Raw genomic sequence first — 56723 nt, 5'->3', positions numbered from 1 at the left:
ACGTCGGTTGTTGCCGAGGCTCGCCTGGTGAAAGAACGAGGTGAGCTTCTCGGCCTGTGCGTGGATGATGACATAGCCGTCGGGCTTGTCCGCGAAAAAGAGCGGCACCGGCCGAACGACCAAGAGATCACTGCGGTTCGCCTTGCCGTCGGGAGGGAGCGCGGCGGCCGCGCTCAGGTCGATCTTGTCCAGATCGCCGGCGAACGGAAATTCCGATAGAGGGATGTAGCCGTACCGGGACGAATAGACCTTGCCGTACGCCCGGTAAACGATGGAGACGTCGTAGTGAAAATCGGAGAAGCTCCGCTGCTTTTGCACAGTATCGATCATGGCGAGCGTGTAGTCGAGCTGCTGAACCATCGGTCCCTTCTCGATCGACTGCTCGACCGCCGAATGGTTGGCGAGGGTGATGGCCGCCTTGTCCAGGCTCTGCAGCAGACTATTCACCTGATTGGAGAATTGGCGGAGGATAATCTCGTGGTTCCGGTTAACCTCCTTTTGGATGGCGCGGGAATCGATATAGGAGGAGACGAAGCCCAGCAGGATGACGGGCACGATACTTAAGAACAGAAGTGAAAGGAACAGCTTGCGTTTGAAGGAAGCGTTAGTCCAAATCCGGGAATAGGTATTCATGTGGAAAAGACTCCTTCTGCCATTGTAATTAGAAAATTCGACATAATGGAGGAAGAATCCTTCTATTATGTTCAAAAAGAACACGAATTCCAATGGAAGGAAAAATGTTGAAAATTGCCGAGCATCGGCTCTCCTCTCTGTTTGACGGAAAGGTCGGAAGTGTAAGGTACAGTGGAATCCTTTTTTTCCGACAACGAGGTGAGAGCAAGGATGGACTTCAATTATTCTCTCGACTACAAAACGCTCGATTTCCGGGAGAATCCGCATCTGTACCGGATCGGCAGAGGCGAGCAGGGGGTATTGATGGTAGAGCCCTACAAAAGCGAGCTGCTGCCCCATTGGCGCTTTCGGACGCCGGAGCTGGCCAGCGATTCGTCGGAGATGATCTACGGCATGTTTCTCGCTTACCTGGAGGAGGACGATTTTGTCGGAGCCGATATGGCCCGCAAATTTCTCCAGATGGGCTATTCGCGGGCCAGGCGGTATGCCAATCATCGGACGGGACGGAAGTATTCCAAGCGAAGCGGGGATGTGCTGCCTTACGATTTTGACCCGGAAAAAGCAAGGGCGGCGGCCATCTTCAGGGAAAAATGGGAGCTGGCCAAAGAGAACAAAGAGTACAAGGCGATGAAAAAGCGCCATCGGGCGCTGCACGAAGTCGAGGAAAGCCACGCATAGCGCGGTCTCCATCTAAGATGGAGGCTTATTTTTTTGAGGGGAAACGAAAAAGCGGACAGGCTGCAGCCGAAGAAGCGGACGGTACGCATGAAGGGCGGTCATGAAGCAAGGGACCGCCGCCATACATATAGAAGAACGGCCGGGCGTCCGGCTTGCATCAAAACCGGCGAAGGGAGGCTATGGGTTGATTACCTTCCGGAAGGTCAACAAGTCGTTCGGGTCGTTCCAGGTGCTGAAGAATATCGAACTGGAAGTGGCCGAGGGAGAGGTTGTCGTGGTCATCGGGCCCTCCGGCTCGGGCAAGAGCACGCTGCTGCGCTGCATCAATCGTCTCGAGGAGATCACCACAGGCGAGCTGTATGTGGAAGGCGTTCCGCTGCACAACCGGGGGACCGATCTCAACAAGGTGCGGCGCCGGATCGGCATGGTGTTCCAGCAGTTCAATCTGTATCCGCACAAAACGGTGCTGGGCAACATCATGCTCGCACCGGTCAAGGCGCTCGGCATTCCGGAGCAGGAAGCAAGGGAGACCGCCCTCGCTTACCTGGCCAAGGTAGGCATTCCGGAGAAGGCGGACGCCTATCCGTCGCAGCTGTCCGGCGGCCAGCAGCAGCGGGTGGCCATCGCCCGTGCGCTGGCGATGAAGCCGGCGATCATGCTGTTCGACGAGCCGACGTCGGCGCTCGACCCCGAGATGATCGGCGAGGTGCTCGACGTCATGAAGACGCTCGCCCGGGAAGGAATGACGATGGTGGTGGTGACTCATGAGATGGGATTCGCGAGAGAGGTGGCGGACCGGATCGTCTTCATGGACCAGGGCGCGATCGTGGAGGAGGCCGAGCCGGCTGCCTTCTTCGCCGAGCCCCGGGAAGAGAGAGCCAGGCTGTTCCTCAGCAGGCTGCTGAGGCATTAGAGACCAACAGGAGGGACGTCATGAACAAACGGGGGATTCGGTTACTGCTGGGGGTTGTGCTGACGCTGCTGCTGTTTGCGGTGACCGCTTGCGGGACGAAGAGCGGGGGTGACGGCGGGGGAGGCGCATCGGCTTCGCCGCTCGCGCCCAGCACAGCCGCAACTGTTAAGCCCAGCGACTCGCCTGCGCCGAGCGCTGCAGCGGAGGGAGGGCCGGCGCTGGAGGCGATCAAGAAGCGCGGCAAGCTGGTAGCCGGCGTCAAGTTCGATACGAAGCTGTTCGGGCTGAAGGACCCGGTGTCCGGCAAGGTTGAAGGCTTCGACGTCGATATCGCGAAGGCACTCGCGAAGCAGATCTTCGGCGACGAAAGCAAGCTCGAGCTGAAGGAGGTCACCTCCAAGACGCGGATGCCGATGCTGACCAACGGGGAGATCGACATCATCATCGCCACAATGACCATTACGGAGGAACGCAAGAAGGAGGTAGAGTTCTCCGACGTCTACTTCAAGGCAGGCCAGTCGCTGCTCGTGAAGAAGGGCAGCCCGATTCAATCGATCGCCGACGTCAAGAAGGGCACCAAGGTGCTGGGCGTGAAAGGATCCACCTCGGTCGTCAACATAAAGCAGAAAGCGCCGGAGAGCACCGTGCTGGAATTCGAAAACTACCAGGACGCCTTTACCGCTCTGAAGGCCGGTCAGGGGGATGCGCTGACGACGGACAACGCCATATTGTACGGCATGACGAAGCAGGACCCGAACTATGTGGTCGTCGGAGGAACGTTCACCGACGAGCCGTACGGCATCGCCATCAAAAAGGGAGAAACGGCCTTCGTCGGGTACGTGAACGGCTTCCTGAAGTCGCTTAACGCAAGCGGCGAATACGCCAAGCTGTACGAGAAATGGATCGGCGAGAAGCCGCCGCAGTAACGGGCTGCCCGGGCGGCCGGAAGCCGGCCGCCGGGGGGAATCCCGAGGCTGTATGGCTGCCCGACGCCGGGACAGCCGGGAAAGGAGCGGATTACCGTGCTGGACCTATCGATTGTGACCGGACACTGGGACTTGTTCCTGCAGGGCCTCATGCATACGGTGCTGGCCAGCGTGCTGGCGCTCGTCGGCAGCTTCCTGCTCGGAACGCTCGTGGCCGTGCTTCGTCTGGCGCCGATCCTAGCGTGCCGCTGGGTCGGGACGGCCTTTGTCGAATTTTTTCGCAACATTCCGCTGCTGCTCGTCGTGTATCTCTTCTATCTAGGGGTTACGTCGCTGGGCGTCCCGCTGGACGGCTTTCAGGCGGGGACGCTCGGACTGACTATCTATACGGCGGCTTATATCGCCGAGGCGGTCCGGGCGGGTATCCAGTCGATCCCCAGGGGGCAGACGGAGGCAGCGCGCGCGTCGGGCCTGACCTACGGCCAGGCGATGAGGCTCGTCGTGCTGCCGCAGGCGCTGACGGTCGTCATTCCGCCGCTGTGCAACCAATTCCTCAACCTGATCAAAAATTCGTCGGTTCTCGGCGTCGTAGCCGGGCTTGATCTGATGTACTTCGGCGACAAGGTCGAGTCGATCACGCTCGCGACCTTCGATACATACATTTTCGTCGGACTGCTCTATCTGCTGCTGACTCTGCCGCTCAGCTACGCGTCGCGCGCCCTCGAACGGCGCCTTGGCCAATCCCGATAGGAGGAGATGCGAAGCATGGACCTGCCGCTTGGTTTTCAGGATGCGTATGCGCCGGCCAATCTCCGGTTTTTGGCCGAGGGATTGCTTGTCACGCTGGGCGTCTCGGTGCTCGCCATCGCGTTCAGCTTCGTGCTAGGGTGTCTCGTCGGGATCGTCCGGTACGCGCGCGTGCCGGTGGCCGCCCGGCTGCTCGGGATCGGAGTCGAGCTGATCCGCAATCTCCCTCTGCTTCTTCTTATCTTCTTCACCCGGTTCGCCCTGCCCGAGATCGGCATTCGGATGAGCGTCTTCTGGTGCGCCGTGACAGCGCTCACCGTCTTCGAGGCGGCGATGATCTCCGAGATCGTCCGGGGCGGACTCCGTTCGGTCGACAAAGGGCAGATCGAGGCCGCGCGCGCATCCGGGCTGACCTATACCCAGTGCCTCCGCCACATCATCCTGCCGCAGGCGCTCAGGCGGATGGTGCCGCCGACGGTCAGCCAGTTCATCTCGCTCATCAAGGATACGTCGCTAGCGGTCATCATCAGCCTGCCGGAGCTCATGCATCACGCCAAAATATTGACCGGCGTCCGCTATGACTTCGTCATCCCGGTTCTGCTCGCGGTCGCGGTGATGTACTTCGCGGTCAACTATCTGTTGTCGCTGGTCGCCAAAAAACTGGAGACCAGGGAGCCGGAACGCGCATAGGCCCGAACGGGTCCGTGCGGGGGGAATCAGTGCAAGAGGGAACCTGTGCAAGAGCCTTCACCGTGCTTGCTTGTCTTCCTGTCCGCGAGGCGCGCCGATTATGCGGCGCGCCTCTCGGCGTTCGGGACTGCTGTCAGTCAGAGTCCCAGTCAGCGGGCCGCAGGCGGCTCGACGAACCGCCAGAGGAGATCGGTTCCCTTCGTGATGCCGATTCTGGATGTGCGGATCGAGGGCTTGGGCGGGCCCAGCTCCAGCTGGAGGAGCCCGTCCGGATCGGCAACCACCTCATACCGGTTCAGCGACAGGTCGACCGCCAGCGCCCGCGACAGCTTGCCGGGACCGTTCATCAGCTGCCGCTCCGAAATGCCGGGCCGGTTCGCCCGGATGAGCTCGATCCCTTCAAGCGCCCGGCCTGCACGGAGCAGCACCGCTCCCGGTTCGCCTGACGCACCGGTGACGACGTTCATGCAGGCATGGAGCCCGTACGACAGATAGACGTACAGCCGGCCAGGCTCTCCGAACATCGGCTCGTTCCGGAGCGTTCTCCCCCGGGCCGCGTGGCTCGCGGGATCGTCGGCTCCCCGATACGCTTCGGTCTCTGTCAGCTCGATCACGATTCTCCCCTCCGGCAGATGGCGGACAAGCCGGCAGCCGATCAGCCGCTCGGCGGCGGCTACCACATCCAGCGCGAGAACCGATTGGATCGTCTCCTGCTCCTTCTTCATGGCGTTCCCCCTCCTTCTGTTCTGCCGGCCGACGGCCGTTATTTCTTTCTTCCCCTGTTTCGGCACCGGGGAAACTCGCTGCCCATGACTGCCGCATGAGAGGTCTGTAGGGAAGAGTTCCCAGCCAATCTTAAGTTATTCTTAAGCTTTCTCAAATAAAATTTGTAAGAAACAGACCTTAAGATAGGGAGGAAAAAAAAGAACGGATTAGGAAGGAAGGCTGGAAAGAAATGAAAAAGCGGTACGTCGTTCTTCTGCTTCTTTTAGGACTTATCATCTGGCAGGCGCCCCTCCTCAAGCAGGGAGGCCCCGCCGCCTTATTCCATAAAGCGGAGTCGTTGTTCGATCCGGGGGCGGAGACGAGAGCGGCGATCGTGATCGACGCCCAGACAGGCAAGGAGCTGTACGCCAAAAATGCGGATCTGCCGTATCCGGCGGCCAGTATGTCCAAGATGATGACGGAATACCTGCTGCTTGAGGCAGTGGCCAACAAGCAGGTACGGATGACCGACTCCGTCACCGTGTCGCGCAACGCCGCCGAAGCGGGAGGAGCGACGGTCGAGCTGAAGGCGGGCCGCGCCTACCCGCTGCAAGACCTCTATGCCGCGATGGTCGTAGGTTCGGCGAACAACGCGGCGGTCGCCATAGGGGAGCATCTGGCCGGAAGCACCCAGGAATTTGCCAAACGGATGAACAAGAAGGCGGAGGAGCTGGGCCTTCAAAACGCCCTGTTCGTCAATGCGACAGGGCTTGCCTACTCGTATGGGGAGAATCACATGTCGGCCCGCGATGCGAGCAAGCTGGCGCAAAGGCTGTTGAAGGATTTTCCCGAAATTCTCTCGCTGACATCCCAGTCCTCCGTCGTCCTGAAGTCGACGGGAGAGAAGGTCGAGAACACGAACGCCATGCTGGGTACGGACAAGCCATCCATGCAAGTGGGCGGAATGGACGGGCTGAAAACGGGCTTTACCGACCAGGCGGGCTATTGCTTCACCGGTACGGCGAAGCAGGGGGACCGGCGGGTCATCTCCGTCGTTATGGGGACGCCGACAGAAGAACAGCGGTTTACCGCTACGAAGAAGCTGATGGACCGGGGGTTCAAAAAGAGTTGACGGAGATGGTCCGGCGCATCCTAGGGGAAAGGACGCCGGACAAGGAAAGATAAGGATCGTCTGAGAGCGATTCCATTTTCTTCTCCTCTACCTGGCTTACTATTCAAAAGTTGCATACACAACGTAACTTACTTTTGACTAGCCTCTATGATAAAATAGAAGCCAAGGAGATGAAGACAATGGAAGAACAAGAACACGGCCTGTGTCCGAAGTTCGAAGCGGCCTTCGAACTGCTCGGCAAACGGTGGACCGGCCTCATCATACGCGTGCTGCTTAACGGCCCCAAGCGGTTCAAGGATATTTCCGATCAAATTCCAGGCATGAGCGACCGGATGCTGTCCGAACGGTTCAAGGAGCTGGAGTCAGCGGGCATTATCGACCGTCGGGTCTACGCCGAGACGCCGGTGCGGATCGAGTATGAACTGACGGACAAAGGCAAGGCGCTCCGCCGTGTCATGGACGAAGTCCAAACGTGGGCTGAAGCATGGGAAGGCAAGAAAGGTTGATTGGGCTCGTCGGCTTGGCCGGCGCGTTGGGGGCGCTGCTCCGCTACGCGCTGGGAGCCGGCGTTTTGCTTATCTGGGGAAGCCCGTATCCGCTCGCCACGTTCGCTGCGAATCTCGGCGGCTCGTTCGTGCTCGGCTGGCTAACGGGCAGGGCAGCCAGCCGGCCAGCCTGGCCGGCATGGGTGATGCCCGTTCTCGGGACGGGACTCATCGGGGCGTTCACGACCTTCTCCACGTTCAGCGTCGAGACGCTGGCGCTCTGGCGGGAAGGCCATGCGGGAACCGCGGTGCTCTACTCGCTGCTCAGCATCTGGGGAGGTCTCGCTCTAGCTTGGCTAGGGATGCGCCTGGGAGAGAGGACGGGTAACGGAGCACCAGACGAGCGGGAGGAGGGGACGTCATGACGGGGTGGCTGCTTGTGGCGGCCGGCGGCTTCGCCGGGGCCCTCGCCCGGTATGGGGTTTCCTTGTTCAGCGCCCGCCGCTGGGGAAGCCGGTTCCCGATCGGGACGCTGACCGTGAATGCTTCCGGGGCGTTCCTGCTCGGCTGGCTGTCCGGGTCAGGTCATACGATCGGAGGGCCGGGGCTGCTGCTCGGCACCGGCTTCCTCGGAGCGTATACCACATTTTCGACGCTGAATACCGATGCGGTTAAGCTGGCGGCGGCCGGGAGGCGGGCCGCCTGGCCGCTGTATCTCGGCATCATGTACTCCGCCGGTCTGCTGCTCGCTTACGCCGGATACGCATGGGGAAGCCGCTGATTCAAGCGTATCTCGAGGCGGGAAGCGTCGGCAGAACCAAAGAGACGGCTGGGCCAAAGGAACGGCAGGGGCGTGGAGCTACTGCCAGGGAATCCGGCCAGCATGAGAGAGAAAGAGGACGGGTAACCGAAGACCTGTGCATGAAGAGAGAGAAGGGGGAAACGGACAATGACGGTTATTGGCTTGGTTAGACATGGGGTGACGCAGTGGAATCAGGAAGGCAGGGCGCAGGGGCAGCATGACATTCCGCTGAACGCGGAAGGGCTGCGTCAGGCGGAACGGCTCGCCCGGCGGTTGAAGGACGAGGAGTGGGATCTGATCTATTCCAGCGACCTGCAGCGGGCGAGCCGGACGGCGGAGATCGTCGGAGAGGCGCTCGGCAAGCCGGTGCTGCTGGACCGCCGGCTCCGGGAGAAGACACACGGCCGTCTCGACGGCACGACGCTTCAGGAGAGAATTGAACTCTGGGGCTCGAACTGGCAGCAGCTTGACCACGGGGAGGAGTCGCGGGAGGCGGTAGCGGACCGGGGGACCAGCTTCTTCACCGATATGCTGGAGAAGCACGAGGGCCGGCGGATTCTCGTCGTCACGCACGGCGCCTGGATCCGGGCTACGCTGGCCGCCCTCGTCGCCGAGCTCGAGACGGAGCTGCGAGGCAACGATATCAGCAACACCTCGGTCTGCATGCTGGGCCATCGGGATGAGCGGTGGAGCAGCCTGCTGTTCAACTGCACCCGGCATTTGGAAACAGTCTAGCCGCAGATTACAGCGACACTCGGCGGAGCGGGTCTACTGCCTGAGCGAACCGTAACAAGGATCCGGCCGCAGCAAACAACCGGAAGGAGGAGACGCCATGCGCCGTCTCGCCCGTTGGAAGGAAACGCCTTATGGCCGCAAGCTGCGGAGCCTCCATGCCTGGAACGGCTGGCTCGTGCTCCTGCTGGCACTAACCGGCGTGCTGCTGTCCGTGACTCTGCTGAGAGGTGTGCTGGGGGAGGGGCGGGTCTGGCTGAAGCAGGCCCATATCGCCTTGGGCCTCCTCTCGCTCGTCGTGCTGGCGCTCTACGCCCCGCTTGCCGGCAGGCACGGCGCCCAGCTCAAGCAGCGCCGCGCCCAGCGGGCCAACCGCGCCGTGGTCCTCGCGCTGCTCCTCGGATGGGGAGCGAGCGGGCTGGCGCTCTGGCAGTTCCGCAGTCTGCCCCCGGCGGTCAGCAACGCCGCGCTGTGGGTGCACGATCTGCTGAGCTGGATCGGCATCCCGTACGCGCTTTATCATTCCGTCGTCCGTAGCCGATGGGCCAAAGACGACCGGCGCCGGGCGGTTGGCGCGCCGGGCAGGGCAGCGGCGGAGGCGGGCCGGGCGGAGCCGCCCGCAATCGGTGGCGAGGAAGCGGCGGTCGGCGCTGCCGCCGGCCGGCGGCCTGCCTGGGGCGGCGAGGCTCCGGCCAACGCAGCCCGGGGCACGCCGAGCGCGGGTGGAGGCGGGCTGTTCGCCGATTCCGCCCGCGAAGCGGACCGCCGCCGCGAGAGCCCGGCGCCGATTCCGCCGGCCTACTCGCGCCGGACGGTGCTCCGCTGGGGGCTCGCCGGTGTCCTGGCTGTGCTGCTCGGTCCGCGCTTCGTGCGCTGGCTCGGCAGCGGAGCGCCGTCCGGGACGGCCGGCTCCAACGCAGCGGATCTGGCGGAAGGCGATCCGAACCGCATGGTGCCGGTACCCGAGCCGCTGCCCGGCTCTCTCCCTCCAGCGGAGGAAGGCGCCCGAGGGCAGTTCCGCGTCTATACCGTGACCAAGATGCCCGAGTATACGACGGAGAACTGGTCGCTGGAGGTAACCGGCCTCGTCGAGCGCCCGCTGAAGCTGGGATGGGAAAAGATTCTGGGCATTCCCCGCGAGGCGCAGAAGAGCGACTTTCACTGCGTCACGGGCTGGTCGGTATACGGCGGCACCTGGGAGGGGATCAGGCTGTCTGCTCTGCTGGAGAAGGCCGGCGTCCGGAAGGAAGCGGCCTACGTCAAGTTTTTCTCGGGCGACGGCGTCTACACCGACTCGCTCACGCTGGAGCAGGCACGGATGGACGATGTGCTTGTCGCCATGCTGCTGGACGGACGGTTGCTGCCGCAGCAGCTCGGCGGCCCGGCCCGGCTGCTCGTGCCCCGCATGTATGCCTACAAGTCCGTCAAGTGGCTGAACAAGATCGAGCTGATTGCGGAGGACCATACTGGCTACTGGGAAGCGCGGGGATACGACAAGGATGCTTGGGTGAAGGGTGGCAAACCGGGGGAACCGTCCGGTGCCTAAACCGGCCAATGGGTTAAACTAGACAGGGGGAATGCGGGATGGACACACAACAGGCGTCCGCTAGACAGTTGGTCGACCAATTCGGCCGGGTTCACGACTACCTGCGCATTTCCGTCACCGACAAATGCAACCTGCGCTGCGTCTACTGCATGCCGGCCGAGGGCATGCAGTTCGAGCCGGAGGAGCGCCATCTGACCGACGAGCAGATCGTGGAGGTGGTCACGGTGCTTGCCGGGCTCGGGGTGCGGAAGCTCCGGCTGACGGGAGGGGAGCCGCTGGTCCGCCGCGGCCTCGACCGGCTGATTGCTCGGCTGTCCGCCATCGCGGGCATTGAAGACATCGCGCTCACGACGAACGGCATGTTCTTCGCTCCCCAGGCGGAGCGGCTGCGGGAGGCCGGGCTGACGCGCCTCAACATCAGCCTCGATTCGCTTCGGCCCGACCGGTTCTCGGAGATTACGCGGGGAGGGGATCTCGCCAAGGTACTCGCGAGTCTGGAGGCGGCCGAGCGGACCGGCTATGATCCGATCAAGCTGAACGTGGTGCTGATGAAAGGGCGCAACGACGAGGAGATCGACGACTTTTTGCGGATGACTGTGCACCGCCGCCTTCATATCCGGTTCATCGAATATATGCCGATCGGCCACAGTGACGCCGGCTGGAAGGCCGGCTATGTGCCGCTCGAAACCGTGCTCGATCGCTGCCGGGCGATGGGAATGGCGCCGGAGCCGGCCGGCGACGTCTACGGCAACGGGCCGTCGCGCAATTATCGGCTGTCTGGAGCGGCCGGCTCGTTCGGACTCATCCATCCGGTCAGCGACCATTTCTGCGCGACGTGCAACCGGCTGCGGCTGACGGCGGACGGGAACGTCAAGCCATGCCTCTATTGGTCGGACGAATGGAACGTGAAGCCATGGCTGGGCGACCGGAGCGGCCTCGAGGAGCTGTTCTTCCGGGCGATCGGCCAAAAGCCGGAAACCCACGAGATGGCGAAGGTGCTGACCGGAGAGGATGCCTCCCGCCTGCCGACCGTCCGGCGAATGTCTCAGATCGGAGGATAGCCGGGCGGCTTCCGGAACGGGCGAGGTGCACCGCTGCGATTCGAACAAAACAAGAGGACGACGACGAATCCATCCCGTTTGTTACAACAGGACGGTAACGAATGTTGGGTCCAGGGCGGCGGGGGGCGGTGCGCCGGGAGGGGAACCCGGACTCCCGGACCGGAACTCCCGTCACCCGGCGGCAAAAAGCGATAGGCAGGAGGGCTTAATTGCGAGACTTCGCAAGCAGGGGAAAGTCCGAGCGGACGCCGAGATATGCGAGAAAACCGAGGCGCGGCGCGGATTTGTCCGCTCCTTTCCCCCGCCTGTGACGTTAGCCCTGTTTTTTGTAACACAACTGTAATCCCGCTATCATTGTTCTTTAACGTTGCCCGCCTATACTAATAAGCGACCCCCCTTTTTATGATATAGTTTCCTTTTCGCTCGGCGGCCCCGTTGGCCTGCCGGGCCTTTTTCTTTTTTCGGGCCTCTTGTCGCGCTTCCGGAAAGGCATGGTACAATCGGAGGCAGTAGACAGCAAGCCAGGAAGTTGGAAAAGACAAGGAGGAGAAAGGATATGCAGAACGAAATCCGGCAGCTGACCGCGGCCGATCTGGAGGCGAGCCTCCGGCTGTCCGAGTTTGCCTTTCAATACGAGCTGGGCGAGCAGGAGCGGGTGGAGAGGCTGAAAACGATGAAACCGGAGACCCAGTGGGGATTCTTCGTGGACGAGGAGCTGGCGGCCAAGCTGGCGCTGCTGCCGATGCATACCTGGATCGGGGGCCGGAAGCTGGAGTTCGGAGGCATCGCTTCGGTGGCGACGTGGCCCGAGTACCGGAGGCAGGGCATGGTCGCCCGCCTGCTCGCGAATGCGCTGCGCGTGATGAAGGAGCGAGGCTGGACACTGTCGACGCTGGCTCCTTTCTCGTTCCCGTTCTACCGCAAATATGGCTACGAGACCTACGTGGAGCGCAAGGCCTACGAGCTGCGGAAGGATCAGCTGCCGCAGGGGGCGGCACCGGAAGGCTCCTTCTGCCGGACGGACGATCTGGCGCTGCTCGGCTCCCTCTACGAGGCGTACGCCGTCCGGTATAACGGTATGCTGGCGCGCGACGAGGACTGGTGGCGGACCAAGGTGCTGACCAAGAAGGGACGCTTCGTCGTTTACCGGTCCGCGGCCGGGGAGCCGCTCGGGTATATCCACTACCGAGTAGCGGAGCGGATGCTGACAATTCATGAGATGGTGTGGCTCAAGGAAGAGGCTCGCCGGGCGCTGTGGGCGTTCGTGCGCAACCACGACTCGATGGCGGAGACGGTGAAACTGCTCGCCCCGGCCGATGATGCGCTCGCCTTCCTGCTGCCCGAGCCGCGGATCAAGCAGGAGATAATGCCGTATTTTATGGCGCGGATCGTCGATGTCGAGGCGTTTGCCGCGCTCTATCCGTTCGCCGCGACGGGAGAGACGACGCAGCTGCGGCTGCGGGTGCGCGATCCCCATGCTCCGTGGAACGATGGCGCGTTCGTGCTGACGATCGACGGAGAGGGCCGGGGCAGAGCCGAGCGGGAAGCGGAGAGCGGCCTGTCCACGGACGAAACGACGGAAGCGGAACGCCCGAGAACAAAAGACGCGACGGAAGGGACGGAGGCAAGCGGCGGAGGCCAAGCGGACGGCGGACTGCCCGAGGTAGTGTGCGGCATCGGCATGCTTACGGCCGCGCTGCTCGGCTACCGGCGGCCCGCCGAGCTTCGCGCGCTGGGCTTACTGGAGGGCAGCGAGGAGGGGGCGCAGCTCCTGGAATATGCCGTACCGGCGCGGACGCCGTTTTTGCTGGACTTCTTCTGACGTAAGAAGGACGGGAGGAGGGGAGGCACGGCGAGGGCTGACGGCGGGAAGAAGGGACGGATGAAGCGGAGCTGCCTTGTGGTGGCTAACGCTTGAGATGCTTGTCCTCGTCGTCGCCCTGGTCCCCGTCCTCCTTCCGCTCTTCCTTTTGCTCCTGAAAGACGAGCGGCGTCTGTCCGGTCAACTGATCAACCGGCGTATACCGGCTGTCGGGAAGCTCCTTGCGGGCGATCAGCTTGCCGACTATGACGGCCAGCAGGAGGACGACGGGTGCGAGCAGACCGAGGGACAAATTGAGACCCAGATAGTCCAAAGGGACACCTCCTTGCACGAAATGCCGCTGCAGCGGCTGTCCCTTATACGCGCCGGCGGTCAGAATGGTTGCAGCGTGCTGCGGCGGATGCCGCCGTGCGGCGACCATCGGCGAGCCTGAGATACGCCCCGTACAGTTAGTGTAGATAACGAAGGAGAGGAAGAAGGAGATGGAGAAGCATACGTTTCTGCTGACCGGGACTTGGACGGGAGGACTTGGAGGAGGCGGCCGTGTCCGGGCCGATGGACTCGACGCTGCTGTCTCGGCTCCGAAGGCATTCGGAGGCACCGGGGAAGGGAGCAATCCGGAGGAGCTCCTTCTTGGGGCAGCCGCGACCTGCTATATGATCACGTTCGGCATGTACGCCGAACGGCTGGAGCTGCCGATCGCCGAGATGACGCTGGCCTGCGAAGGGCAGGTCAGCCGGCGGGGAAGCGTCCGGTTCGAAGCGATCGTCCATCGCCCGGCGATCCGCCTCGCTCCCGGAGCGACGGCCGAGGATGAGGAGCGCGTCCTCCGCGCGGCGCTCCAGGCCGAGCAGGCGTGCATGATCACCAAGGCGCTGCAGGGTAATGTGGCGGTTCGAACCGAACCGGTCATCGTGAGAGAGGACCGGGAAGACTCCTGCTAGCTTTTTCAAGCGGGGCTTGCTAGAATGGAAGAAACGAACAAGCATTCGTTGTTTCTATCTACCAGTCGATAGCCCCAACCAATGGTCAGTCTGCAAGGAGAATCGACTATGCAACAACCTTTTCTATTCGAGCCGTCCCGGTATCCTTCGCTGCCGGGCTGTTATCTAATGAAAGACGCCGACGGCGTCATCCTGTATGTGGGCAAGGCCGTGAACCTGCGCAACCGGCTTCGCTCTTATTTTCGTTCCAAACGGCTGCACAAACGGACGGCCGAGCTGGTGAGCTGCGTGGCCTCGATCGAGGTCATTCTCGTCAACAATGAAGCGGAGAGCCTACTGCTCGAGAACAACCTCATCAAGCGGCACAAGCCGCGCTTCAACCGCGCACTCAAAAGGGACAACAGCGGCTACACCTACCTGATGGTGACGGACGAGCCGTATCCTCGATTCGATGTCTATTACCGCAACCGGTCGGACCGGGCCGCGCCGGGAGAGTCCCGTCCTCCGGACATGGACCGGATGTTCGGGCCCTATGGCAATGCGCGGATTCGCGATATGCTGCTCGAATTCGTCGCGGCGCATTACCGGCTGCGCACCTGCACCCATCTTCCCAAGAGGGTCTGCCTGCTCTACCACCTAGGCAAATGCAGCGGCCCGTGCGAGGGGCTGGTCTCCCCGGCCGAGTACGCGGAGACGGTCCGGCAGGCGGCCGACCTGCTTGCCAATGCCGAAAGCGAGCTGGAAGGCGCCTTGGAGAGCCGAATGCTGGCGTACGCCGAACGGCTGGAGTTCGAGAAGGCGCAAGAGGTGATGCGGCTCATCCGCTCGCTGCAGCGGATGCGGGCGCCGCAAATCGTGGACGTGGAAGGCGAAGGCACGCAGGCGGTCGTCTGGTTCGGAGCCTCCCATGCGATGACGATGGATATCCGGGAAGGCATGGTGAGGGGCATGGCTTGGCATTCCCTGCCCTCCGCCGAAGCCGGTGACAGCTGGGAGGACGTTTGTGAGCGGTTCCTCGTCGAGCAGTTCGGAGAGGAGAGGCCGCAGGAGATCATCGCGAACATCCCGCTCTACCGCCCGTCTCTTCGCCGGGGACTGAAACGCCGCAACCGGACGCCGGTGACGCTTGTATGTCCGAAGAGGGGGCTGAAGCATAAGCTCCTCCTGCTGTGCCGCCAGAATTACGAGCACCGGATGGCCGATGCCGAGGCCGCTGCGGGACGAGCGGTGGACGGATAGCGCATGCCGGGAGAGGAGGCGGCTCGTTTCTCTCTCTCGGCGGCCGCTTAGAGATGGCTAGCTTTAGCAGGACAGGAGCCGCCCGGGATTCCCTTTTCTTGACAGGACCTCCCGATTGCAATAGGATGGAAGGAACCAAACAAAGGGGTTGTGTGGATGGCCAGGGTAGTTCTTATCTAAGTGAAATGAATATGGGTTAAATCGGAGTATGCAGGAGGGACATCTGCCGGATGGCGGATGGAGTCCCTTGTCTTTGCTGCATCGTTTTCCGACTGCCCCTTTCACAGATAAGAACATCTGGTTATCGTACGCCTTCCCTATCGCGACGAAACCGTGCTCTTTGAGCACGGTTTTTTGTTTAGGCGCGGCTTTGCCGCGCGCGGTAAGGGGCTCCCGGCGGAAGAAGAACACAGTTGTGTTCTTCTTCCGCTTTTTTTGTGTTTGGAATCAGAAAGCACGGCCTGCCGGCAGCGGGGGGGAGATTCGGGTCTCCGACCTCCTGCTCTTGGCCGGACCATCCCCAAGGAGGTTTCCCTATGTCTATCTCGTACTCCCCGTCGCTGGAATTCCACAAAGTGAAGGAGCAGCTGACCGCCTACGCCATGTCCCCGCTTGGACGGGCGCACATCGACCGGCTTGCCCCGCAGAGCGATCCAGCCGTCATTCGTCTCTTGCTGGATGAAGTCTGCGAGGCGTTCGCCGTCATCGAACACGGAGCGAGCATTCCGCTGCCCGCTCTTGACGGCATTGAAGCCGTCATGGCGAATCAGGACAAAGGCTATCTGCTCACGGCCGCCGACTTGACGCTGCTCGCCAAGCTGCTGGACGATACCCGCCGGTTGAAGCGGTTCATGCTCGGCCGGGAATCGGTCGCGCCCCGGATCGCCTCTTACGCCCGGTCGCTGCATGAAGTGAAGGAGCTCGAAGAAGAGCTCGCCCGCTGCATCCGCCACGGCCGCGTGGATGACCACGCGAGCGCCGAGCTTGGCCGGATCCGCAAGAAGCAGGGCGTGGTCGCCGACCGGCTCCGCAAGAAGCTGGAAGGTGCCCTCTCGCGCTACCGTCCGTACTTGCAGGAGCAGGTACTGAGCATGCGGGCGGGCCGGCATGTCATTCCGGTCAAGAAGGAATACCGCAAGCTCGTTCCCGGCTCCGTGCTGGACGAATCGGCCAGCGGCCAGACCGTCTTCCTCGAGCCGGCCGAGGCGGCGGCGCTTCATACGGAGGAGAAGCTCCTCCAGATCGAAGAGGCCCGCGAGGAGGACCGGATTCTGGGTGAGCTGACGGCGCTAGTGGACCGGTACCGCCACGAGCTGTCCATCAATCTCGAGGCAATTGGGCATTACGACTTTTTGTTCGCTAAAGCACGGTATGCGCTAGCCATCGGCGGCCGGAACGTTGAGCTCAACACAGAGGGGAGCATCGACATCCGAAGCGGCAGGCACCCTCTGCTCGACCGGACGATGGTTCCTCTCGACATCGCGATCGGAGACCGGTACCGCGCCCTGCTCATCACCGGACCCAACACGGGCGGGAAGACCGTCTGCTTGAAGACGGTCGGTCTGCTCACCATCATGGTTCAGGCCGGTCTATTGCCGCCGGTCGGGGAAGGAAGCCGCTTCGCCGTCTATACGGGCATCCTGGCCGATATCGGGGACGGGCAAAGTCTTGAGCAGTCGCTGAGCACGTTTTCCTCTCACATCAAAAGCATGATCGGCATATTGGCGGAAGCGGGGCCGGCCACGCTCGTGCTGCTCGATGAACTGGCGGCCGGCACCGATCCGGGGGAGGGCATCGGCCTGTCGATCGCTCTCTTGGAGGCGCTCTACGGCAAAGGGGCCACTTTGCTCGCCACGACTCACTTCGGCGAGATCAAGCGGTTCGCGGAGGAGACCCCCGGCTTTATCAATGCCCGGATGGAATTCGATACGGAGACGCTGCAGCCGCGGTACCGGCTGACCGTCGGGCAGGCGGGCAGCAGCTACGCGTTCCACATTGCGGCGAAGCTCGGGATGCCGCCGGCCGTCATTGAGCGGTCCCGGGCGCTTGCCGCCGCGATGGCCCGCCGGGAGCCGGAACCGGGGCCTGAGCCGTCCGGCTCGGGCGGAGGCGAGCCGCTCGCGGCGCCGGAACGAAACCCGCAGCCGGGGATTGGGGAAGGGGAGACGGCCCGCCGTCCGCGCAGCCGAGAGAACGGTTCCTCCGGAAAGCCCGAGGGCCGGAGCGGAACCGCCGGCGGCAGCGGGGCGGACTTGCTGGATGCGAACCGGCCGGAGACGGAGCTTCCGGGTTCCCCCGGACGCCGAACGGCGCTGCAGATCGGCGACTGCGTCTGGATTTCCTCGCTCAAGCGGACCGGAATCGTCAAGACTCTTCCTGATGAACGGGGGAACGTGCTTGTAGTCGTGCAGAAGCAGGCGGTGAAGGTGAACAGGAAGCGTCTGTCTCTTCATATAGGAAGAGAAGAGCTGTACCCGGACGATTACGATATGGATATCGTGTTCGAGGACAAGGAGACGCGCAAGAAGCGGAAGCTCATGAGCCGCAAGTATGCGGGGGATGTCACCATCGTGCGCCGGCCGGACGAATAGCCGGGCGGACTATTTACCGGTGGGAAACCACGCCAAGGTAGCGAGTACCTGGCCGTCCAGACGGAAGCGGTCGTGCGCCTTGGGCGAATAGGCGGGACGGGGTGCGCGGAGGGGAGGGCCACATGGTGCCGGCTCTGTGGCCGGTCCGCCGATCCCCGCCCGGGTCCCTACTCCGTGTATATCCCTTCGAAAGGGGCTGCCACCCGCAAGAACGTCAGCGGGCGGGCAGTCCCTTCTTGCCGCTTTCTGCCGAAGGCTAGTACCGGCCCCGACCAAGGTCCAGGACGCAATACCGCCGAGGGTCCGTTTTGGCGAAGCGTGTAATTTCCTAAAATAAAGTCAGAAAGAGCAAAGAGAACGAAGAGAAGAGGTGAACGGCAATGAACGGAAAAAACGGGCTGGCGATTGTGCTGATCGGCTGCGGCGCCTTGATCCTGTTTAACAAGCTTGGCTGGCATGGGCACGGGCTGATGAGCTACCTGTTTCCGATCTTGATGGTAGTTCTCGGATATATCGGACTCAGCAGCGGTCGCAAGGTAATCGGGGGAATCGTGATGGCACTCGGCATCCTCTTCCTGCTCGGCAAGCTGTCGGGGCTCATCACATTCATCCTGGCGATCGCTATGATCGGCTGGGGCGTATCGGTCATCCGGTCGAATCGCGCCCACCGCTGAGGCGGGGACGCCAAGCGATAGGAACCGACACAGATAACTCTCTACTTAGAATTCTACCAAGCACGAAGGAGGAACAAGCAGAATGAGCATTCTCAAGCGAATGCGCGATATTACGGTCGCGACCATCCATGACCGGCTCGAGCAAAGCGAAGACCCGGTCCGGTTGATCGATCAGTATCTCTCGGCGCAGCGGGAAGAGATCAAGCAATCCGAGCAGCTGTACGCCCAGTGCCTGCAGCACTCCGAATCGATGAAACGCCAGTTTCTCCAGGCGGATGAACTGAGACGCAAACGGGAGGAGCAAGCGCTCCTGGCGCTCAAGGCCGGAGAGGACGATGTCGCCCGGCTGGCGCTTCAGGAGAAGATCATGCACGAGGAGAAGGCAGACGCCTACCGCGAGCTGTACGAGCAAAGCCGGCTGCCGCTCAGCGAGCTGGCCGAGCAGCTAAACCGGCTCAAGGCGGATTACCAGGAGGTCGCCTCCAAACGAAGCTATTACCAGGCGAGGATGGAGTCTGTCCGACTTCAGCAGAAGCTGAACGAGCGGATGACCGGCACGCCGGGCCGCCCGGTCGGTCGGATGTTCGACCGGCTGGAGGAACGCGTGTCGGACATGGAGGGGCTGAACCGCTCGCTCCGCGAAGTCCGCACCATGACGAAGGAAGTGCTGTACCAGGCCGGGACCACCGTGCAGAAAGCGCTGGACCAGGAGCTGGAACAGCTCAAGAAAAAGCTTGAACAGGAAGGTTGGGCGAAGCGATGACAAAACTGTACCGGTCGAGAAGGGACAGCAAGCTGTTCGGCATATGCGGCGGCCTGTCCGAGATGATAAACGTCGACTCCACCCTGCTGCGGCTGATCGTTGTCGTCACTACGATTTTTTCGGGAGGCGCGCTGATCCCGATCTACATTATCGCGGCGATGGTCATTCCGAAAGAGCCGCTCGAGCCGGGCTTCCCGCAGGGGCCGTTCGGCCATCCCGGCTACGCTCCGTTCCAGCAGCCCTACGCCGCTCCGTACGGCGGAGGATACGCCGACCCGGGCTACCGTCCGGCGCCGGCACCGGCTCCCCAGGCGGACAGCGGCACGCATCTGGATGAAGTAATGAAGGATATCGAGAAGAAAGCTCTGCAGCGCGAAATTGAAGAGTTACGGGCCAAAGTCGCCCAATACGAGAAGGGAGAATAAAATCATGGGAGTATTCAGCAGAATTAAAGATATGACGAAGGCGTCGGTTCACGAGGTGCTCGACAAGGTAGAAGATCCGATCATTATGCTCAATCAATATCTCCGCGATATGGAAGAGGAGATTGCACAGGCGGAAGTAACGGTCGCCAAGCAGATCGCCAACGAGCGTAAGCTGCAGCAATCGCTGCAGGAAGTGCAGCGCTACAGCGCCGAGCGTGAGCGGCAGGCGGGGCAGGCTCTGAAAGACGGCCAGGAGGAGGCGGCCCGCCACTACCTGGAAGAGAAGCTCTACTACGACCAAAAAGCCGCCGATTACAGCGGCATGCACGCCCAGTCCAAGGCGCAAGCCGACGAGCTGATGAAGCAGCTGCACGACATGAAGAACGAATTCTACAAAATGCGCAACAAGCGCAACGAGCTGGTCTCCCGCGCCCAGCTGGCCAAAGCGAAGAAGCAGATGAGCTCGGTCGTCTACAACGGGGTGATCGGCGGAGGCAACGCGTCCCGCGGCTTCAACCGGATGGAAGAGAAGATTATGCAGCTCGAGGTAGAGGCGGAAGTCAGCCGCCGGCCGTATGTCCCGGGAACTGCCGGAAGCGCAGCTTCTTACAGCCCGGAAGACGCAGGCAAGAGACAGCTGGTCGACGAGCAGATGCGCCAGCTGAAGGAGAAGCTCGGTGTCGCCGCTCCAGCGCAGGCCGCCGCAGCAGAGGAAAGCAAGGAAGCCTAAACGCTAGGCGCCGCTTCCCGGAAGAAACAAGCAAAAAGAGATTGACGCGAAAGCGCGATATGGTATGCTAGGGGAGGAAAAAAAGCCATAGGGCAAGCAAGTGCCTGTATGGCTTTTCTCCCGTTTTACCAGGCAAAGACAGAAGCAGGCAGAGGAGGTGCAGCATGGACGAACCGGGCAACCGCAAACAGCGCAATACGTATTATCTCTTAATTGGAGCGGGCCTGTTTTTGCTGCTCAACCAGCTGCTCGGCGTCGGTACCATGATTGCTCTCTTCCTGGTGGGACTCGGCATCTACAAGCTGTCTTCGAGCGGCAGCAAGATCGGCTACGTGCTGCTCGGTGTTGGACTGATCATCCTGTCCGCCCAGAACTTCGCGGTGCTGGCCGGCATCGGGCTCATCGGCGTCGGCATCTATTACGGCCGCTCTCTTCGAACGCGGAGGCGGGTTGCGGACGACCCGGTCTACCGGAAGACGACCTTCGTCGAAAGCCTGCGGTTCGATAAAGGGCCCTGGGTGCTGCGGAGCACCAATATCTCCTGCCTGGTCGGCGAGCTGCACATGGACCTGACGATGGCCATGTTCGAGAAGCCGGAGGTCACGGTCGTCGTCTCGGGGCTTGTCGGCGATATCGACCTCATCCTCCCGGAGGATGTCGGGGTCGAGATTGAATGCTCCATTCTGTTCGGGGCGATCGACGCTCCGTTTCAAAAGGCTTCGGGCGTGCTGAGCAAGCGGGTGTGGCGTTCGCCGAACTTCGGCACGAGCCATGCGCGCGTTCGCTTCGTTCTCTCCTACCTCGTCGCAGACGTCGACGTCCGCATTCTATGACAACCAACAACCAGGCTGCTACAGCTGGAACCGGGAGGCGAGAGTTCTGAAAAAACGGTTGACCAATATGATTTGGCGCGGGATGGCCGAGATGTCCGTTTTCAGCCTCGTCCTGCTCGGCGTGCTGCTTTACTTGCTCTATTCCTACGGACATGTTCCGTTATTCGATACGTGGCAGGAGGGAATCAGGCTCAGCCTGATCCTGATTGCCGCGTCCGTCTGTGCGGGGACCTTCTTCAGCATCTGGCAGACCCGCCGGACGACGCGGCGGCTGGAGGAGCTGCGGGAGGCGATGCTGCTGTACGAGAAGGGCAACCTGTCCCGCCGCGTGCCTCCGCTGGGCGACGACGAGATCGGGCGCCTCGGCGATCAGCTGAACCGCGTCAGCGCCAGGTGGCAGGAGCAGGTCGTTTCGCTGCAGCGGCTGTCGACCGACAACGCCCAGCTCGCCGAGAAGGCCAAGTACTCAGCGGTCGTCGAGGAACGGCAGCGGCTTGCCCGCGATCTGCACGATGCGGTCAGCCAGCAGCTGTTCGCCATCTCGATGACGGCGACGGCCGTCGGCCGGACGCTGGACAAGGATTTCGAGAAGGCGAAGCGGCAGATCCATCTGATCGAGGAGATGTCGTCGGTAGCCCAGTCGGAGATGAGGGCGCTGCTGCTGCATCTGCGCCCGGTTCACCTGGAGGGCAAGCGGCTCGCCCAGGGCCTGCTCGAGCTGCTGCTTGAGCTGCAGGCCAAGGTGCCGATCGCCATCAGCTGGGACATGGACGAGGAGATTCAGCTGTCCAAAGGCATCGAGGACCATCTGTTCCGCATCGTCCAGGAGGCGCTGTCGAATGCGCTCCGCCATTCCAAGGCGACCGAGCTCGACATCAAGCTGCTGCACCCGCCGGACGGCATCCGCCTCTCCATCCGGGACAACGGCGTCGGCTTCGATCTCGACGACAAAAAGCTGGCCTCGTACGGGCTTGTCTCCATGAAGGAGCGGGTCAGTGAAATCGGAGGCACGCTGTCGGTCATTACCGCCCCCGGGCGGGGAACGCGCATCGAGATCCGCGTTCCGCTAGCTTCTTCGGAGAAAGGAGAATCAATCGCTTATGGAGGAACCGATTAAAGTGCTGCTCGTGGACGACCACGAGATGGTCCGGATCGGCCTGGCCGCCGTGCTCGGCACGGAGGAGGGAATTGAAGTCGTCGGAGAGGCCGGAGGCGGAGCGGAGGGCATCCAGCTCGCCCAGGAATACCGCCCGGACATCGTCCTGATGGACTTGGTCATGGAGCCGATGGATGGGATCGAGACGACCCGGCGCCTCCTTCAGCAGCACCCGGACTGCAAGGTCATCGTGCTGACCAGCTTCATTGACGACGAGAAGATCTACCCCGTCCTGGAGGCGGGGGCGTTCAGCTACCTGCTCAAAACGTCCCGCGCTTCGGAAATCGCTGCGGCGATCCGGCAGGCGGCCAAGGGGCAGCCGACCCTCGAATCGCAGGTCGCCTCGAAGATCATGAACCGCTTCCGGCAGCCGAAGGAGGAGCGCGCGCCCCATCACGATCTGACCGAGCGGGAGCGCGAGGTGCTAAAGCTCATCGCGAACGGCCGGTCCAACCAGGAGGTCGCCGACGAGCTGTTCATCGGCATCAAGACGGTCAAGTTCCACGTGACGAACATCCTGGCCAAGCTGGGCGTTGACGACCGGACGCAGGCCGCGATCTATGCCTATAAGCACGGACTGATGGAGGAATAAAGAGCGCCCTGACAGGACGATTCGTCCGGACGGCCGCCCGCACAGCACAAAAAACAACCTGACCCCGCCCGGCGGCGGATCCCTTAGGGGACCGCAGCGGGGCGAGGCCAGGTTGTTTGCTTTAGGGGCGGCATACGATCAGGGTGTCAAGGTTCGTCCGCTCCGTCGGGATACCACGGATTCAGGTGCACCAGCACCTCGCCGACATCGGCATGCCGCTGCATAATTGTCGTCTTGAGATGCCGGCTTACGTCGTGGCCCTGCTGGATCGTCAGCTCCGCCGGCACGCTGACGCGGACGTCCACGAGGATGTAGTGGCCGTGCTCACGCGCCCGCAGCCGGTCGATCCGCTTCACCTCCGGAATCGCGGCGACGATCTCCCGGAACGCCTCGAGCTTCTCCTCATGGACGGCTTTCTCCATCAGAATGTCGACCGCTTCCCGGCCCATCTCGAATGCCAGCTTGAGGACGAGGATCGCGACGATAATACCCGCGACCGGGTCGCCGTAGCCGAGGAGGGGCATGTCGAGCCAGGCGCCCAGCATGCCGAGTCCGATGCCGAGGCAAGCGGCGATCGAGGCGTAGACGTCGGCCAGATGGTCGTTCGCCGTCGCAATCAGCCCTTTGCTCCCGGCTTCCTTGCCGACCCGCATCGTGTAGACGTACAGCCACTGCTTCCAGACGAGCGAGACGAAAGCGGCCGCCAGCGTGATCCAGTGGACGTCCAGATGAGGCGGCTCGAACAGCGCCGCCACGCCGTGGTAGCCGATATACACAGAGGCCAGAGCCAGGATGATAGCGACGATTGCCGCGCCGATGACCTCGGCTTTGCCGTGGCCGTAAGGATGGTCCTCGTCCGCCGGACGGCTCGAGATGCGCATCGAGCCGAGCGCCGCTGCCGAGGCCATCAGATCCCCCGCATTATGGACGCCGTCAGCGATGAGAACCTGGCTGTTGAAGAGGAAGCCGACCAGCAGCTTGATCACGGTCAAGAGCGCGTTGCTGATCAGGCTGATCCATGCCGCGAGCATGGATTTGGATTTCACCGCAGTCATACATTCTTCCCTCCGCCATCTTTCTTGCCCCCTGGAAACATAAACCCCTCAACGGGTCGTTGAGGGGGAGCAGTCTGTCTCGCGGAGACGATTCGGTTCTCTCGGGTAAGGCCGGCCTGACGCTTCATGGATTCATCACATTCATCAAAAGTCATCAAAAGTCATCAAAAGGTTCACTTACTGTATCACACAGGAAGCGGGAGTGCAAACAGCGGAAGAACCCGCGGGAAGCGAGGGGTGCAAACGGCGGATGATCGCACGAGGGGTCCAAACGAAGGAAGCTCATTCCGCGCGCCTCCCGGTAAAAGCCGAAACGGCTCGCACTGCCTGCCGCAGAGGCCGATGCATGCGGCAGGCAGTGCGAGCCGCTCTGGTCCGCAAGGAATTTTCCTGGAAACCGGCATACCGACCTACAGCAAGTGGGCCGTACCCCGCATACGCTAAGGCAACGAACCGAACCGGGGAGGAATGGCGGATGATCCGAGAACGGATGGCGAGCCGGGACGACCGGAGGCTTGTTCAGCTGATCGTACGGGAGCTTGTCCCCTACGCCCGCATGGCGAGGCCCGACACCAAGTGGACCCGAAAGGAGCTTCTCGAACGGCTCGATGCCAATACGGTGCTCGTGGCGGTCAGCCGCCGGCTGGAGCCGCCGAGAGGCTTCCTTGCGTACCACATTCGCGATAGGTCGCTCCATCTCGACATGCTGGCCGTCGGCCGGGAGCAGCAGGGCCGGGGGTACGGCAGTGCCCTGATAGAGGCGGCGGAGCGGGCGGGCGTTGCGGCCGGCTGCGTGGACGCCAAGCTGTTCGTCGATGAGCCGAACGGAAGAGCCAGACGCTTTTACGCGAGAAGAGGCTACCGGGAAGAACGGTATGTGAAGGAGATGAAGTGCCTGCTGCTCACCAGGCGGTTCTATCTGTGATGCATCGGCCGGAGAGCATCCGCGGGGACGGACTCTCCGGCACCGAGCATCAGAGAGGGAGCGGGCCGCTGCTTAAAGGAGCAGGAAGAGCAGGGTGACGTCGGTCAGGTCGAAGGCGAGTCTTCCGCCTAAAACCGGACCGTAGCCAAACGGGGGAGCGAGCGCATTCACGCCGGCGTCCGGTTTGGCCTTGGTCCGCTGCGGCTTTTTGGAATTGCGGGCTCGCGCCTTGCGTTTGGCCGCGACCGAAGGGGACGAGCCGTCGTCGTTCAGGACGAGCTGGCCGTTCTGGATTCCGCTCAGCATGCCGACATGCTGCGTACCGTCCTTCAGGACGACGAGCACGGGCAAGCCTCGAAACGGGGCGCAGGTCTCTTCATTCACCGGATGAATCCTATGCATGGGCGAGGGTACACCTCCTTGTTGTTTGGGGATTACAATCATAGAATATTCGGGCGGCTGGCCGGAGGAATGGACGATTATCCAGGGTGCCCGCCCATTTTCCGGGTGCTCGCCCTACTGGAACAACAGGGAAGGAATGGCATCTTAGGAGAAGGTTATGCTAAGATGAAGGGAACAGGCGGGCCGCATAGAGGCACTCCTACCCATCCTACAGAGAAAGAATGATGCAAGATGAACGATAACCGTAACGAAGCATTGAAGCAGTCCGGCGTTCTGTTCGTACTGTTCGGGGCTACCGGCGACCTGGCCAGCCGCAAGCTGTACCCCGCCATCTATAGTCTGTACCGGGAAGGCAAGCTGTCCGACAAGTTCGCCGTCCTTGGACTTGCCCGCCGGCAACGGACGAGAGAGGAATTCCATCAGGACGTGCTGGCGTCCATCCAGGAATTCGCCCGATTCAAGGTGAACCCGGAGGATCCGAGCTGGCAGAAGTTCGTGGAGAGGTTTACCTATATGCCGCTCAACACAAACGATGCCGAGGCATTCGGCCGTTTGAACGAGCTGGCCGGGGAGCTGGAGCAGAAGTATCGGATCGCCGGCAACCGGCTGTTCTATCTGGCGCTGGCTCCGGAGCTGTTCGGCAACGTCGCGAGCAACCTGAAGTCGGGCGGTCTGCTGGACTGCGAGGGCTGGCACCGTCTCGTCATCGAAAAGCCGTTCGGGTACGACCTGCCGTCGGCGGAGAAGCTGAACGAGCAGATCCAGGAGGTATTCCAGGAACAGGAGATCTACCGGATCGACCACTATCTCGGCAAGGAAATGGTACAGAATATCGATGTTATTCGGTTCGCCAACGCGTTCTTCGAGCCGCTCTGGAACAACAAATACATAGCGAACATCCAAATTACGCTTAGCGAGACGGTCGGCGTCGAGGAACGCGGAGGCTACTATGACCACTCCGGCGCTCTGAGGGACATGGCCCAGAACCATATGCTGCAGATGGTAACCATGATGGCCATGGAGCCTCCGAGCCGCATGCATCCGGAGGATATCCGCGACGAGAAGGTCAAGGTGCTCAAGGCGCTGCGCGCCTTTACCTCGTCCGAGGAGGTGCGGTCGAACGTCATCCGCGGCCAGTACATCGAGGGCATGATGAAGGGCAAGCCCGTGCCGGCCTACCGGTCGGAGGACAAGGTTGACCCGCAGTCGACGACCGAGACGTTCTTCGCGGCCAAGGTATTGGTGGACAACTTCCGCTGGGCGGGCGTGCCGTTCTATGTCCGGACGGGCAAGCGGCTGCCGGTCAAGACGACCGAGGTGGTCGTCGAGTTCAAGAAGGTGCCGGAGAACGTCTACCTGGCCAGTCGGACCGATCTGGCGCCGAACCTGCTGGTCTTCCGGGTCAATCCGTCGGAAGGCATTTACATCAAAATCAACGCGAAGCAGCCGGGCTCCGATTGGACGATACTGCCGATCGCCATGGACTTCTGCCAGTCGTGCGGGGTCGATCTGAACACCCCGGAAGCTTACGAGCGCCTGCTGTTCGACGCCGCCCGCGGCGATTCGACTTACTTCACGCGCTGGGACGAGGTGGCCCTCGCCTGGCGGTATGTGGACCGGATCGCACAGGCCTGGTCGGGCGACAAGACCGATCTCCAGCTGTATGCTGCAGGCTCGTGGGGGCCGGATGCGGCCAACGAGCTGCTGCATCGCGACGGCTTCCACTGGTGGCCGGTGAACGGGCAGGAGGAGAGCGAGGTCGTGTGGGTGGAGAGCCGCCCGCAATAGCGAGATCATAGGGAGTTGGAGGAGAAGCAGCCGATGTTCAAACTGTACGACATTTCGATGACGATTCAACCGGGGATGCAAGTCTACAAGAACAAGGAAGAGAAGAAGCCCGAGATCCGCACCGTGCAGTCGCACGCCGAGGGCAAGCCGCACGAGAGCCGTCTCAGCCTTGATACGCACACCGGCACGCATCTCGACGCTCCGCTGCACATGATCGCAGACGGGGCGACGATCGAGACGATTCCGCTCGAATCGCTCGTAGGAACGTGCCGGGTGCTGGATCTGACGCATGTGGAGGACTCGATCGGCCGCGCCGATCTGGAGCGGCATGGCGTTCAGCCGGGCGAGTGGCTGCTGTTCAAGACGCGCAACTCGCTGTCGGAGGAATTCGACTTCGAGTTCGTCTATCTCAACCAGGAAGGCGCGGCCTATCTGAGCGAGATCGGCGTCCGCGGCGTCGGGACGGACGGACTCGGCATCGAGCGCGCCCAGCCGGGACATGTCACGCACAAGACGCTGATGAACGCCGGCGCGCTCGTCGTCGAGGGACTGCGCCTGCGGGACGTGCCCGCGGGAACCTATTTCCTCGTCGTCGCCCCTCTCAAGCTGACGGGCATCGACGCAGCGCCGGCACGTGCCTTCCTGATCGGAGCCTGACGCACCGTACCGCCGCTTCGCCTCCCCAGCCAGGAAGGCAAGCATGGACCGTACCGGACAGGACAGCCGTCGGCCCCTCTCGATTGAGCGGAGGGACCGGCGGCTTTTGCGATTTGTCTTTTTTTGGAAGGTCCCCCCGATTCGCTATACAGAGGCGGCCGCGAGCGGATATAATAAGGAGTGCGATTTCTTGGATAGAGGGGAATTGGTGGGATGACCCGACGCGCATTCCTGAAATGGCTGCTGGCGAGTTTGGCCGTCTTCGCCGGAGCCGGGTGGTGGCTCCGGAGCAAGCTCGGCGCGGGAGGCTGGACGGCAGATCCGGCGGCCGCGGCCGCCGAGAAGCCGCCCATGCTGCCCGCTCCCGGCATCACCGGGGAACGGACCCCGGCACCGGGCGAGCCGCTGCTGACGCTGCTGCTCTTGAGCGACCTTCATATCAATCCGGATTTGCCGGAGCACAGCAAGCATCTGAAGCAGGCGTTCACGGATTCGGAGACGATGCCGAATAAGCCGGACGCCGTCATCCTGACGGGCGACCTGACGGATTACGGACGCCCGCGGGATTACCGCGAGCTGCAGAACGTGCTGGCGGGCTTCCGGCTGCCGCCTGTGTATGCGAATATGGGCAACCACGATTACTATAATGTCTGGATCGACGAATCCGGCAACTTCAACCGCGAGGCGATGCCGAACGGCAAGACGGACGTGCAGTCGCGGGAGGCTTTCCAGACGTTCATGCGTCAGGAGAAGCCTTACCGCGAGGCGGTGGTGAACGGCTACACCGTTTTGCTGCTCTCCCAGGAAGTCTACCAGCAGGCCAAACCAGAGGTAGGCGAGGGAGCTTGGTATTCCGACGAGCAGATGAACTGGTTTCGGGAGAGGGTCGAAGCGCAGCAGGACGGGAAGCCGGTCTTCGTCATGATCCATCAGCCGCTGCCGCCCGCCGGACAGAACGGCGGCAGCCACCAGCTCATGCGGGCCGTGGAGTTCCGCCAGATCGTGAAAAACCATCCCAACGTGTTCGTCTTTTGCGGCCACCGCCACCAGGACTTCACGAACGGAACGGCCCACTATGTCAAGGAAACGTTCCATCTGTTCCATAATTCGGCGGTCAGCCGTGTGCTGAACCGCAATTACGATAACCAGCGCCCGGAGAAGGCGCAGGGGATGTACGTATATGTTTATGCCGACCGCGTGGTGCTTAAAGGCCGTGCGTTCGACGCTTCCTCGTGGATTGAGGAGGCGAACTGGACCGTCAAGCTTGCCTCCCGGTAGGCATAGGACGATCCAGCCATTTTCCCGATAGAAAGGAACACCTCATGACTACCAAGCTAAGCCAAGAATTACAGAGCGAGGTCGACAAGCGGCGCACGTTCGCCATCATCTCTCACCCTGACGCCGGTAAGACGACCCTGACCGAGAAGCTGCTTCTCTTCGGGGGCGCCATCCGGCTCGCGGGTACCGTCAAAGGCCGCAAGGCAAGCAAGCATGCGACCTCGGACTGGATGGAGATCGAGAAGCAGCGGGGCATCTCCGTCACCTCCTCGGTCATGCAGTTCGATTATAATGGGCACCGGGTCAACATTCTGGATACGCCCGGCCACCAGGATTTCAGTGAAGACACCTACCGCACCCTGACCGCCGCGGACAGCGCCGTCATGCTCATTGACTCGGCCAAAGGGGTCGAGCTTCAGACGAAGAAGCTGTTCCAGGTATGCCGGCAGCGGGGCATTCCGATCTTTACCTTCATCAACAAGCTGGACCGCGAGGGCCGCAATCCGTTCGACCTGCTGGAGGAGCTGGAGCAGGTGCTCGGTATCCGCTCGTATCCGATGAACTGGCCGATCGGCTCGGGCAAGCAGTTCTGCGGCGTATACGACCGCCAGAAGGTGCGGCTCGAGCTGTTCCAGGGCGAGGACCATACGAACATCGAAGTCCGCGACGTTACCGGCTACGAGGATCCGCTCGTCGAGCAGATTGCCGGGCCGTATCTGTATGAGCGGCTCAAGGAGGACCTCGAGCTGCTGGACGTGGCGGGAGATCCGCTCGATATGGAGAAGGTGCTGGCCGGCGAGCTGACGCCCGTCTTCTTTGGCAGCGGGATCAACAACTTCGGCGTCCAGACGTTCCTCGAGAACTTCCTGAGCATGGCGCCGAAGCCGGAATCCCATAACAGCAGCGTAGGCACGATCGAGCCGACGAACGAGAAGTTCTCGGGCTTCATCTTCAAAATTCAGGCGAACATGAATCCGGCCCACCGCGACCGGGTCGCCTTCCTGCGGATCTGCTCGGGCAAGTTCGAGCGGGGCATGTCGGTGCGGCACGTCCGCGCCGGCAAGGATATCAAGCTCGCGCAGCCGCAGCAATTTCTCGCGCAGGACCGCGACATCGTCGATACGGCCTACCCGGGAGACATCATCGGCCTGTTCGATCCCGGCATCTTCCGGATTGGCGATTCGCTCAGCCAGGGCAGCGAAATCGTCTACGAGGAGCTGCCGACGTTCTCGCCGGAGCTGTTCAGCAAGGTGACGGTCAAGAACGCCCTCAAGCACAAGCAGTACCAGAAGGGCATCGACCAGCTTACGGAGGAGGGCACCATCCAGGTGTTCACGACGATCGGATTCGAGGACACGATTCTCGGCGTCGTCGGGCAGCTGCAGTTCGAGGTGTTCGAGCATCGGATGAAGGCGGAGTACGGCGTCGACGTCATGCTGCAGCGGCAGAACTTCCAGTTCGCCCGCTGGCTCGTCGGCGACGGCATCGACCCGTCCAAGTTCCGCATCAACTCGCAGCTGGTCAAGGACAAGAAGGGCAACTACGTCGCCCTGTTCGAGAACGAGTATGCGCTGCGGACCGCCATGGAGAAAAACCCGGACGCTCGGTTCCTTGAGGTGGCTCCTTAATCGGACGCCGCGAAGTCTCCTCGAGCAACTTTTTTCCGTGCTAAGGTCACCGCATAAGACACCGGTTAAAGACTCGTTAAAGACACGGATTAAACCAAGAACAGGACCCATTCCTTGCGGAATGGGTCTTTTTTTCTGGCATGGCTGTGGTACGATAAGCATAAGTAGAACTAAGACAGGTATCGAGCAGGTGATAGTCTGTCCCCTGCTTATCCCATTTTTTTGTATCCGCTTACATATCGGCAGAATCCGATTGGAGGGCGTCAAACGTGCTGCAACCGTTATCCTTCGTTCGCCGGCTGCCTTATCACCATAAGCTGAAGCTGTACCTGCTCGTGCTGAGCATCTTCCCGGTGCTGCTGCTCGGTCTGCTGTCCGCATCGCTCGCAGGGAAGAGCGTCCAGGAGGAGAGCGAGCGGAACCAAAAGGTGATCCTGAAGCAGGTGGAGCATCAGCTCGACACGCTGCTGAAGAATCTGGCGTTCACGTCTTTGCAGATGGCCGCGGACCGGACCATCGAGAAATCGCTCCGCCTCGGCATCGCGCAGAACGACCCGGTGCGGCTGGAGACGACGCTCGACATGAAGGAGGTCGTGCGGCAGTACCGGAGCTACAGCGGCACCCCCATTCACGTGTCGCTCGTCTACAACCGGTTCGGGCAAGTGTACGGCAGCCATCTCGGTCTGCTGCCGCTGCAGGAATTCCCTTTCTACGATCTCATTAAACATGCGGTCCCCAAATACGACGGTGCCATCGTCATTCCCCCGTATTCAAGGGCGGGGCAGGAGGATTTCCTGATGCTGCGTCCGGTCCCCGTCGGGTCGCCGGACATCGACGGCTGGGTAGTGCTCCACATCGACCCGCAGCAAATCTACGAGGCGTTTCGCGCGGCCGATCCCGGTGTCAACCGGCGGCTCATGATTCTGGACGAAGAAGGAAGGATCATGCTCAGCAACCGGCTGGAGGACATCGGCTCGCGGCTGCCGACGGCGAGCGGCCTGTACGCCTACTGGACGAAGCCGACCAAGGCGAATGCCGTATACCGGCTCGACGGCACGGACTACCATCTCTCCTCCGAGACATCTTCGTTCAACGGCTGGACGTATATCGCCATGACGCCGGTTAGGGACATTACCCACAAAGCGGATGTGATCCGCTTCGTCTCGTGGGGCATCGCGGCCGCGCTCGCCTCGGTCTGGGCGCTGCTCGCCCTGCTCGGCACGAAGCGGTTGTACCTGCCGATCCGGCGCCTGGCGTTCAAAATTCCCGGCGGGCCGGAGCCGGGAGGAGACGGGCTGCAGGCGCTGGACGGGTACGTCGACCGCGTCGTGCAGGCGAATACGCAGCTGCGCCGGCAGCTTGGGGACCAGCTGCCGAGCCTGCAGGAGACGCTGCTCGTGCAGCTTATGCGGGGCGAGCTCGGGGAGAAGGAGCTGCGGGACCGCGCCGCCGCTTACGGCCTCGCGGTCCCGGAAGGGCGGTTCTACCTCGGCGTCGTCGCGATCGACGACTATCCGGCCTTTCGCCGGCGTTACTCCGCCCGGGACCGGGCGCTCCTCCAGTACGCACTCGCCAAGCTCGCCGGCGAGGTATGCGCCGGGCTGCCCGCCTGCTTGCCGGCCGCGCCCGAGCCGGGCCAGCTCGTGCTGCTCCTCCGGAGCGAGCTGCCGGAACCGGAAGCGGGCGAGCAGCTCGACCGGCTGCTCGCCGCGCTTCGCGAGCAGGCGGGGATCCTGCTCCGCCTGCAGGTGACGGCGGCGAGAAGCGATGCCGCGTGGCCGCTCGGCGCCATTGGCCGGGGGCTGCAGGGGACGCTCAGCCGGCTGCGCTACCGGGTCCCGGAGGGCAGCCGCTTGGCGGAGGCTCCCGGCAGCGATGCGAGCGCGGCGGCGATGCGGGCGTTCCATGCGGTCTACCTCGCCCGGAAGCAGGAGGTGCTGGCCGCGATCGCCGAGGGCCGCCTGTCCGACGCCGAGGAGGCGTTCCGCGCGCTGCTCGGGGAAGCGCCGGGCTACCTTGCCGGCGAGGAAGGCCTGATGAGCCTGCTCGGCTGCCTGCTGGGCGAGATCGAGCGGTTCTATGCCGAGGGAGGGCAGAGTCTGCCCGACATCGCCGGTAACCGCCTGTACGAGGCGGTAGCGTCGGCCGCATCGCTCGAGGCGCTGGGCAGCGCGTTCGAGCAGGAGCTGTTTCCCGCGCTGCGATCCCATCTCGAGCAGGCCGACGATACGCGCCGCCGCCAGCTCGTCGCCCGGGCCGTCGCCTGCATTCACGAGCAGTTTGCGGCCGATCTGTCGCTCACCCTGATCGCCGAGCGCTGCGGCTGCTCGCCGACCCAGCTGAGCCGCATGTTCAAGGAGGAGGTCGGCACGACGTTCGTCGACTACGTCATCGGCTACCGGATCGAGAAGGCGAAGGAATGGCTCGTCCATTCCGATATGCCGATCCGGGAGATAACCGATCGGCTGCGCTACGCCACGACGCAGAATTTTACCCGGATCTTCAAGCAGATGACCGGGCTGCCCCCCGGCCAATACCGGGAGCGGTACCGGGGAAGCGTGTAACGGAAGGAGGCCCGCACCGGAGGAGGAATCCACCGGCGAGCCGGGGCCCGGAGCACGGCGATTCCGGGGGCAGTCCGCGGCGAAGGACGGCCGTTAAGCAAAGGAGGGATAGGCATGACCTATTCTGCGCCGCTAAGCATCTTTCTTCTCTTTTTGCTGGTTTCTTGCCAAGCAAGCTCTATTACGGATACCAGCACGCCTATTGATTTGCCGAACCTTTCTCCCCGTTCCGCAAACGAAAGGCTGGTGCAGCCCTTAAACGACAATATGGATCGGGGCACGTCTAACCCGGCGATGAACACAGTCATCGACTTTGCCCATTACCAAGCCAACCATGTCGAGCGAGGGGATGTCATTTGGTATGAAGGCAAGTTTTTATCGAGAGTCGTTGCGCTCCCGAGCGAACAAGTAAGCATCCGCAAAGGACAGCTCTTGGTGAATGGACATAAGCTGGATACTTTCTATGGGAAGGCTCATGTGGGAGGGATGGAGGAAAAAGAGTTCAAACGGTCCGATATCGGAAAAAAGGAGAAGGATGTGATCGTGGACGAGGTCTATCGTCTGGACATGGAAGAAGTTGCTCTGTCGGACGATGAGGTTTTTGTGGTGGGCGACAATTGGTTTCGAAACGAACCCGGTTCCACCATCAAAAAAGTGAAGGTAAGAACCGTGGAAGGAAAGGCGATAGGGATTTGCAAGTCATGTGCATCCCCTCAAACGTAATGGCAAGGAAACCCGCCTAGTCATCGTCTAAAACCCCGGCAGATCCCGCCCCGTGCGGCCATCCGCCGGGGCTGTTTCTTTTTATGCGGCCTTGTTTCCGTCCTTGCAGGGCGCGGAAAGAATGGAAACTTCCGCTGCGTCCCGGCCTTCGCTACAGTGAGAGGGAAACCATCCGAACCGGAAGGAGAGCTGCTGTATGAGCATGGCATCCACGCCACGAGAGAACCTGCCCGCGCCCAGAGCCGCGGCCCGCAGGCGGGGCCGGCTCGCCCGCAACCTATGGAAGAGCCGGTATATGTACGCCTTCGTGCTGCCCGGTCTCTTGTACTTTCTGCTGTACCGCTACGTCCCGCTGCTCGGCTCGATTCTCGCGTTCAAGGAGTACAGCCCGTTCCAAGGCATCCTGGACAGCCCGTGGGTCGGCCTCGCCAACTTCCGGCGCATCTTCGAAAACGCCGAGGTCGTACAGGTACTCGTCAACACCCTCGTCCTGTCGTTCCTGCAGATTTTGTTCGCCTTCCCGGTCCCGATCGTGCTGGCGGTCATGCTGAACGAGGTGCGAAGCGACGCGTTCAAGAAGCTGATCCAGTCGATCGTCTACCTTCCCCATTTCCTGTCATGGGTCGTGGTCATCGGCATTGTCACCGTCTTCCTGCGCAGCGAAGGGCTGGTCAACCTGCTGCTCGAGCGGCTGTTCGGGATCTCGTCGATCCCGTTCCTGCAGCTTCCCGCGCTGTTCAAGCCGCTGCTCGTGCTCGAGGTCATCTGGAAGGAATCCGGCTGGGGTACGATCGTCTTCCTGGCGGCGCTCGCCGGCGTCCATCCCGAGCTGTACGAGGCGGCCGTCGTCGACGGAGCGGGACGGCTGCGGCGGATCTGGCACATTACGCTTCCGGCCATCCGCAGCACCGTCGTCATTCTGCTCATCCTGCGGCTCGGTACCGTCCTCGACAACGGCTTCGAGCAGGTGTTCCTCATGCTGAATCCGTACGTCATGAACGTTGGCAACGTGCTCGACACGTACGTGTACTACAAAGGCATTCTGCAGTCGGACTTCAGCTTCGCCACCGCCGTCGGCCTGTTCAAATCGCTCGTCGGTCTCGTCCTCGTCGTCGCCGCGAACCGGCTCGCCAAGCGGTTCGGCGAAGAGGGGATCTATTAACGGACTAGGAAGGAGGCTCCCTATGCATCACCGTACGCTGGCCGACCGGCTGCTGGACATCGTCAACGCCTTGCTGCTGCTGCTGACCGCCTGCTGCATGTTCGTGCCGTTTCTCTATGTGTTCTCCGTGTCGTTCTCCTCCATGAAGGACTTTCTTGAAAGCGACTTCATTCTCTGGCCGAAGGAATGGACAGCGGGCGCCTACCGCTACATTCTCGCCAACGACCGGTTCCTGCGGTCGATCGGCGTGACGGTGCTCATCACCGTCGTCGGCACCGCGCTAAACCTGCTGTTCACGGCGACGATGGCTTACGGCTTGTCACGGCCGTTCGCGGGACGCAAGCCGATCCTCTTGCTCGTGCTGTTCACGTTCCTGTTCGGTGCCGGCATCATCCCCACTTATCTGGTGGTCAAGGCGACCGGGCTGCTTGATTCGATCTGGTCCGTCATCCTGCCGGTGCTGATCAGCCCGTGGAATCTTATCGTCATCCGCCAATTCTTCCTCAGTCTGCCGGAAGAGCTGAACGAGGCGGCGACAGTGGACGGCGCCAACCCGTTCACCGTGTTCCTCCGCATCGTGCTGCCGCTGTCGAAGCCGGCGCTCGCCACGTTCGGGCTGTTCTACGCCGTGGCTCATTGGAACAACTACTTCACCGGTCTTTTGTACCTGAACGATCCGGCCAAATGGCCGATCCAGGTGCTGCTGCGGCAAATTGTCGTCGTGAACGACAGCACCTCGCTCATGGCGGAGCAAACGCTGGTGCAGCCGCCGCCTGCCGAGACGATCCAGATGGCGGCGATCCTGCTCGCCACGCTGCCGATTCTCGTCGTCTATCCGTTTCTGCAAAAGCATTTTGCCAAGGGGGTGATGCTCGGATCGGTCAAGGGCTAGCCGGCGGCTATCGTAGGAAAGAACCACGCTGCAAGAAGATGAGGGGAACCGAAGCAAAAGGGGAGGGCAACGGTATGAAACGGACAACGAAGCGCGCCGCATGGACGGCGGCACTGCTGACGGTCGTCGTGGCGGCGGCCGGCTGTACGGGCGGCAAGCCCGAGGGAGACACGGGCAAGCCGGTCTCGGGGGAGCCCGGGAACAAGGGCAAAATGGTCGACATCGGCTTCATGAATTTCGCCTACACGATCTTTCCGGCCGCCCAGGGCAAGGGCGTCGACGCGATCAAGGAGCGGTTCAACGCCAATATCAAGTCCCAGTTCATTCTCCAGTCGGATTACAACAGCAAGCTGTCGGTCGTTATGGCGTCCGGCGAGATTCCCGATGTCGTCGCGATCAAGGACGTGGACTCGAACTATTACAAGTGGGCACGGCAGGGCGCATTCCTGCCGCTCGACGAGTATATCGACAAGTATGAGACACTCAAGGCAGTTCCCAAGGAGGTGTGGGACCAGTCCCGGGTCGACGGCAAAATCTACGGCGTCCCGATGTATGCGCCCACGTATACGTTCAGCAATGTCATCCGGCAGGATTGGCTCGACAAGCTGGGGCTAAAGATGCCGACCAACTACAAGGAATTGCTGGAGGTCGCGATCGCCTTTACGAAGAACGATCCAGACGGCAACGGCAAGCACGATACGTATGGCTTCGCCCTAGGGGAGAATATCAGCCCCGAATACATGGCGGGCGCCTATTGGTCGGGCGGCTGGTACCACAAGGACAAGGACGGCAATCTCATCCCCGGCGTCATCGGGCCGGGCCGCAAGGAAGTGATTGAGACGCTGACCGCGGCCTACAAGGAAGGAGCCGTCACCAAGGACTTTGCGGTGCTCAACTGGGCGCAGGCGAACAAGGAATTCTACTCCGGTAAGGCCGGTATTTTCATCGGGACGCCAACGGGCATGGTCGAGGAGTATTACCTGGGCCTCCTTCAGGTGAACCCGAACGCCAAGGTGGCATCCATTCCCCACTTCGTCGCGCCGGACGGCTCGCAGGGGCGGCTGCTCGGGTCGGGGTTCTTTGGCCTCACCACCCTGTCCGCCAAGCTGAAGAACGATCCGGACAAGGTGAAGAAGATACTCGAAATTCTGGACTACGGGCGCAAATTTATCCCGGTCGACCAGCGAAACCCGAAGAACGAGCAATTTGATTGGATGATGGGCCGCGAAGGAGTCGGCTACGATATGGTGAACGGCAAGGCGGTGCTGAAGCCGAACTCCGAGAGCATCACGCCGATCCAGTACATGCTGCAGCGGCACGAATTCTGGAAGCCGTGGGCTCCTACCGACGAAGACAACCAGTATTCGAAAGCCTCGTATAACGATCCCCGTATGCAAGAATTCATCGCGCGGATCGAGGAGATGGAGAAGAAGTACAATAAGACCCCGTACGCAGATCCGAGCCGCGGCATTTTCTCGGATACGCAGGCGAAGAAGGGCGCCGATTTGAACCAGTTCATCATCGGCGAGCAGACGAAGATGATCTCCGGGCAGCGCCCGCTCGCGGATTGGGACAAAATGGTCCAGGAATGGAAGGACCGGGGCGGGGCCGATCTGATCAAGGAAGTTAATCAAGGCATCAAGGAACGGAACGCGGCCTCCAAGAAATAGCGAGTAAGAGGCTGGCCCTCCGCCGGAGCCGGTTCGGGCCGCGATTCCTGGCAGCAAGTGACGAGAAGAGAAGAAGACGCTTCCTTGACGGGGAGCGTCTTTTTTGAGATTCGGCTGATATGGAAGAAAAAGGATGGGTCGGGGCGGGAAGGAGCGGGTAAGAAAATCTTAATTGCCGTACGGCCTTTTTTTTGCATCTGCAGATGCCATAGGGGCGGAGCCTGCCCAGATAGTAAGCATGCTGACAATTGAATGGTAAATGAATATCGTGTCTGGTCTACTTCTCAGACAGAGGAGGCGTATCGGGTGCCCACTACACCGAACAAAGACTCAAAGCCGATGTCCCGCCGTGCGTTTCTGAGGAACTCAGGCTTGGCGCTGGGCGGCGTCGTGCTGGGCGGTGCGTTCGGAACCGCCATCTGGAAGGACCGGGAGGAGCAGCCACAGGAGGCTCCCCCCGGAGCGTCGCAAACGCCGGCCGCTTCCGGCTCCTATCAGGATGCGCTCATGTTCTTCAATCAGGAGCAGTTTCGGCTGACCGAGGCTGCCGTCGAGCGCATCTATCCCGAGGACGAGCATGGTCCCGGGGCCAAAAAGCTGGGTGTGGCCTACTATATCGACCATCAGCTGGCCGGCAATTGGGGCAGCAACACGAAGGATTATATGATGGGGCCCTTCTCCCCGGGGGAAGCGACGCAGGGCTACCAGGGACGGCTGACGCGGGCGTCCATGTTCCTGATCGGGCTGAACGGGCTCAAGGACTACAGCCAAAAGACTTACGGCAAAGCATTCCCCGAGCTCGAGGAGGCCGAGCAGGACGAGGTGCTGAAAGCGTTCGAGAAGGGCGACAAGGTGAAGCTGAACGGAACCGACGCTCCGTCGTTCTTCAAAAATCTGCGCACGTTCACGCTCGAAGGGGTTTACGCGGACCCGATGTACGGAGGCAACAAAGACATGCAGGGCTGGAAAATGCGGAATTATCCCGGCAACCAGATGAGCTATTACGACCAGATCGAGAAGGACGGGCTAGTCAAGCTCGAGCCGAAGAGTCTGCGCGATCATATGGCGTAAGCCGCAAGCCGCGGCAGCGCCACATCCATCCCAAGATAGAGAAAGGATCTAGCGACCATGGCCAATCCATTACCGAAAGTCCCCGTTGTTATCGTGGGCATGGGCTGGGCCGGCGGGATTATCGCCGCCGAGCTCGCCAAGGCGGGCATCAAGGTAGTCGGGCTCGAGCGCGGCAAGAAGAGAAGCACGGAAGATTACTTCATGGTGCACGACGAGCTCCGGTATGCCCAGCGATACGAAATGATGCAGGATCTGTCCAAGGAGACGATCACGTTCCGCAATACCGAGAAGGCGCGCGCGCTGCCGATGCGCACCTACGGCTCGTTCCTGATCGGGGACGGTCTGGGCGGCGCAGGCGTCCACTGGAACGGGCAGACCTACCGGTTCCTGCCGTACGACTTCCAGATCAAGTCGATGACGGTCGACCGGTACGGCGCAGGCAAGATCCCCGAGGGGATGCAGATCCAGGATTGGGGCATCACCTATGACGAGCTGGAGCCCTACTTCGACAAGTTTGAGAAAACGGCCGGCATCTCCGGCGAGAAGGACACGCACCCGAATGCGCCAAGCGGTCAAGCGACTATCCGACGGGGCCGATGAAGAAGACGCCGATGATCAAGCTGTTCGAGGATGCCGCTAAAAAGCTCGGCTACCACCCGTACATGATGCCGTCCGCCAACCTATCCGACCAATATACCAACCCCGACGGCATCTCGCGTGCGGCCTGCCAATACTGCGGCTACTGCGAGCGGTTCGGCTGCGAATACGGGGCCAAGGCGGATCCCGTCGTCACCGTCCTGCCCGTTGCGGAGAAGACGGGCAACCTCGATCTGCGGGTCAACGCGAATGTGACGGGCATCCGGCATGACGGGAAGAAAGCGACGGGCGTCGTCTATGTCGACACAATTACCGGCGAGGAATTCGAGCAGCCGGCGGACATTGTCGTCCTTGCCAGCTTCGTCTTCAACAACGTGCGGCTGCTCCTCACCTCGAAGCTCGGCAAGCCGTACGATCCGGCGAGCGGAACCGGCGTCATCGGGCGCAATTACGCGTACCAGGTACAGGCGGGCAAGGCGACCGGCTTCTACGACGACAAGGAGTTCAATCTGTTCATGGGAGCCGGGGCGCTCGGGTCGAATATCGACGACTTCAACGGCGACAACTTTGATCACAGCAGCCTGAACTTCCTGCACGGAGCGAACCTGCGGATCAGCCAGACCGGCCAGCGTCCGATTCAGAACAATACGGTGCCGGCCGGGACGCCGGGCTGGGGCAAGGAGTTCAAGAAAGCCTCGCTTCAGTATGCGAACCGGGTGCTGACGATCAGCGCGCAGGGAGCGAGCATGCCGTGGCGGCATCACTATCTCGATCTCGATCCGACGTACAAGGACGCGTTCGGACTGCCTCTCCTGCGGATCACCTTCGACTTTGAAGACCAGGATCGGGAGCTGACCAAATTCCTCGGTCAAAAAGCGGGGGAGATCATGCGGGAGATGAAGCCTGCGAAGACCGAGGTCTCCGCCGAGCTGCAAAAGTACAGCATCGTGCCGTATCAGTCCACCCACAACACGGGCGGCGTCGTGATGGGAGCCGACCCTGGGACGTCGGCCGTCAATTCGTATCTTCAGATGTGGGATGCGGAGAATGTATTCGTCGTCGGCGCTTCGGCATTTCCGCATAACAGCGGGTACAATCCGACCGGCACGGTGGGCGCGCTCGCGTACCGTGCGGCGGAGGGGATCCAGACATACATGAAAGGGGGCGGCCTCCTGGCCTAGCCCCTCCCGAAGGGAGTGATCCGGCATGCTGAGTATAGGCCTTCCCGGCCTGATTCTGATCGTTCTGGTGGTGTTGCTGCTATTCGGTCCTTCCCGCCTTCCCCGGCTCGGCCGGTCCATCGGCGATACGCTGCATGAGCTGAAGCATGCCACGCGCGATCTGCGGGAAGACGGAGAACCGGAGCAGGCGTCCGGCAGCACGAACGAGACGAAGAGGAGCCGGCCGTGAGCGGCGGCTCCAACATTGGGTAAGAAGAAGGGACACCATTATTTCCATCGGAGGGATGACAGATGAAAAAAAGCATGACGGTACTCACCCTGGCATTGAGCTGTTCGCTGGCGCTTGCGGGCTGCGGCTCGAAGGACAGCTCGGGCGGCTCCGGGTCGTCCTCGGCTCCGAGCAGCGCGCCGTCGGCCGGCACGAGCATGAGCCCGGGAACTGGCGGCTCGGCCAGCACCGATGTGAAGGAAGTCAAGGTGTCGGCCAAAAACTTCACCTTCTCGCCGAATGAAATCCGCGTGAAGGAAGGGCAGAAGGTAAAGCTGACGCTTGACAACACCGAAGGCATGCATGGGCTCGCCATTCCGGATTTCAAGGTCGATCTGCAAAAGCCGGGAACCGTTGAGTTCACCGCGGACAAGAAGGGCGAGCACGAATTCCACTGCTCGGTCATGTGCGGCGCGGGGCACGCAGACATGAAGGGCAAGATCATCGTCGAATAATAGGGCGGCAGAAAAAACGGGGCAGAAGCCCCGTTTTTTTGCTGCCTGGGGCAATAAGGCTCGTGGGACAAGCCGTTCTTGACAAGGCGGGGGGCTCACGGTACTTTTGAACTAACTTCCTTACCCCGAAAGGAGCAACCGCCATCGAACAGAGGATGGACCGAATCGGCCGCCAGATCTACCAGACCAACCGCAAGCTGGTTCATTTGCTGACCCACCAATTCAAGCCTTACGACATCACTCCCGAACAGTGGAACATCCTTCGCCGGCTGGAGGAGAGAGACGGCATTAAGCAAAAGGAGCTCGCGACCGCCGCGGGCAAGGACCAGACGACGATTACCCGGATTCTCGACAACCTGGAGAAGAAGCAAGCCGTCCGGAAGGCCGTCAAAGCGGGCGACCGCCGCTCGTACCTGATCTACCTGACCGAGGAGGGGCGGCGGATTCTCCGGCTCCTGCAGCCTGTTTTTGAGGAAACGATGGACAAGGTGCTAAGCGGCATTCCGGGAGAGCGCCTCGCGGCGTTCCAGGAGACGCTCGATCAGCTGCAGGCCAAAGCGGACGAGGAGCTCGCCAAAAGCATGCAGGCGGATCTCGATTCCTTATAAGCTGCCAAGATACAGGCCCTTACCAATTCCGAAGTACGTCCATACAATAAGGTGTCAGCTTCTGCAGGTGAACCTTATACGTAAGGATGTGCAGGTCATGCATATATTGATCGTCGCCCCCGAGCAGATTCCTGTGACGCGGGGAAGGGGCGGATCCGTCGAAATTTGCGTCCATCACATAGCGGAGAAGCTGGCCGATCAGCACAAGGTGACGGTCGTCAGCCGCTCCGCCCCCCGTCTGCCCGCCCGGGAGGAGAGAGGCAACCTCACCATCCTCCGGGTCGCGACCGGCACGCCCCGGCAGTATCTGGCCAACGTCCTGCGCCTCATCAAGGACCGCACGTTCGACTGGATCCAGGTCGACAACCGTCCCCGCTTCGTTCCGGCGATCAAGGAACTGTTTCCCCGCACGCCCGTTTCCCTATTCCTGCACTCCCTTACCTTTGTCTCCAAACCCTATCTCTCCCGCCAAGCGGGGACGGCCTGCCTCGCACGGGCCGATCTGATCGTAGCCAATAGCCAGTCTCTGCAAGAGACTCTCGCCCAGCGGTTTCCCGCATCGGCGGCGAAGATGAAGCGCGTCTACCTGGGTGCCGATCTGACCCGGTTCCGCCCCCCCTCGCCGGAGGAAAGAAGACAGCTGCGACTGCGCCATGGCTTGAACGATGCGTTCGTCGTCGTGTTCGCCGGGCGCATCATCCCGCGCAAAGGGCTGGATGTCCTCATCCGGGCGCTGCGCCTTGTCCGCAAAAAGGCGCCCCGCGTGAAGCTAGTTGTCGCCGGTTCTGCTCAGTCGCACGCGTTTAAGAAGAGGATCCAGCGGCTCGCGATCCGCTCGGGCGTGCCGACCACCTTTCTCGGTCATCTGCCGCATGCCAAGATGCGGAGGGCGTATTGGCTCGGAGATTGCTTCGTGTGCCCGTCGCAGCGCCACGAGGCGTTCGGCCTCGTGAATGTGGAAGCGATGGCGACCGGGCTGCCCTGCATCGCCTCCCGGATCGGCGGGATCGGCGAGATCATCCGAAACGGCCACAACGGGCTGCTCGTGAACCGTTACTGGAAGCCGGAGAGTCTTGCGAAACGGATCCGCCGGCTGCTCGAAGAGCCGGAGCTGGCGGAGCGGCTCGGCAAGCAGGCGAGGGAAGATGTGCTCAGGCAGTTCGATTGGAAGACGACGGCGGCCAACCTAGCCTATCTGTACCGTCCCGCCCTGATTAAGATGGATGGAGGGGAGCCATGAGCCAGTATGTCCGAAGGAAGATGGCTAAGACGCGGGAGCTGCTCAAGAACAAGCGGCTGCGGGCCCACGTGCCCGAGACGGTCTGGCTGAATAAGAAGAATCTGAAGCGCATGCTGGACCGCTACGGCATGGTCTATGTGAAGCCGGACATGGGCACCCATGGCCGGGGGGTGATCAAGGTAGAGGTGCTCGGACGGCCGGACTCCACCACCTACCGGTACCAGACGCACCAGGACAATGTTATCGTCGATCCTTCCTTCGCTTCCTTCTTCGAGCAGCTCGACCGGGCGACCAAGGGAAGCGTGCGCTACCTGGTGCAGCAGGGCATTCCGCTGTTGAAATTCCATGGGCGTCCGTTCGATATTCGGGTCATGGTGCAAAAGAGCCGGAAGGGGAAATGGGTAGCGACCGCTATGATCGGACGCGTAGCCCGGAAGGGCCGAGTCGTCACCAATTACCACAGCGGAGGGACGCCGAGGCCGGTCCCGCGTCTGCTGACCAAGCATGTCAAGCCGGCCAAGCAGCCGCGGTTCCTCAGCAGGCTGGAGAAGCTGGGGGTGGAGACGGCCGGGCAGCTGGCCAAGAAGTATCCGGGCGTCCGGGAGATCGGTCTCGACGTGGCGCTTGGCGAGGATAAGCATCCCTGGATTCTGGAGGTCAATACGCGTCCAGACCCTTATCTCTTCCGGTTCCTTGGCGACCGCCGGGTGCATCGGCGGGTGCTTCGGTACGCAAGAGCCAACGGACGGCTCTGATGGCGGGACGATCCGTTCCGAACCTTTGACGCGCGGCGTTCCTGACGAACGCCGCGCGTTCGTTTGGTTTCAACCGGCCCTTCCTTCGTCCTCTGGCCTCCGCTACAATGAAGGGGATGAACCATATCCTTCAAGCGGACAAGGGAGGCGGCTAGGAATGGCGGACATGAAGCTAGGCATTATTGGGTGCGGCAAGATCAGCGACATCTACATGCAAAATTTGAAGAAAGCGGGCGGTGTCGAGCTCGTCTATTGCGCGGATCTGATCCCGGAGCGGGCGAGGGAGAAGGCGGCGCTCCACGGAATTCCGGACGGCGGCTCGGTGGAGGACCTGCTCGGGCGGCGGGACATCGAGCTCGTCCTCAATCTGACCGTGCCCAAGGCGCATGCGGCGATCAGCGAAGCGGCACTGCGCGCAGGCAAGCATGTGTACGGTGAAAAGCCTCTGGCCGTCACCTATGCGGAGGGGAAGCGGCTCATGAAGCTGGCCGAGGAGAAGGGACTCCTCATCGGCAGTGCGCCGGATACGTCCCTGGGCGGCGGTATGCAGACGTGTCTTCGGCTGCTTGCCGAAGGCGCAATTGGGACGCCGGTCGGCGCCTCCGCTTTTCTCATGGGCAAAGGGCCCGAGAGCTGGCATCCGGCCCCGGAATTCTATTATGAGCAAGGCGGCGGGCCGCTCCTGGATATGGGGCCGTACTACCTGACCGCTCTCGTCGCGCTGCTCGGGCCGATCCGCCGGGTGACGGGAAGCGCCCGGATCTCGTTCCCCGAGCGGACGATCACAAGCCAGCCCAAAGCCGGGACGATCATCGAGGTCGAGGTGCCGACGCACGTCGCTGGCGTGCTGGAGTTTGCGGCGGGGCCCGTCGCGACACTCACCACGAGCTTCGACATTCTGGGAGGCTCCTCGCTGCCGCGCATCGAGCTGTACGGCAGCAAAGGAACGCTGCTCGTTCCCGATCCGAACACGTTCGGCGGCCCGGTCGTGCTGCGCACAGCCGCGGGAGGCGAATGGACCGAGATACCGATCGAGACGGGCGTGACCGAGAACGGGCGGGGCCTCGGCGTCCTGGACATGGCCGAGGCGATCCGCACCGGGCGGGAGCCGCGAGCCGGCGGGGCGCTCGCCCTGCACGTGCTGGAGGCGATGGAAGGACTGCTCACGGCGGCAGCTTCAGGGACGCATTATATCATGGAGACGGCATGCCGAAGACCGGAGCCGCTGGCGGCTCCGGCACAATAGCTCTCGGCTGGGGTTATTGGGGGAGACTTGTCTTCAGCGTATGCACGAGCGACTGCTGCGTGGACTCGTCGGCGTGCTTCCAGATAATTTCGAACAGGACGCCGAGGCCCGGAAGCGCCTGCTCCACGCTGTCGACCGAATCGACGATGATCCCGGTCAGTTCCTCCTCGGATTTGCCCTGGACCCGGGTGACGATGGCTTGTCTCAAATCAAGATTCATGGCTGGTTCCCTCCCTACTCGCATCTAGTGATCCTTACTCCTTCGGTTAGTATGCCGGTTCGCGGTAATATTATGTAAGGCAGGCGGACCCGAGCCACACAGCGGAATCGGGGGACGGGCTGTCAAGACGCGGCGCAGTGGAATCGGCGACCCGGTCAGTCGACTCGCGTCGGACGCGGAAACGATGATCCGGTCGGCCGAACCGCTTCGGCAGCGATCTTCGCCAACGGCGTCCCTATACGGTCCGGGTGGCCCCGGCGTCCCCGGGGCGGCCCGGTTCGGGAATGCCGGCGCTTGTGGTATACTATCGCTATCGAGTTTTTTGCGGAGGGGACGGGCCGGTATGAAGAAGAACTTTGCGATTATTGGAATGGGCCGCTTCGGGTCCAGCGTAGCCAAGGCGCTGCGTGCCTACGGGCACGACGTGCTGGCGATCGACGCGAGCGAGCAGAGAATTCAAGAGATGAGCGCCGTGGTGACCCACTCGGTCCAGGCGGACACGACGGACGAGGAAGCGCTCAAGGCGCTCGGCATCCGCAATTTCGATGTCGTGGTCGTGGCGATCGGCGAGGACATTCAGGCGAGCATCCTGACTACGCTCATTCTGAAGGAGCTTGGCGTTCCCGTCATCATCGCCAAAGCGAAGAACGAGCTTCACGGCAAGGTGCTGGGGCGGATCGGTGCGGACCGGGTTATTTATCCCGAGCGGGATATGGGCCTCCGGGTCGCGCACAACCTGATCTCTCCGAACATTCTGGAGTACATAGAAATCTCGGACGACTACAGCATCGCCGAGATCAAGGCGACTCCGAAGCTCGTGGGCAAGTCGCTGAGGCAGCTGGACATCCGGGCCAAGTTCCAGTGCAACGTCATGGCGATCAAGCATGGAGACCAGGAGCATGCGAAGGAACGGATGAACATTACGCCTTCCCCGGACCATGAGATTCTGGAATCCGACGTGCTCGTCATCGTCGGACGGAACGAAGATCTCTGGAAATTCGAAAAAGCATACGCGGAGTGAACGGATTGAACAACATTCAGGAATTAACGTCGGTGAATAATCCGAAGATCAAGCAGTGGGCGCAGCTGCTGACCAGAAAGGGCAGGGAGGCGCAGGGCAAGTATCTGCTCGAGGGCACCCATCTCGTCCAGGAGGCGCTCCAGGCGGGGGCGCCGGTGGAGGCGATCCTGTTCCAGGTGGACAAGGGCCTCCCCCCGGAGCTGGCCGGACTCGCGCACGGCACCGCGGAGTGGTATGCCGTGCCGGAGCCGGTGCTGGCGAAATGCTCGGAGACGAAAACGCCGCAGGGCATCGTAGCCGTCGTCGCCAAAGCCGGTAGCGGGGCGGAGGCCTGGCTCTATGCCGAGGATGCGCTCGTCGTCGCCGTCGACGGTGTCCAGGACCCCGGCAATCTCGGTACGATCATCCGCGCTGCGGACGCCGCGGGGGCGACAGGCGTCGTACTCGGAGCCGGCACGGTCGACCTATACAGCCCGAAGACGGTGCGGGCGACGATGGGCTCGCTGTTTCACGTGCCGGTCGTCTCCGCGGATCTGCCGGCACTCCTCGCGGAGGCGGGGCGTCGGGGCATTCGCACCGTCACCGCCCGGCTGGACGCCAAGCAGACGATATACGAGGCCGACTTGGCCGGCCCTGTCTGGCTCATTCTCGGGAACGAGGGAGCCGGCGTCTCGGCCGAAGCGGCCGCTCTCGCGACGGACAGCGTCCTCATCCCGATGCGCGGCCAGTCCGAGTCGCTCAATGTGGCGATGGCCGCCACCGTGCTGTTGTACGAGGCGATGCGGCAGCGGGGCTGAGAGCGACTAGAAGCTGAATAAGACGAACTGAGAAAACCCCTCATTCCTTTCCGAATGAGGGGTTTTCCTTGTGTCCTTCGGATGTGGCCCTTTCCACCTTCCATACAGCCTGTCTCCGTCATGGAGGTGCAGGTTCCTTCATAAAGCAATAATACGGACAAACAAGGACCGTATATACATAAGCAAGGAAGAAGTGGAGGGTTACCTTGCCGGTCGTGAAAGGAGGGGATCAAGATCGGTCCATCGCTTGGGAGAAGCATTCCCAGGAAGGAAACATGGGAAAAAGTGACGGGGACAGCTCGATATGTAAACGATGCTCCGGCGCCTGGGCTTCTACATGCCAAGCTCGCTGTCAGCCCGCATGCCCACGCCAAACTAGTAGCGATCGATACGTCCGAAGCCAGGAACATTCCGGGGGTAAAAGCGGTTATTACAGGACAGGATTACCCGATCTTGACCGGATCGCCTCTGGAAGACCGCCCCCCGCTTGCCATCGAGAAAGTAAGATATTATGGCGAGCCCGTCGCCCTTGTCGTCGCAGAAGAAGAATATATAGCACAGATGGCGGCTCTTAGGATCAAGGTGGAGTATGAGCTCTTACCGGCCGTCCTGTCTCCAAAAGAAGCTCTTCAAAGCAATGCTCCGCTCGTTCATGAGCATCTGGACAAGTACAAGCGCCATGAGGAGGTTCGCCCGGAACCGGGAACGAACATCGCGAACCGGGTCAAAATACGCAAGGGAAATATGGAAGAGGGCTGGAACAACAGCGTACATACCGTGGAAATCGAAGTCACTTTGCCCCAGTCGGATCATGCCGCTATGGAGATGCGGTGCACGACGGCACAGATAATGCCGGGCGGCAAAGTGATCCTCCATTCGGCTTCGCAATCCCCCTATGTGATTCAGAGAGCGATAAGCGAGTCGTTTCAAGTTCCGCTTCATCAAGTGATTGTTCATACGCCGCTCGTGGGAGGCAGCTTCGGTGGAAAAGCCGCGGTTCAGTTGGAATACCTTGCTTATATGGCTTCCCATGCTGTTGGCGGAAAAGCGGTAAAGCTGGTAAACTCCCGCGAGGTGGACATGATCGCTTCTCCCGTCCATATCGGCCTGGATGCCAAAATCAAGCTTGGCTGTACCCGGGACGGGAAGCTGACGGCCGCCGAATTTGTGCATCTGTTCGATGGCGGAGCGTATTCGGACAGAGGAGTGGTGATGAGCCGGGCGGGCGCTGTGGACTGTACGGGGCCTTATCGCATCGACAACGTCCATTGCGATTCCTTATGCGTGTACACGAACCATCCGTATTCGACGTCCTTCCGAGGATTTGGCCATCCGGAACTGACATTCGCGATAGAACGAGCGATGGACATATTGGCGAAGCGGGTAGGGATGGATCCGCTGGAATTTCGTTTTGCCAATGCGATAGGGCCAGGGGATACGTCCCCGACACAAACGCTGCTGGATAGAAGCAATCTGGGCAATCTGCCCATGTGCATAGCAAAATTGAAAGCATGGCTCGACACGGACGACTCTCCGCAGTACGAAACGCACGGCCATCTCGTTAAGGCGACAGGGGTGTGCTGCTTCTGGAAAAATTCGAATACCCCGACAGATGCCGGAGCGGGAGCTGTGGTCGCATTCAATGCCGACGGAACCGTGAATTTGCTTTGCGGAGCAGTGGAAATTGGCCAGGGGACAAGGACTTCGCTTACCCAATTGTTGGCCGAACGATTGCGTATGGATGAGCGGATGATCCATATCGCTCCGGAGGTCCGTACGGAGACCGACCCCTTTTATTGGAAAACGGTGGCCAGCCGAAGTACCTTTCTGGTTGGCAATGCCATCCTTCGTGCGGCCGATGACGCCATTGCCCAGTTGAAGGGCCTAGCAGCCGTAGTCCTGCAATGCCTGCCGACAGATTTGGATGTCGGAGGCGGCCGGGTGTTCTTGAAAGACGCCCCCGCCACAGGATTAGCAATCGAACAGCTTGCTCACGGCTACACATTTCCGAATGGAACTACAATAGGCAGCCAAGTCATCGGACGCGGCAGCTATACGATGCAGAATTTAACCTTAATGGACCCGGAAACCGGGAAAGGCAAGCTCGGACCGGAGTGGACGGTCGGGGCTCAGGCGGTAGAAGTGGAATGGAATACGAAAGAGTTCACGTACAAAATCATAAGAGCAGCTACGATTGTCGATGCAGGCAAGGTGATCAATCCATTGTTCGCCCGCGGCCAAATTACGGGCGCCATGAGCATGGGCTTAAGCTTTTCCAGCCGGGAAGCTTTTTTCTTCGACGAGAAGGGCGCCGTCCGGAACAATCAAATTCGGACCTACAAATTGATTCGTTTCGGAGAGCAGCCGGAGTACTTCGTCGATTTCGTCGAGACCCCTCATATGGAAGCGCCTTACGGCTTGCGCGGCATCGGCGAGCACGGGCTGATCGGCATGCCTGCCGCATTGGCGAACAGCCTGACGGCCGCTACTGGAGTAGAGCTCAATCGATTGCCTCTGACGCCTGAGACGATCTGGAGGACGATCCATGATCCCGTTTGACTTTGACTATTACAAACCGTCTTCCGTCCCGCTAGCTGCAGAATGGTTTCACCTCTTGCAACAGCAAGGGAAGCATCCGATCTATTACGCCGGAGGGACGGAAATTGTCACGTGGGCACGAACCAACGACATTCATCCGGGTGCTGTCATCGATCTAAAATCCGTACCGGAGTGCAATGTAATGGAGATGCAAGGCGATAAGCTAGTGATCGGTTCTTGCGTCACGTTATCGGCTTTGACCGCGGCGAACCCCTTTCCGCTGCTTAGCGAAACGGCTCGGGGAATTGCCGATCAAACAGCCCGAAACCAGATTACGCTCGGCGGCAACATTTGCGGCAACATTATTTACCGGGAAGCGGTACTCCCGCTTCTTCTGGCGAATAGCCGGATCAGAATTGCCGGGATCGAGGGAATAAGAGAAGCCTCGATTCATCAGGTGTTCTCCCAGAAAATAAGATTGGAAGCCGGCGAGTTTCTTGTGCAGATCGTAACGGACCGAAGCGATTTGTCCTTGCCGTTCGTTCATATCAAAAAACGGCAGATCGGCAGCGTTGGCTATCCTCTCGTTACCGTGGCCGCTCTTAAGAAAGACGAGCGGATTCATACCGCCTACAGCGGCGTCTGCTCGTTCCCGTTTCAATCCGCTGCCATCGATCAGGTATTGAACGATACGTCACTTCCCTTGTCTGCAAGGATTGATCAGGCGGTCGGCCAATTACCCGCGCCCTTGCTGAGCAATGTGGAGGGCTCGGCGGCTTTTCGAGAATTCGTGCTTAAACAAACGATGGCTGAGGCGGTCCATACATTGGAAAGAAGGTGAAGCATGACGCTGCCTCCTCCCGCTATGTATCCGGTTGCTTGTGAAGTAAACGGCGAGAAGCGATTGGTTCGAGTAAGAGCCGCGGACATCCTCCTCTCTACGCTCCGGGACCAGCTCGGACTGACGGGGAGCAAGCCCGGCTGCGAAAACGGCGACTGCGGCGCGTGTACGATCTTGGTGGACGGCCTGCCTGTCAAATCGTGCCTGATGCTTACCGTAGAAGCGGAAGGAAAACAACTGACGACCATCGAGGGGCTGAAGAACTCGCCGGTCCAGCATGCCTTTGTTCGCTATCAGGCGTTCCAATGCGGGTATTGTACCCCCGGCTTTATTATGAACTGCGAAGGATTGCGAAACGCGCACCCGCATGCGGATGAAGAAACGATCCGGGTATGGCTGGAATCCAACATTTGCAGATGCACATCCTATGAGGAAATTCAACATGCGGTGAGGGACGTGTTTACGCCGAAAACATAACGGTGGGCCACGTGCCCGGGGAGGGGAGAGATTGGAAGCAATCCATCGTCTATTGGAAAACGTTCAACGCTCTGGCATGAGAAGCGTGCTTGCAACGATAACTCGGGTGGAAGGCAGCGCATACCGCAAAGAAGGGGCGTCCATGCTGTTTCTGGAAGACGGTTCGCAAGTGGGACTGTTAAGCGCCGGCTGTCTGGAGGCTCACCTCTCCTCGTTCGTGCCGGAGATTGTAGCGACGGGCCGTTCTCGCAGCTTCGTATTCGACATGCAATCGCCGGAGCTTTTGTCCTGGGGGGAAGACACGGGATGCGGCGGGGTTATTCATATCATCATGGAACCGATCGATGCTGCATTCGCCGATCATTTATCCACCTTGAAGCATTATTTGTACCAGCCGACGGAAGTTCTGCTCGTAAAACGATTCGACGCGGACGGCTCCGTCGCCGATTACTGTTTCTTGACCAAAGACGGGCATCGGTTCGGGGAATGGAGGGGAGACTTTCCGCAAACGCTCCTGAATTTGCTGTCGTCCGAGCTGGAGCATAACGGCAAGAGCGGAATGAGGGTTGTCCCTTCCCTCCAATCGGAAGTTTTTGTTCATCTCTACTATCCGAAGCCGCGGCTGATCCTAATAGGGGCGGGGCCTGACGCCAGGCCGGTTGCTGCATTAGCGGCTGCTGCAGGCTTTTCCGTTACCGTCTCCGATTGGCGGGCCGCATTATGCGACCGGAGGTATTTTCCAGATGCCGAGACCATCCTGGTAGGCTTTCCGGAGGAAGCGGCCCCCTTGCTTCCTAGTACCCCTTACGATTATGCCGTTGTCATGACCCGAAATATGGAGAGGGACCGGCAGTGGGTACGGCTTCTAGCGGGACGGCCGCTTCGCTACCTCGGCATAATGGGGGCGAAAAGCAGAACGGAACGGTTGCTGGCGGATGTACCGGTTCCGATGAAGGTTCATTATCCGGTTGGCCTTGCGATCGGAGCCGAAGGGCCGGAGGAAATAGCCGTGAGCATTGCAGCCGAGCTGATCCAGGTGCATGGTAAAACCAGAAAACAGGAGCCAGTCGCCCATGAAACGGAATAACATCGTCGGCATTTATTTGGCGGCAGGACGCAGTACCCGAATGGGAACGGATAAGCTTCGACTTCCCCTCGGGCCGATGAGCTTGGGGAATCATGCGCTGGCTGCAGCGTTAAGCTCCGAGCTGGATTCTGTTGTCGTCGTATCGAATGGCGCTGCGGCGGATTGGATCGACAGCGCCTTTTACAAGGAGCCGTACTGCCGGAAATGGTCGCTTGTTCCCTGCTTAGAAGCACATATGGGGCAAGCGCACTCCCTGCGGTGCGGAATACAGGCTGCACAAGAGAGGAATGCCGGGGCAGCGGTGATCCTGCTGGCGGATCAGCCTCTCGTCACGCAAGAGATGATCACGGAGCTGCTTAACCGCTATCAAACGAACGCCAGCCTCGGTTTTGTCGCCTCCAGATATGACGGCTTGGCAAGGCCGCCGGTCCTTTTTGCCCAGCGCATGTTTCCTGAGCTTATGCAACTTACGCGCGATCAGGGAGCGAGACAACTGATTCGGCGTGACCCATCCGGGAGCTTCGTCGATTTCGCCAGCCCGGGACTTTTCCTGGATGTGGATTCGGCGGAAGATTACGGCCGGCTGCTGGAGCTTTGGAAATCCTGAATCACTTGTTCGGCGTTCATATATAACGCGAGCGGATACTGGTTCTCCATATGGGCGGGCGCCTTTATTTCCAGGGCGAAATCTTTGATAACCGGACGGGGCCCTTCCGGATGATCCCGTTCCTTGTCCCACTGCTTGACAAGCTCTCCCAACGCATGGAAATGATCGGCCCACAAGCGTTGATTGTCTCTCGCGAGTAAACCGGTTCCGGCCCATTTCGTACAAACCCGTATCATGTCCGCAAGATTGGCATAACCGGATCGAAGCTGCTGCATTTGCTGCTTCAATTGGTGCAGGACAGTCCGTTTTTTGGCGCCTAGCGGGTTGTAGCGCAGGCTTTGCTCCGCTTTCTCCAGTTCGGTTGTCGCTTGATGAAGCTCTAGGAACAACGCCTGCAGCTTGGTTTGCAAAGCGTGCGCTTGAGCGGAGGGACAGCCCTCTCGAACCCAAAGCGCCGCGGTTGCAAAATGCTGCGACAAGTGGTCCGCGAAACGCGCCATCTTTTTGCGGGCTTTGGCAACGGTATCGGGAGGGAAGATCAACAATTGGATGGCGAGGGCGACGACGGCGCCGATTAATGTATCGCGGATCCGATCGAAGGGATAGGCGGGCATTTTGGCTTGAAAGTATATAACCAGCAAAATGCTGAGAGCGACCTGTACCATCATGGCATGCTCCAGCTTCAGCCACGATACGACGAGCGCCCCAATAAGCAGAAGGAGACCTATGCTCCAGCCGTTTAAGCCAATATAAGGTGCTAGCAGTACGGTGAACAAAACGCCGGCAACGGTGCCGAGAACGCGCTGCCAGGCAAACTGGATCGATTTGTCGACGGTTGCTTGAATCGCCAAAATGACCGTGAGAGGAGCCAGATACGGATGCTTGGACCCGGCCCACTCCGCGAGCTCCCACGATAGGGCCGCGGCTAAAGCGGGTTTCCAGACAATCCCTTTGTGTTTGATAAAATCGACCAGTTTATTCGTCATTATGGAATTCTCCATCTTCGTCATAGTCGTATCCGTTCCTCATGCCCCCGTACAAATAAAATCCCTGGAAAGCCCCCCGAAACGGCGGTATAGTAACGGTGTCGCAACATTTCCTCTACCCGCTCCATTATTTGATTATTCAACTATTCTGAACCAAATAAAGAGAACCTATTAGAAGGAGGAACAACCTATGAAGGATGCACCTGCACTAATCGATACCGATGTCCATAACCAAATTGGCCCTTTGCTGCCGTATTTGCCAAAGGCCTGGCATGACCGCTATCGGGAAACAGGGATACCCTACGGCGTCCAATACTATTCCTCGGTAGGCGTCAATCGCAAGGATGCGGTTACGGATCAAGGGGGGCCGCCGGGAAGCGACCCTCAGTTCCTGATCCGTGATCATCTGGATCGCTACGGAATCGACTATACGATTCTCACGGGCTCTGGTGTGCTGGGCCTCTCCCTCGACCCCGATCCGGATTATGCGAACGTCCTTGCAACCGCTTGCAACGATCGCATGATCGAGACCTGGCTGAATGTCAGTCCGCGTTTCAAGGGATCTATCTTCATCAATGCGTCGGATCCCGCAGCGGCGGCAGCCGAAATCCGCCGCGTCGCCTCCCATCCCGATATGGTTCAGGTCCTTATGGCGAGCGCCGCACGCATGCCGTATGGCCAGCGCTTCTATCATCCCATCTACGAGGCGGCGGAAGAGTGCGGACTGCCCGTTGCCGTCCATCCCGGCACGGAGGGGAAGGGGATCTCGGGGCCGCCGACGCCGTCGGGTTATCCTACCCGGTATATGGAATGGCATAACATCCTTCCGACCAACTATATGACGCATGTGAACAGCCTTGTCTGTGAAGGGGTGTTTGAGAAATTCCCTAACCTAAAATTTGTGGCGATCGAGGGAGGGATTTCCTGGCTGCCTCACTTGATGTGGCGAATGGACAAGAACTATAAGGCGCTGCGAGAATCCACGCCGTGGCTGAAGCGTCTTCCCTCGGAATACATCAAAGACCATGTCCGGTTGACGACGCAGCCGATCGAAGAACCGGCAAACCCGGAGCATTTGGTGCAAATTCTGCACATGATCGAGGCGGAGAAAACAATCATGTTCTCCTCGGACTATCCGCATTGGGACAACGATAATCCCAAGATGGCGCTCCCGCGGATGCCCAAAGAAATGAGGCAGCGGATATTGGCGGGAACCGCCTCGGAGCTGTACGGCTTGCATACGAAGCCGCTCAGTAAGGACGACGACTCCGGCGAGCAGGCCGAACAAATCGCTGCAGAGTCGAAAGAGGCCCCCGGGAATGCTTGGGGAGAAGAGGAATGAAAAGGCATTGGGTGGCAAAGAAAACGGAGATCCAGGAAAACAAGCAGAGGATTTTCCAGGTCCAGGGCCTCGAGATCGGCTTGTACTGCGTGGAGGGACGCTGGTTTGCGTGGCGCAACGTCTGTCCTCATCAGGGAGCCCCCATATGCAAAGGTCGGGTATGCGGAACGCGTCTGCCTTCCCTCGTCTATCAGTACGAATACGGGATGGAGGAACGGATTTTGCGCTGCCCCTGGCACGGCTGGGAGTTCGACCTGACCACAGGAGAGCATCTGGTCGATTCGGGAACAAAGCTGAGGGGATACGAAGTCGTATGCGAAGGGGAAGACCTGTTTGTCGTGTTCCCCTAAGCTGGCTTGAGACCTGATTCCGATGCGGACCGAACAGCCGGGCTGCTATTAAGGAGGTGGGATGGATGAAGGAGTATCATTGCTGCGCCACTTGCGTTTATTATGAAATCCGCCGCGGGACGGCGGAGAGATTCTTTTGCGGCCGGCTCGGCTATGCTACGCGGCCGTCCTATCGGTTCGACTGTTGGACGCCCAAGGAAACCGTGCGGCGCAGGCTGGAGGCGGAGGCCAAGCTGGAGGCGGAGCGATAGGCGGGACCGTCCCGTTTACAGGTGAGCAGCTGAGCCGGTCCAAGCGAATATAGGTTCCCCTCTCTCTGGTCGGGATGCTATACTGGAGGTTCAGCATGCCATGTACGGAAAAGGGGAAGGCCGATTATGAGACGGGAGACGGAGCAGTTTTTTGACAGCAAGGCAAAGGAGCTCGGCATCAGGCTGAGCAACGTGCAGAGGCAGGCGGCCGCCCATACGGACGGCCCCCTGCTTCTGCTTGCTTCTCCGGGCTCCGGCAAGACGACGACGCTGATTATGCGAATCGGCCACCTGATCCGGGTGAAGGGCGTCCCGCCGGCCCGGATCAAAGCCGTCACGTTCAGCCGGGCGGCGGCTTCGGACATGAAGGAGCGGTTCGCCCGGTTTTTCCCGGAGCTGGCGCCCGTCTCCTTCTCGACCATCCACAGCCTCGCATTCGAGGTGGTTCGCGAGGACGCCCGCCGCACGGGCCAGGCGTATCGGATTATCGAAGGCGATGTGCAGCCTGAGGAGGCCGGTGAGGAGCCGGAGCCCGGCCAGCTGCCGCTGCACAAGAAGATCATTCTGCGCCAGCTGTACCAGGAGCGGACGGGAGAGCGGATTACGGACGACCAGATGGACGAGCTGACGACCTACATCAGCTATTTGAAGAACAAGCGGATGCCCGAGTCCCGCTGGGGCGAGGTCAAGTGCGGGGTGAAGCAGGCGGAGGCGCTGCTGCGCGACTACGAGGCATACAAGAGGACAAGCCATGCCGAGCGGCTCGTCGACTTCGACGACATGCTGACGCTGGCGTGCGAAGCGCTCGAGCGTGACGGCCGTTTGCTGCGCAAGTACCAGCAGCGCTACGATTACGTGCTTACCGATGAGAGCCAGGACACGTCCGCCGTCCAGCACCGCATCGTCGAGCTGCTCGTGCAGCCGCACGGCAATCTGTGCGTCGTCGCCGACGACGACCAGTCGATCTACAGCTGGCGGGGGGCCGAGCCGTCGTATCTGCTCGAGTTCCGCAAGCATTATCCCCGGGCGGAGATTCTGTACATGGAGCAGAACTACCGGTCGTCCGGGATATCGTCAGCGTGGCCAACCGGTTCATCAAGCGGAACCGGAACCGGTACAGCAAAAACATGTTTACGCACAATCCGCCCGCACAGCCGATCGCGATCGAATCCTTCGCCCATTATCCGCAGCAGGCGAAGTATCTCGTCGAGCGGATCCGCGA

The 56723-nt window shown here is 60.9% G+C and carries 57 protein-coding genes and 2 pseudogenes (2 of these 59 only partly in view); 52 read left to right on the top strand and 7 right to left on the bottom strand.

The genetic code is table 11. From position 1 onward, the window contains the following. Window positions 1–633, bottom strand: partial view of a helix-turn-helix domain-containing protein gene (locus tag KJS47_RS20305; protein WP_213527136.1) — the start only. 1662 nt of this gene lie to the left of the window's left edge; only the first 633 of its 2295 coding nucleotides appear in the window; the start codon lies at window positions 631–633; its stop codon lies off the left edge, out of view. Between the two features lie 210 nt (window positions 634–843). Here KJS47_RS20305 and KJS47_RS20300 point away from each other — a divergent pair, with 210 nt between their 5' ends. The 5 genes from KJS47_RS20300 (at window position 844) to KJS47_RS20280 (ending at window position 4587) form a co-directional block, all read left to right on the top strand. Beyond that, entirely contained in the window at window positions 844–1311 is a 468-nt protein-coding gene (locus KJS47_RS20300; protein WP_213527134.1) for a DUF4385 domain-containing protein, read from the top strand. Window positions 1312–1495: 184 nt separating this feature from the next. Next, complete coding sequence (locus KJS47_RS20295; RefSeq protein WP_213527132.1) at window positions 1496–2224, top strand: amino acid ABC transporter ATP-binding protein; 729 nt, start codon at window positions 1496–1498, stop codon at window positions 2222–2224. Window positions 2225–2244: 20 nt separating this feature from the next. Further along, on the top strand, window positions 2245–3150 hold the full coding sequence (locus KJS47_RS20290; RefSeq protein WP_213527130.1) for a glutamate ABC transporter substrate-binding protein: 906 nt from the start codon (window positions 2245–2247) through the stop codon (window positions 3148–3150). 96 nt (window positions 3151–3246) lie between these two features. Beyond that, the gene (locus KJS47_RS20285) at window positions 3247–3900 is read left to right on the top strand and encodes an amino acid ABC transporter permease (RefSeq protein WP_213527128.1); all 654 of its coding nucleotides are present in this window, start codon (window positions 3247–3249) and stop codon (window positions 3898–3900) included. 15 nt (window positions 3901–3915) lie between these two features. Continuing rightward, the gene (locus tag KJS47_RS20280) at window positions 3916–4587 is read left to right on the top strand and encodes an amino acid ABC transporter permease (protein ID WP_213527126.1); all 672 of its coding nucleotides are present in this window, start codon (window positions 3916–3918) and stop codon (window positions 4585–4587) included. Window positions 4588–4736: 149 nt separating this feature from the next. Here KJS47_RS20280 and KJS47_RS20275 read toward each other — a convergent pair whose 3' ends face one another. Beyond that, window positions 4737–5312, bottom strand: coding sequence for a DNA-3-methyladenine glycosylase (locus KJS47_RS20275; RefSeq protein WP_213527124.1), 576 nt, complete (start codon window positions 5310–5312; stop codon window positions 4737–4739). Between the two features lie 230 nt (window positions 5313–5542). On the opposite strand from KJS47_RS20275, the gene KJS47_RS20270 reads away from it, so the two are divergent. From KJS47_RS20270 to KJS47_RS20235, 8 genes are all read left to right on the top strand, one after another. Beyond that, window positions 5543–6424 carry a D-alanyl-D-alanine carboxypeptidase family protein gene (locus KJS47_RS20270; RefSeq protein WP_213527122.1) on the top strand — a complete coding sequence of 294 codons (882 nt, stop codon included), beginning with the start codon at window positions 5543–5545 and terminating at the stop codon, window positions 6422–6424. Between the two features lie 179 nt (window positions 6425–6603). Continuing rightward, on the top strand, window positions 6604–6930 hold the full coding sequence (locus KJS47_RS20265) for a winged helix-turn-helix transcriptional regulator (RefSeq protein WP_213527120.1): 327 nt from the start codon (window positions 6604–6606) through the stop codon (window positions 6928–6930). Continuing rightward, complete coding sequence (gene crcB / locus KJS47_RS20260; RefSeq protein ID WP_213527118.1) at window positions 6909–7334, top strand: fluoride efflux transporter CrcB; 426 nt, start codon at window positions 6909–6911, stop codon at window positions 7332–7334. Before KJS47_RS20265 ends, crcB begins: the two co-directional genes overlap by 22 nt. After that, window positions 7331–7690, top strand: coding sequence for a fluoride efflux transporter FluC (locus KJS47_RS20255; protein ID WP_213527116.1), 360 nt, complete (start codon window positions 7331–7333; stop codon window positions 7688–7690). The genes crcB and KJS47_RS20255 overlap by 4 nt, the downstream gene beginning before the upstream one ends. Before the next feature lie 168 nt (window positions 7691–7858). Beyond that, on the top strand, window positions 7859–8446 hold the full coding sequence (locus KJS47_RS20250) for a histidine phosphatase family protein (RefSeq protein WP_213527115.1): 588 nt from the start codon (window positions 7859–7861) through the stop codon (window positions 8444–8446). A 97-nt stretch (window positions 8447–8543) separates the two neighbouring features. Then, window positions 8544–9989, top strand: coding sequence for a molybdopterin-dependent oxidoreductase (locus KJS47_RS20245; protein ID WP_213527113.1), 1446 nt, complete (start codon window positions 8544–8546; stop codon window positions 9987–9989). Window positions 9990–10027: 38 nt separating this feature from the next. After that, complete coding sequence (moaA, locus tag KJS47_RS20240; protein WP_213527111.1) at window positions 10028–11050, top strand: GTP 3',8-cyclase MoaA; 1023 nt, start codon at window positions 10028–10030, stop codon at window positions 11048–11050. 556 nt (window positions 11051–11606) lie between these two features. Next, on the top strand, window positions 11607–12872 hold the full coding sequence (locus tag KJS47_RS20235; RefSeq protein ID WP_213527110.1) for a GNAT family N-acetyltransferase: 1266 nt from the start codon (window positions 11607–11609) through the stop codon (window positions 12870–12872). An 85-nt stretch (window positions 12873–12957) separates the two neighbouring features. Here KJS47_RS20235 and KJS47_RS20230 read toward each other — a convergent pair whose 3' ends face one another. Next, complete coding sequence (locus KJS47_RS20230; RefSeq protein WP_249716593.1) at window positions 12958–13185, bottom strand: DUF3951 domain-containing protein; 228 nt, start codon at window positions 13183–13185, stop codon at window positions 12958–12960. 169 nt (window positions 13186–13354) lie between these two features. On the opposite strand from KJS47_RS20230, the gene KJS47_RS20225 reads away from it, so the two are divergent. The 10 genes from KJS47_RS20225 (at window position 13355) to KJS47_RS20180 (ending at window position 22819) form a co-directional block, all read left to right on the top strand. Continuing rightward, window positions 13355–13816, top strand: a complete 462-nt coding sequence (locus KJS47_RS20225; protein ID WP_213527108.1) for an OsmC family protein — start codon at window positions 13355–13357, stop codon at window positions 13814–13816. A gap of 108 nt (window positions 13817–13924) precedes the next feature. Then, window positions 13925–15055: a GIY-YIG nuclease family protein gene (locus KJS47_RS20220; protein ID WP_213527106.1), complete on the top strand. Its 1131-nt coding sequence runs from the start codon at window positions 13925–13927 to the stop codon at window positions 15053–15055. Window positions 15056–15591: 536 nt separating this feature from the next. Next, entirely contained in the window at window positions 15592–17646 is a 2055-nt protein-coding gene (locus tag KJS47_RS20215) for an endonuclease MutS2 (protein ID WP_213527103.1), read from the top strand. A 380-nt stretch (window positions 17647–18026) separates the two neighbouring features. Further along, window positions 18027–18320: a LiaF transmembrane domain-containing protein gene (locus KJS47_RS20210; RefSeq protein ID WP_213527101.1), complete on the top strand. Its 294-nt coding sequence runs from the start codon at window positions 18027–18029 to the stop codon at window positions 18318–18320. Between the two features lie 82 nt (window positions 18321–18402). Next, window positions 18403–19083, top strand: coding sequence for a PspA/IM30 family protein (locus KJS47_RS20205; protein WP_213527099.1), 681 nt, complete (start codon window positions 18403–18405; stop codon window positions 19081–19083). Beyond that, a complete protein-coding gene (locus KJS47_RS20200; protein ID WP_213527097.1) occupies window positions 19080–19508 on the top strand; it encodes a PspC domain-containing protein in 429 nt (142 codons plus the stop codon). The genes KJS47_RS20205 and KJS47_RS20200 overlap by 4 nt, the downstream gene beginning before the upstream one ends. Before the next feature lie 4 nt (window positions 19509–19512). Next, entirely contained in the window at window positions 19513–20238 is a 726-nt protein-coding gene (locus tag KJS47_RS20195; RefSeq protein ID WP_213527095.1) for a PspA/IM30 family protein, read from the top strand. Between the two features lie 164 nt (window positions 20239–20402). After that, window positions 20403–21071: a cell wall-active antibiotics response protein LiaF gene (liaF, locus tag KJS47_RS20190; protein WP_213527093.1), complete on the top strand. Its 669-nt coding sequence runs from the start codon at window positions 20403–20405 to the stop codon at window positions 21069–21071. A 91-nt stretch (window positions 21072–21162) separates the two neighbouring features. Beyond that, window positions 21163–22188, top strand: a complete 1026-nt coding sequence (locus KJS47_RS20185) for a sensor histidine kinase (RefSeq protein WP_249716590.1) — start codon at window positions 21163–21165, stop codon at window positions 22186–22188. Then, window positions 22172–22819, top strand: coding sequence for a response regulator (locus KJS47_RS20180; RefSeq protein ID WP_213527089.1), 648 nt, complete (start codon window positions 22172–22174; stop codon window positions 22817–22819). Before KJS47_RS20185 ends, KJS47_RS20180 begins: the two co-directional genes overlap by 17 nt. 146 nt (window positions 22820–22965) lie before the next feature. Here KJS47_RS20180 and KJS47_RS20175 read toward each other — a convergent pair whose 3' ends face one another. Next, window positions 22966–23874, bottom strand: a complete 909-nt coding sequence (locus tag KJS47_RS20175) for a cation diffusion facilitator family transporter (RefSeq protein WP_249716588.1) — start codon at window positions 23872–23874, stop codon at window positions 22966–22968. Window positions 23875–24349: 475 nt separating this feature from the next. Here KJS47_RS20175 and KJS47_RS20170 point away from each other — a divergent pair, with 475 nt between their 5' ends. After that, window positions 24350–24799 carry a GNAT family N-acetyltransferase gene (locus KJS47_RS20170; RefSeq protein ID WP_213527087.1) on the top strand — a complete coding sequence of 150 codons (450 nt, stop codon included), beginning with the start codon at window positions 24350–24352 and terminating at the stop codon, window positions 24797–24799. Between the two features lie 72 nt (window positions 24800–24871). On the opposite strand, the gene KJS47_RS20165 is transcribed toward KJS47_RS20170, so the two are convergent. After that, a complete protein-coding gene (locus tag KJS47_RS20165) occupies window positions 24872–25201 on the bottom strand; it encodes a hypothetical protein (RefSeq protein WP_213527085.1) in 330 nt (109 codons plus the stop codon). 231 nt (window positions 25202–25432) lie between these two features. Here KJS47_RS20165 and zwf point away from each other — a divergent pair, with 231 nt between their 5' ends. From zwf to KJS47_RS20080, 17 genes and pseudogenes are all read left to right on the top strand, one after another. After that, window positions 25433–26989 carry a glucose-6-phosphate dehydrogenase gene (zwf, locus tag KJS47_RS20160; protein WP_213527083.1) on the top strand — a complete coding sequence of 519 codons (1557 nt, stop codon included), beginning with the start codon at window positions 25433–25435 and terminating at the stop codon, window positions 26987–26989. 33 nt (window positions 26990–27022) lie between these two features. Next, window positions 27023–27646 carry a cyclase family protein gene (locus KJS47_RS20155; protein WP_213527081.1) on the top strand — a complete coding sequence of 208 codons (624 nt, stop codon included), beginning with the start codon at window positions 27023–27025 and terminating at the stop codon, window positions 27644–27646. 213 nt (window positions 27647–27859) lie between these two features. Then, the gene (locus KJS47_RS20150) at window positions 27860–28924 is read left to right on the top strand and encodes a metallophosphoesterase family protein (protein ID WP_213527079.1); all 1065 of its coding nucleotides are present in this window, start codon (window positions 27860–27862) and stop codon (window positions 28922–28924) included. Between the two features lie 44 nt (window positions 28925–28968). Further along, the gene (locus KJS47_RS20145; protein WP_213527077.1) at window positions 28969–30552 is read left to right on the top strand and encodes a peptide chain release factor 3; all 1584 of its coding nucleotides are present in this window, start codon (window positions 28969–28971) and stop codon (window positions 30550–30552) included. Between the two features lie 269 nt (window positions 30553–30821). Further along, window positions 30822–33116: an AraC family transcriptional regulator gene (locus tag KJS47_RS20140; RefSeq protein WP_213527075.1), complete on the top strand. Its 2295-nt coding sequence runs from the start codon at window positions 30822–30824 to the stop codon at window positions 33114–33116. Window positions 33117–33230: 114 nt separating this feature from the next. Continuing rightward, a complete protein-coding gene (locus tag KJS47_RS20135; protein ID WP_213527073.1) occupies window positions 33231–33839 on the top strand; it encodes a S26 family signal peptidase in 609 nt (202 codons plus the stop codon). 196 nt (window positions 33840–34035) lie between these two features. Continuing rightward, window positions 34036–35001, top strand: coding sequence for an ABC transporter permease (locus KJS47_RS20130; RefSeq protein ID WP_249716587.1), 966 nt, complete (start codon window positions 34036–34038; stop codon window positions 34999–35001). A gap of 22 nt (window positions 35002–35023) precedes the next feature. Then, window positions 35024–35893, top strand: coding sequence for a carbohydrate ABC transporter permease (locus tag KJS47_RS20125; protein ID WP_213527071.1), 870 nt, complete (start codon window positions 35024–35026; stop codon window positions 35891–35893). A gap of 74 nt (window positions 35894–35967) precedes the next feature. Then, on the top strand, window positions 35968–37563 hold the full coding sequence (locus tag KJS47_RS20120; RefSeq protein WP_213527069.1) for an extracellular solute-binding protein: 1596 nt from the start codon (window positions 35968–35970) through the stop codon (window positions 37561–37563). Between the two features lie 306 nt (window positions 37564–37869). Beyond that, window positions 37870–38634 (top strand): gluconate 2-dehydrogenase subunit 3 family protein, encoded by a 765-nt coding sequence (locus KJS47_RS20115; RefSeq protein ID WP_249716584.1) that lies wholly within the window; start codon window positions 37870–37872, stop codon window positions 38632–38634. Window positions 38635–38691: 57 nt separating this feature from the next. Then, window positions 38692–40412, top strand: a pseudogene (locus KJS47_RS20110) (GMC family oxidoreductase). 25 nt (window positions 40413–40437) lie between these two features. Beyond that, window positions 40438–40641 carry a twin-arginine translocase TatA/TatE family subunit gene (tatA, locus tag KJS47_RS20105; protein WP_213527065.1) on the top strand — a complete coding sequence of 68 codons (204 nt, stop codon included), beginning with the start codon at window positions 40438–40440 and terminating at the stop codon, window positions 40639–40641. Window positions 40642–40703: 62 nt separating this feature from the next. Continuing rightward, entirely contained in the window at window positions 40704–41135 is a 432-nt protein-coding gene (locus KJS47_RS20100; RefSeq protein WP_213527063.1) for a cupredoxin domain-containing protein, read from the top strand. 155 nt (window positions 41136–41290) lie between these two features. Then, on the top strand, window positions 41291–41743 hold the full coding sequence (locus KJS47_RS20095) for a MarR family winged helix-turn-helix transcriptional regulator (RefSeq protein ID WP_213527061.1): 453 nt from the start codon (window positions 41291–41293) through the stop codon (window positions 41741–41743). 97 nt (window positions 41744–41840) lie between these two features. Further along, window positions 41841–42983: a glycosyltransferase family 4 protein gene (locus tag KJS47_RS20090; RefSeq protein WP_213527059.1), complete on the top strand. Its 1143-nt coding sequence runs from the start codon at window positions 41841–41843 to the stop codon at window positions 42981–42983. Continuing rightward, window positions 42980–43738, top strand: coding sequence for a YheC/YheD family protein (locus KJS47_RS20085; RefSeq protein ID WP_213527057.1), 759 nt, complete (start codon window positions 42980–42982; stop codon window positions 43736–43738). Before KJS47_RS20090 ends, KJS47_RS20085 begins: the two co-directional genes overlap by 4 nt. 157 nt (window positions 43739–43895) lie before the next feature. Continuing rightward, on the top strand, window positions 43896–44984 hold the full coding sequence (locus KJS47_RS20080; RefSeq protein ID WP_213527055.1) for a Gfo/Idh/MocA family protein: 1089 nt from the start codon (window positions 43896–43898) through the stop codon (window positions 44982–44984). A gap of 13 nt (window positions 44985–44997) precedes the next feature. Here the strand turns inward: KJS47_RS20080 and sspI are convergent, their stop codons facing one another. Further along, window positions 44998–45204, bottom strand: coding sequence for a small acid-soluble spore protein SspI (sspI, locus tag KJS47_RS20075; protein WP_213527053.1), 207 nt, complete (start codon window positions 45202–45204; stop codon window positions 44998–45000). 343 nt (window positions 45205–45547) lie between these two features. On the opposite strand from sspI, the gene KJS47_RS20070 reads away from it, so the two are divergent. The 7 genes from KJS47_RS20070 to KJS47_RS20040 all read left to right on the top strand — a co-directional run bounded on the left by KJS47_RS20070 (window position 45548) and on the right by KJS47_RS20040 (window position 52572). Continuing rightward, window positions 45548–46225, top strand: a complete 678-nt coding sequence (locus tag KJS47_RS20070) for a potassium channel family protein (protein WP_213527051.1) — start codon at window positions 45548–45550, stop codon at window positions 46223–46225. 5 nt (window positions 46226–46230) lie between these two features. Continuing rightward, window positions 46231–47022, top strand: coding sequence for a TrmH family RNA methyltransferase (locus KJS47_RS20065; protein ID WP_249716582.1), 792 nt, complete (start codon window positions 46231–46233; stop codon window positions 47020–47022). 285 nt (window positions 47023–47307) lie between these two features. Further along, the gene (locus KJS47_RS20060; RefSeq protein WP_249716580.1) at window positions 47308–49581 is read left to right on the top strand and encodes a xanthine dehydrogenase family protein molybdopterin-binding subunit; all 2274 of its coding nucleotides are present in this window, start codon (window positions 47308–47310) and stop codon (window positions 49579–49581) included. Beyond that, complete coding sequence (locus tag KJS47_RS20055; RefSeq protein WP_213527049.1) at window positions 49568–50401, top strand: FAD binding domain-containing protein; 834 nt, start codon at window positions 49568–49570, stop codon at window positions 50399–50401. The genes KJS47_RS20060 and KJS47_RS20055 overlap by 14 nt, the downstream gene beginning before the upstream one ends. Before the next feature lie 3 nt (window positions 50402–50404). Further along, on the top strand, window positions 50405–50878 hold the full coding sequence (locus tag KJS47_RS20050; protein ID WP_249716578.1) for a (2Fe-2S)-binding protein: 474 nt from the start codon (window positions 50405–50407) through the stop codon (window positions 50876–50878). A gap of 76 nt (window positions 50879–50954) precedes the next feature. Beyond that, window positions 50955–51965, top strand: coding sequence for an XdhC family protein (locus KJS47_RS20045; RefSeq protein ID WP_249716603.1), 1011 nt, complete (start codon window positions 50955–50957; stop codon window positions 51963–51965). Continuing rightward, on the top strand, window positions 51952–52572 hold the full coding sequence (locus KJS47_RS20040; protein WP_213527046.1) for a nucleotidyltransferase family protein: 621 nt from the start codon (window positions 51952–51954) through the stop codon (window positions 52570–52572). Before KJS47_RS20045 ends, KJS47_RS20040 begins: the two co-directional genes overlap by 14 nt. Here the strand turns inward: KJS47_RS20040 and KJS47_RS20035 are convergent. After that, window positions 52539–53558: an FUSC family protein gene (locus KJS47_RS20035; RefSeq protein ID WP_213527044.1), complete on the bottom strand. Its 1020-nt coding sequence runs from the start codon at window positions 53556–53558 to the stop codon at window positions 52539–52541. The genes KJS47_RS20040 and KJS47_RS20035 overlap by 34 nt on opposite strands. A 190-nt stretch (window positions 53559–53748) precedes the next feature. Here KJS47_RS20035 and KJS47_RS20030 point away from each other — a divergent pair, with 190 nt between their 5' ends. The 4 genes and pseudogenes from KJS47_RS20030 to KJS47_RS20015 form a co-directional block, all read left to right on the top strand. Beyond that, on the top strand, window positions 53749–54900 hold the full coding sequence (locus KJS47_RS20030; RefSeq protein ID WP_213527042.1) for an amidohydrolase family protein: 1152 nt from the start codon (window positions 53749–53751) through the stop codon (window positions 54898–54900). Continuing rightward, the gene (locus tag KJS47_RS20025; RefSeq protein ID WP_213527040.1) at window positions 54897–55250 is read left to right on the top strand and encodes a Rieske (2Fe-2S) protein; all 354 of its coding nucleotides are present in this window, start codon (window positions 54897–54899) and stop codon (window positions 55248–55250) included. The genes KJS47_RS20030 and KJS47_RS20025 overlap by 4 nt, the downstream gene beginning before the upstream one ends. A gap of 65 nt (window positions 55251–55315) precedes the next feature. Then, window positions 55316–55501 carry a hypothetical protein gene (locus KJS47_RS20020; RefSeq protein ID WP_213527038.1) on the top strand — a complete coding sequence of 62 codons (186 nt, stop codon included), beginning with the start codon at window positions 55316–55318 and terminating at the stop codon, window positions 55499–55501. Between the two features lie 126 nt (window positions 55502–55627). Next, window positions 55628–56723, top strand: a pseudogene (locus tag KJS47_RS20015) (ATP-dependent helicase) (it continues 1273 nt past the right edge of the window).

It is taken from the genome of Paenibacillus sp. J31TS4 (genome assembly GCF_018403265.1).
GTDB lineage: Bacteria > Bacillota > Bacilli > Paenibacillales > NBRC-103111 > J31TS4.
Note: the sequence above shows the minus strand (reverse complement) of the source record. Positions and strands in the feature narration are given on the sequence as shown.

Coding starts and splice junctions, on each gene's coding strand:
- KJS47_RS20300 (WP_213527134.1), top strand. CDS start 844: ATGGACTTCAATTATTCTCTCGACTACAAAACGCTCGATTTCCGGGAG.
- KJS47_RS20290 (WP_213527130.1), top strand. CDS start 2,245: ATGAACAAACGGGGGATTCGGTTACTGCTGGGGGTTGTGCTGACGCTG.
- KJS47_RS20280 (WP_213527126.1), top strand. CDS start 3,916: ATGGACCTGCCGCTTGGTTTTCAGGATGCGTATGCGCCGGCCAATCTC.
- KJS47_RS20275 (WP_213527124.1), bottom strand. CDS start 5,312: ATGAAGAAGGAGCAGGAGACGATCCAATCGGTTCTCGCGCTGGATGTG.
- KJS47_RS20270 (WP_213527122.1), top strand. CDS start 5,543: ATGAAAAAGCGGTACGTCGTTCTTCTGCTTCTTTTAGGACTTATCATC.
- KJS47_RS20265 (WP_213527120.1), top strand. CDS start 6,604: ATGGAAGAACAAGAACACGGCCTGTGTCCGAAGTTCGAAGCGGCCTTC.
- crcB (WP_213527118.1), top strand. CDS start 6,909: ATGGGAAGGCAAGAAAGGTTGATTGGGCTCGTCGGCTTGGCCGGCGCG.
- KJS47_RS20255 (WP_213527116.1), top strand. CDS start 7,331: ATGACGGGGTGGCTGCTTGTGGCGGCCGGCGGCTTCGCCGGGGCCCTC.
- KJS47_RS20250 (WP_213527115.1), top strand. CDS start 7,859: ATGACGGTTATTGGCTTGGTTAGACATGGGGTGACGCAGTGGAATCAG.
- KJS47_RS20245 (WP_213527113.1), top strand. CDS start 8,544: ATGCGCCGTCTCGCCCGTTGGAAGGAAACGCCTTATGGCCGCAAGCTG.
- moaA (WP_213527111.1), top strand. CDS start 10,028: ATGGACACACAACAGGCGTCCGCTAGACAGTTGGTCGACCAATTCGGC.
- KJS47_RS20235 (WP_213527110.1), top strand. CDS start 11,607: ATGCAGAACGAAATCCGGCAGCTGACCGCGGCCGATCTGGAGGCGAGC.
- KJS47_RS20225 (WP_213527108.1), top strand. CDS start 13,355: ATGGAGAAGCATACGTTTCTGCTGACCGGGACTTGGACGGGAGGACTT.
- KJS47_RS20220 (WP_213527106.1), top strand. CDS start 13,925: ATGCAACAACCTTTTCTATTCGAGCCGTCCCGGTATCCTTCGCTGCCG.
- KJS47_RS20215 (WP_213527103.1), top strand. CDS start 15,592: ATGTCTATCTCGTACTCCCCGTCGCTGGAATTCCACAAAGTGAAGGAG.
- KJS47_RS20210 (WP_213527101.1), top strand. CDS start 18,027: ATGAACGGAAAAAACGGGCTGGCGATTGTGCTGATCGGCTGCGGCGCC.
- KJS47_RS20205 (WP_213527099.1), top strand. CDS start 18,403: ATGAGCATTCTCAAGCGAATGCGCGATATTACGGTCGCGACCATCCAT.
- KJS47_RS20200 (WP_213527097.1), top strand. CDS start 19,080: ATGACAAAACTGTACCGGTCGAGAAGGGACAGCAAGCTGTTCGGCATA.
- KJS47_RS20195 (WP_213527095.1), top strand. CDS start 19,513: ATGGGAGTATTCAGCAGAATTAAAGATATGACGAAGGCGTCGGTTCAC.
- liaF (WP_213527093.1), top strand. CDS start 20,403: ATGGACGAACCGGGCAACCGCAAACAGCGCAATACGTATTATCTCTTA.
- KJS47_RS20185 (WP_249716590.1), top strand. CDS start 21,163: ATGTCCGTTTTCAGCCTCGTCCTGCTCGGCGTGCTGCTTTACTTGCTC.
- KJS47_RS20180 (WP_213527089.1), top strand. CDS start 22,172: ATGGAGGAACCGATTAAAGTGCTGCTCGTGGACGACCACGAGATGGTC.
- KJS47_RS20175 (WP_249716588.1), bottom strand. CDS start 23,874: ATGACTGCGGTGAAATCCAAATCCATGCTCGCGGCATGGATCAGCCTG.
- KJS47_RS20170 (WP_213527087.1), top strand. CDS start 24,350: ATGATCCGAGAACGGATGGCGAGCCGGGACGACCGGAGGCTTGTTCAG.
- KJS47_RS20165 (WP_213527085.1), bottom strand. CDS start 25,201: ATGCATAGGATTCATCCGGTGAATGAAGAGACCTGCGCCCCGTTTCGA.
- zwf (WP_213527083.1), top strand. CDS start 25,433: ATGAACGATAACCGTAACGAAGCATTGAAGCAGTCCGGCGTTCTGTTC.
- KJS47_RS20155 (WP_213527081.1), top strand. CDS start 27,023: ATGTTCAAACTGTACGACATTTCGATGACGATTCAACCGGGGATGCAA.
- KJS47_RS20150 (WP_213527079.1), top strand. CDS start 27,860: ATGACCCGACGCGCATTCCTGAAATGGCTGCTGGCGAGTTTGGCCGTC.
- KJS47_RS20145 (WP_213527077.1), top strand. CDS start 28,969: ATGACTACCAAGCTAAGCCAAGAATTACAGAGCGAGGTCGACAAGCGG.
- KJS47_RS20135 (WP_213527073.1), top strand. CDS start 33,231: ATGACCTATTCTGCGCCGCTAAGCATCTTTCTTCTCTTTTTGCTGGTT.
- KJS47_RS20130 (WP_249716587.1), top strand. CDS start 34,036: ATGAGCATGGCATCCACGCCACGAGAGAACCTGCCCGCGCCCAGAGCC.
- KJS47_RS20125 (WP_213527071.1), top strand. CDS start 35,024: ATGCATCACCGTACGCTGGCCGACCGGCTGCTGGACATCGTCAACGCC.
- KJS47_RS20120 (WP_213527069.1), top strand. CDS start 35,968: ATGAAACGGACAACGAAGCGCGCCGCATGGACGGCGGCACTGCTGACG.
- tatA (WP_213527065.1), top strand. CDS start 40,438: ATGCTGAGTATAGGCCTTCCCGGCCTGATTCTGATCGTTCTGGTGGTG.
- KJS47_RS20100 (WP_213527063.1), top strand. CDS start 40,704: ATGAAAAAAAGCATGACGGTACTCACCCTGGCATTGAGCTGTTCGCTG.
- KJS47_RS20095 (WP_213527061.1), top strand. CDS start 41,291: ATGGACCGAATCGGCCGCCAGATCTACCAGACCAACCGCAAGCTGGTT.
- KJS47_RS20090 (WP_213527059.1), top strand. CDS start 41,841: ATGCATATATTGATCGTCGCCCCCGAGCAGATTCCTGTGACGCGGGGA.
- KJS47_RS20085 (WP_213527057.1), top strand. CDS start 42,980: ATGAGCCAGTATGTCCGAAGGAAGATGGCTAAGACGCGGGAGCTGCTC.
- KJS47_RS20080 (WP_213527055.1), top strand. CDS start 43,896: ATGGCGGACATGAAGCTAGGCATTATTGGGTGCGGCAAGATCAGCGAC.
- sspI (WP_213527053.1), bottom strand. CDS start 45,204: ATGAATCTTGATTTGAGACAAGCCATCGTCACCCGGGTCCAGGGCAAA.
- KJS47_RS20070 (WP_213527051.1), top strand. CDS start 45,548: ATGAAGAAGAACTTTGCGATTATTGGAATGGGCCGCTTCGGGTCCAGC.
- KJS47_RS20055 (WP_213527049.1), top strand. CDS start 49,568: ATGATCCCGTTTGACTTTGACTATTACAAACCGTCTTCCGTCCCGCTA.
- KJS47_RS20050 (WP_249716578.1), top strand. CDS start 50,405: ATGACGCTGCCTCCTCCCGCTATGTATCCGGTTGCTTGTGAAGTAAAC.
- KJS47_RS20045 (WP_249716603.1), top strand. CDS start 50,955: ATGAGAAGCGTGCTTGCAACGATAACTCGGGTGGAAGGCAGCGCATAC.
- KJS47_RS20040 (WP_213527046.1), top strand. CDS start 51,952: ATGAAACGGAATAACATCGTCGGCATTTATTTGGCGGCAGGACGCAGT.
- KJS47_RS20035 (WP_213527044.1), bottom strand. CDS start 53,558: ATGACGAATAAACTGGTCGATTTTATCAAACACAAAGGGATTGTCTGG.
- KJS47_RS20030 (WP_213527042.1), top strand. CDS start 53,749: ATGAAGGATGCACCTGCACTAATCGATACCGATGTCCATAACCAAATT.
- KJS47_RS20025 (WP_213527040.1), top strand. CDS start 54,897: ATGAAAAGGCATTGGGTGGCAAAGAAAACGGAGATCCAGGAAAACAAG.
- KJS47_RS20020 (WP_213527038.1), top strand. CDS start 55,316: ATGAAGGAGTATCATTGCTGCGCCACTTGCGTTTATTATGAAATCCGC.